Annotated in this window: 45 protein-coding genes, 2 tRNA genes and 3 pseudogenes (2 of these 50 running past the window's edge); 18 read left to right on the top strand and 32 right to left on the bottom strand. The window is 34.4% G+C overall.

Features of this window, described 5'->3' with window-relative positions; translation table 11 throughout:
• On the top strand, positions 1–1,161 hold the 3' portion of the coding sequence (locus tag AAGD69_RS06805; protein WP_341812120.1) for an NADH-quinone oxidoreductase subunit D. It extends 12 nt beyond the left edge of the window; 1,161 of the gene's 1,173 nt are visible here — the last part of the coding sequence; the start codon falls outside the window, past its left edge; it ends in the stop codon at positions 1,159–1,161.
• 18 nt (positions 1,162–1,179) lie between these two features.
• Here AAGD69_RS06805 and recJ read toward each other — a convergent pair whose 3' ends face one another.
• On the bottom strand, positions 1,180–2,919 hold the full coding sequence (gene recJ, locus AAGD69_RS06800) for a single-stranded-DNA-specific exonuclease RecJ (protein ID WP_341812119.1): 1,740 nt from the start codon (positions 2,917–2,919) through the stop codon (positions 1,180–1,182).
• Between the two features lie 126 nt (positions 2,920–3,045).
• On the opposite strand from recJ, the pseudogene AAGD69_RS06795 reads away from it, so the two are divergent.
• Positions 3,046–3,165 (top strand): annotated as a pseudogene (locus tag AAGD69_RS06795) (IS481 family transposase); the annotation flags it as partial.
• A gap of 62 nt (positions 3,166–3,227) precedes the next feature.
• Here AAGD69_RS06795 and AAGD69_RS06790 read toward each other — a convergent pair.
• The 3 genes and pseudogenes from AAGD69_RS06790 to tldD form a co-directional block, all read right to left on the bottom strand.
• Positions 3,228–4,062, bottom strand: a pseudogene (locus AAGD69_RS06790) (transposase family protein).
• 204 nt (positions 4,063–4,266) lie between these two features.
• Positions 4,267–4,521: a hypothetical protein gene (locus tag AAGD69_RS06785; RefSeq protein ID WP_341812118.1), complete on the bottom strand. Its 255-nt coding sequence runs from the start codon at positions 4,519–4,521 to the stop codon at positions 4,267–4,269.
• 1,106 nt (positions 4,522–5,627) lie between these two features.
• Positions 5,628–7,046, bottom strand: coding sequence for a metalloprotease TldD (gene tldD, locus AAGD69_RS06780; RefSeq protein WP_341812117.1), 1,419 nt, complete (start codon positions 7,044–7,046; stop codon positions 5,628–5,630).
• 62 nt (positions 7,047–7,108) lie between these two features.
• On the opposite strand from tldD, the gene AAGD69_RS06775 reads away from it, so the two are divergent.
• The 5 genes from AAGD69_RS06775 to AAGD69_RS06755 all read left to right on the top strand — a co-directional run bounded on the left by AAGD69_RS06775 (position 7,109) and on the right by AAGD69_RS06755 (position 9,859).
• Positions 7,109–7,193, top strand: a tRNA-Leu gene (locus tag AAGD69_RS06775).
• A gap of 70 nt (positions 7,194–7,263) precedes the next feature.
• Positions 7,264–7,770: a hypothetical protein gene (locus AAGD69_RS06770; RefSeq protein WP_341812664.1), complete on the top strand. Its 507-nt coding sequence runs from the start codon at positions 7,264–7,266 to the stop codon at positions 7,768–7,770.
• Between the two features lie 66 nt (positions 7,771–7,836).
• On the top strand, positions 7,837–8,220 hold the full coding sequence (locus AAGD69_RS06765; protein WP_341812116.1) for a hypothetical protein: 384 nt from the start codon (positions 7,837–7,839) through the stop codon (positions 8,218–8,220).
• A 152-nt stretch (positions 8,221–8,372) separates the two neighbouring features.
• Entirely contained in the window at positions 8,373–9,080 is a 708-nt protein-coding gene (locus tag AAGD69_RS06760) for a uroporphyrinogen-III synthase (protein ID WP_341812115.1), read from the top strand.
• Positions 9,080–9,859 (top strand): exodeoxyribonuclease III, encoded by a 780-nt coding sequence (locus AAGD69_RS06755; RefSeq protein WP_341812114.1) that lies wholly within the window; start codon positions 9,080–9,082, stop codon positions 9,857–9,859. The genes AAGD69_RS06760 and AAGD69_RS06755 overlap by 1 nt, the downstream gene beginning before the upstream one ends.
• A gap of 36 nt (positions 9,860–9,895) precedes the next feature.
• On the opposite strand, the gene AAGD69_RS06750 is transcribed toward AAGD69_RS06755, so the two are convergent.
• From AAGD69_RS06750 to AAGD69_RS06700, 11 genes are all read right to left on the bottom strand, one after another.
• Positions 9,896–10,888 carry a hypothetical protein gene (locus AAGD69_RS06750; protein ID WP_341812113.1) on the bottom strand — a complete coding sequence of 331 codons (993 nt, stop codon included), beginning with the start codon at positions 10,886–10,888 and terminating at the stop codon, positions 9,896–9,898.
• A 51-nt stretch (positions 10,889–10,939) separates the two neighbouring features.
• Positions 10,940–13,504, bottom strand: coding sequence for a DNA polymerase I (gene polA / locus AAGD69_RS06745; protein ID WP_341812112.1), 2,565 nt, complete (start codon positions 13,502–13,504; stop codon positions 10,940–10,942).
• Positions 13,505–14,111: 607 nt separating this feature from the next.
• Positions 14,112–14,924 (bottom strand): transposase family protein, encoded by an 813-nt coding sequence (locus AAGD69_RS06740; protein WP_410529812.1) that lies wholly within the window; start codon positions 14,922–14,924, stop codon positions 14,112–14,114.
• A gap of 270 nt (positions 14,925–15,194) precedes the next feature.
• Positions 15,195–16,445, bottom strand: a complete 1,251-nt coding sequence (locus tag AAGD69_RS06735) for a citrate synthase (protein WP_341812663.1) — start codon at positions 16,443–16,445, stop codon at positions 15,195–15,197.
• Between the two features lie 80 nt (positions 16,446–16,525).
• Positions 16,526–16,795, bottom strand: coding sequence for a 30S ribosomal protein S20 (gene rpsT, locus AAGD69_RS06730; RefSeq protein ID WP_341812111.1), 270 nt, complete (start codon positions 16,793–16,795; stop codon positions 16,526–16,528).
• Between the two features lie 51 nt (positions 16,796–16,846).
• Positions 16,847–17,572, bottom strand: a complete 726-nt coding sequence (locus AAGD69_RS06725; RefSeq protein ID WP_341812110.1) for a lysophospholipid acyltransferase family protein — start codon at positions 17,570–17,572, stop codon at positions 16,847–16,849.
• Between the two features lie 55 nt (positions 17,573–17,627).
• Complete coding sequence (locus AAGD69_RS06720; protein WP_253309350.1) at positions 17,628–18,614, bottom strand: tyrosine recombinase; 987 nt, start codon at positions 18,612–18,614, stop codon at positions 17,628–17,630.
• 373 nt (positions 18,615–18,987) lie between these two features.
• The gene (locus tag AAGD69_RS06715; protein ID WP_341812109.1) at positions 18,988–19,623 is read right to left on the bottom strand and encodes a DnaA ATPase domain-containing protein; all 636 of its coding nucleotides are present in this window, start codon (positions 19,621–19,623) and stop codon (positions 18,988–18,990) included.
• Between the two features lie 129 nt (positions 19,624–19,752).
• Positions 19,753–20,826 (bottom strand): AI-2E family transporter, encoded by a 1,074-nt coding sequence (locus AAGD69_RS06710; protein ID WP_264735948.1) that lies wholly within the window; start codon positions 20,824–20,826, stop codon positions 19,753–19,755.
• Between the two features lie 49 nt (positions 20,827–20,875).
• Positions 20,876–21,145, bottom strand: a complete 270-nt coding sequence (locus AAGD69_RS06705; protein ID WP_341812108.1) for a hypothetical protein — start codon at positions 21,143–21,145, stop codon at positions 20,876–20,878.
• A gap of 94 nt (positions 21,146–21,239) precedes the next feature.
• Positions 21,240–21,470: an alpha/beta hydrolase gene (locus AAGD69_RS06700; protein WP_341812107.1), complete on the bottom strand. Its 231-nt coding sequence runs from the start codon at positions 21,468–21,470 to the stop codon at positions 21,240–21,242.
• A 395-nt stretch (positions 21,471–21,865) separates the two neighbouring features.
• Here AAGD69_RS06700 and ispD point away from each other — a divergent pair, with 395 nt between their 5' ends.
• Both ispD and prmC read left to right on the top strand, forming a co-directional pair.
• Positions 21,866–23,077, top strand: a complete 1,212-nt coding sequence (gene ispD, locus AAGD69_RS06695; protein ID WP_341812106.1) for a 2-C-methyl-D-erythritol 4-phosphate cytidylyltransferase — start codon at positions 21,866–21,868, stop codon at positions 23,075–23,077.
• A gap of 861 nt (positions 23,078–23,938) precedes the next feature.
• Entirely contained in the window at positions 23,939–24,778 is an 840-nt protein-coding gene (gene prmC / locus AAGD69_RS06690; protein ID WP_341812105.1) for a peptide chain release factor N(5)-glutamine methyltransferase, read from the top strand.
• 178 nt (positions 24,779–24,956) lie between these two features.
• Here the strand turns inward: prmC and AAGD69_RS06685 are convergent, their stop codons facing one another.
• From AAGD69_RS06685 to AAGD69_RS06650, 8 genes are all read right to left on the bottom strand, one after another.
• Positions 24,957–25,832, bottom strand: a complete 876-nt coding sequence (locus tag AAGD69_RS06685) for a P44/Msp2 family outer membrane protein (RefSeq protein WP_341812104.1) — start codon at positions 25,830–25,832, stop codon at positions 24,957–24,959.
• A gap of 123 nt (positions 25,833–25,955) precedes the next feature.
• Positions 25,956–27,956 carry a type IV secretory system conjugative DNA transfer family protein gene (locus tag AAGD69_RS06680; protein WP_341812103.1) on the bottom strand — a complete coding sequence of 667 codons (2,001 nt, stop codon included), beginning with the start codon at positions 27,954–27,956 and terminating at the stop codon, positions 25,956–25,958.
• 30 nt (positions 27,957–27,986) lie between these two features.
• Entirely contained in the window at positions 27,987–28,979 is a 993-nt protein-coding gene (gene virB11 / locus AAGD69_RS06675; protein WP_341812102.1) for a P-type DNA transfer ATPase VirB11, read from the bottom strand.
• Between the two features lies 1 nt (position 28,980).
• Positions 28,981–30,426 carry a TrbI/VirB10 family protein gene (locus AAGD69_RS06670; protein ID WP_341812101.1) on the bottom strand — a complete coding sequence of 482 codons (1,446 nt, stop codon included), beginning with the start codon at positions 30,424–30,426 and terminating at the stop codon, positions 28,981–28,983.
• Positions 30,427–30,442: 16 nt separating this feature from the next.
• Positions 30,443–31,243 (bottom strand): P-type conjugative transfer protein VirB9, encoded by an 801-nt coding sequence (virB9, locus tag AAGD69_RS06665; protein WP_341812100.1) that lies wholly within the window; start codon positions 31,241–31,243, stop codon positions 30,443–30,445.
• Positions 31,230–31,910 carry a type IV secretion system protein gene (locus AAGD69_RS06660; protein ID WP_341812099.1) on the bottom strand — a complete coding sequence of 227 codons (681 nt, stop codon included), beginning with the start codon at positions 31,908–31,910 and terminating at the stop codon, positions 31,230–31,232. Before AAGD69_RS06660 ends, virB9 begins: the two co-directional genes overlap by 14 nt.
• Positions 31,911–31,982: 72 nt before the next feature.
• Positions 31,983–33,065 carry a GTP cyclohydrolase II gene (locus tag AAGD69_RS06655; RefSeq protein ID WP_341812098.1) on the bottom strand — a complete coding sequence of 361 codons (1,083 nt, stop codon included), beginning with the start codon at positions 33,063–33,065 and terminating at the stop codon, positions 31,983–31,985.
• 31 nt (positions 33,066–33,096) lie between these two features.
• Positions 33,097–33,184: transfer RNA gene (locus AAGD69_RS06650), tRNA-Leu, on the bottom strand.
• Positions 33,185–33,374: 190 nt separating this feature from the next.
• Between AAGD69_RS06650 and AAGD69_RS06645 the strand changes: the two genes are divergently transcribed.
• Positions 33,375–34,640 (top strand): metallophosphoesterase, encoded by a 1,266-nt coding sequence (locus AAGD69_RS06645; protein ID WP_341812097.1) that lies wholly within the window; start codon positions 33,375–33,377, stop codon positions 34,638–34,640.
• Positions 34,641–34,667: 27 nt separating this feature from the next.
• On the opposite strand, the gene dnaA is transcribed toward AAGD69_RS06645, so the two are convergent.
• Complete coding sequence (dnaA, locus tag AAGD69_RS06640; protein WP_341812662.1) at positions 34,668–36,050, bottom strand: chromosomal replication initiator protein DnaA; 1,383 nt, start codon at positions 36,048–36,050, stop codon at positions 34,668–34,670.
• A 326-nt stretch (positions 36,051–36,376) separates the two neighbouring features.
• Between dnaA and AAGD69_RS06635 the strand changes: the two genes are divergently transcribed.
• Positions 36,377–37,135, top strand: a complete 759-nt coding sequence (locus tag AAGD69_RS06635) for a glutamine synthetase (RefSeq protein ID WP_341812096.1) — start codon at positions 36,377–36,379, stop codon at positions 37,133–37,135.
• A 50-nt stretch (positions 37,136–37,185) separates the two neighbouring features.
• Here AAGD69_RS06635 and AAGD69_RS06630 read toward each other — a convergent pair whose 3' ends face one another.
• Positions 37,186–37,731 carry a hypothetical protein gene (locus tag AAGD69_RS06630; RefSeq protein WP_341812095.1) on the bottom strand — a complete coding sequence of 182 codons (546 nt, stop codon included), beginning with the start codon at positions 37,729–37,731 and terminating at the stop codon, positions 37,186–37,188.
• A gap of 175 nt (positions 37,732–37,906) precedes the next feature.
• On the opposite strand from AAGD69_RS06630, the gene AAGD69_RS06625 reads away from it, so the two are divergent.
• The 6 genes and pseudogenes from AAGD69_RS06625 (at position 37,907) to AAGD69_RS06600 (ending at position 47,890) form a co-directional block, all read left to right on the top strand.
• Positions 37,907–40,981: an efflux RND transporter permease subunit gene (locus AAGD69_RS06625; RefSeq protein ID WP_341812094.1), complete on the top strand. Its 3,075-nt coding sequence runs from the start codon at positions 37,907–37,909 to the stop codon at positions 40,979–40,981.
• 88 nt (positions 40,982–41,069) lie between these two features.
• Positions 41,070–42,632, top strand: coding sequence for a transcription termination factor NusA (gene nusA / locus AAGD69_RS06620; RefSeq protein ID WP_341812093.1), 1,563 nt, complete (start codon positions 41,070–41,072; stop codon positions 42,630–42,632).
• Positions 42,633–42,641: 9 nt separating this feature from the next.
• Positions 42,642–44,966 (top strand): translation initiation factor IF-2, encoded by a 2,325-nt coding sequence (infB, locus tag AAGD69_RS06615; protein WP_341812092.1) that lies wholly within the window; start codon positions 42,642–42,644, stop codon positions 44,964–44,966.
• A gap of 9 nt (positions 44,967–44,975) precedes the next feature.
• Positions 44,976–45,392, top strand: coding sequence for a ribosome-binding factor A (locus AAGD69_RS06610; RefSeq protein ID WP_341812091.1), 417 nt, complete (start codon positions 44,976–44,978; stop codon positions 45,390–45,392).
• A 3-nt stretch (positions 45,393–45,395) separates the two neighbouring features.
• A complete protein-coding gene (ubiA, locus tag AAGD69_RS06605; RefSeq protein WP_341812090.1) occupies positions 45,396–46,253 on the top strand; it encodes a 4-hydroxybenzoate octaprenyltransferase in 858 nt (285 codons plus the stop codon).
• Between the two features lie 802 nt (positions 46,254–47,055).
• Positions 47,056–47,890: pseudogene (locus tag AAGD69_RS06600) on the top strand (transposase family protein).
• Between the two features lie 36 nt (positions 47,891–47,926).
• Here the strand turns inward: AAGD69_RS06600 and AAGD69_RS06595 are convergent.
• The gene (locus tag AAGD69_RS06595) at positions 47,927–48,256 is read right to left on the bottom strand and encodes a hypothetical protein (RefSeq protein ID WP_341812089.1); all 330 of its coding nucleotides are present in this window, start codon (positions 48,254–48,256) and stop codon (positions 47,927–47,929) included.
• A 79-nt stretch (positions 48,257–48,335) separates the two neighbouring features.
• Entirely contained in the window at positions 48,336–49,682 is a 1,347-nt protein-coding gene (locus tag AAGD69_RS06590) for a pyruvate dehydrogenase complex dihydrolipoamide acetyltransferase (protein ID WP_341812088.1), read from the bottom strand.
• A 220-nt stretch (positions 49,683–49,902) separates the two neighbouring features.
• Here AAGD69_RS06590 and AAGD69_RS06585 point away from each other — a divergent pair, with 220 nt between their 5' ends.
• Positions 49,903–50,244 (top strand): SH3 domain-containing protein, encoded by a 342-nt coding sequence (locus AAGD69_RS06585; RefSeq protein ID WP_341812087.1) that lies wholly within the window; start codon positions 49,903–49,905, stop codon positions 50,242–50,244.
• 107 nt (positions 50,245–50,351) lie between these two features.
• Here the strand turns inward: AAGD69_RS06585 and AAGD69_RS06580 are convergent, their stop codons facing one another.
• The 5 genes from AAGD69_RS06580 to AAGD69_RS06560 form a co-directional block, all read right to left on the bottom strand.
• Entirely contained in the window at positions 50,352–50,744 is a 393-nt protein-coding gene (locus tag AAGD69_RS06580; RefSeq protein WP_341812086.1) for a hypothetical protein, read from the bottom strand.
• 113 nt (positions 50,745–50,857) lie between these two features.
• A complete protein-coding gene (locus tag AAGD69_RS06575) occupies positions 50,858–53,764 on the bottom strand; it encodes a hypothetical protein (RefSeq protein WP_341812085.1) in 2,907 nt (968 codons plus the stop codon).
• Entirely contained in the window at positions 53,745–56,099 is a 2,355-nt protein-coding gene (locus AAGD69_RS06570; protein ID WP_341812084.1) for a type VI secretion protein, read from the bottom strand. The genes AAGD69_RS06575 and AAGD69_RS06570 overlap by 20 nt, the downstream gene beginning before the upstream one ends.
• A 44-nt stretch (positions 56,100–56,143) precedes the next feature.
• Positions 56,144–56,515, bottom strand: coding sequence for a hypothetical protein (locus AAGD69_RS06565; protein WP_187297371.1), 372 nt, complete (start codon positions 56,513–56,515; stop codon positions 56,144–56,146).
• 101 nt (positions 56,516–56,616) lie between these two features.
• Positions 56,617–57,671: the 3' portion of a hypothetical protein gene (locus AAGD69_RS06560; protein ID WP_341812083.1), read on the bottom strand. Its footprint extends 328 nt past the window's final position; only the last 1,055 of its 1,383 coding nucleotides appear in the window; the start codon falls outside the window, past its right edge — the gene reads right to left on this strand; it ends in the stop codon at positions 56,617–56,619.

Genomic DNA, 57,671 nt, shown 5'->3' with positions numbered 1-57,671 from the left:
AAGACAATGATGTTAAATTTTGGCCCTCAGCACCCAGCTGCACATGGAGTGTTGCGCCTTGTTTTAGAGATGGACGGCGAAGTGGTTGAGAGAGCTGATCCTCATATTGGGCTTTTGCATCGTGGTACTGAAAAATTAATAGAACATAAAACGTATCTTCAAGCTTTGCCTTATTTTGATCGCCTTGACTATGTGTCACCAATGTCACAAGAGCATGCGTATTCACTATGTGTAGAGAAATTGTTGCAATGCGAAATTCCAATTAGGGCAAAGTATTTACGTGTCTTGTTTTGTGAACTGACGAGAATACTAAATCATTTACTGAACGTTTCTTCTCAAGCGCTTGATGTTGGAGCAATGACCCCTCTTTTATGGCTCTTTGAAGAAAGAGAAAAAATACTGGAATTTTACGAAAGAGCTTCAGGCGCAAGGTTTCACGCAGCTTACATCAGACCAGGTGGAGTTGCAGCAGATGTTCCAGAAGGCTTGATTGAGGATATTGCAAAGTTTATAGAGCAATTTCCAAAGTATATAGACGATGTTGATGAACTTTTAACAGAAAATAGGATATGGAAGCAACGCACTGTAGGAATCAGTGAAATATCAATTAAACAGGCACTTGACTGGGGCTTTAGTGGACCAATGCTGCGTGCTGCTGGGCTTGCTTGGGATTTGCGAAAAAGCCAGCCATATGAAATATATGATCAGCTAGATTTTGATATACCTATTGGCCAAAATGGCGATTGTTATGACCGTTATCTAGTTAGAATGGCAGAGATTAGGCAGTCTGTTAGCTTGGTGAAGCAGTGTATAGAGAAAATGCCTGGAGGCCCAATAAAAACTGAAGATAGAAAAATTTCTCCACCGCCAAGAGCAGAGATGAAAAAATCTATGGAAGCTCTGATTCACCATTTTAAACTTTACTCAGAAGGATATCACGTACCAAAAGGTGAAGCTTACATAGCTGTTGAGGCACCAAAAGGTGAGTTTGGAGTGTATATAGTTTCAGATGGTACCAATAGACCTTATAGATGCCGAATAAGAGCACCTGGCTTTGCACATTTACAAGCTTTGGATTTTATGGCAAAAGGACACATGCTTGCCGACGTTGCAGCAATTATTGGCTCACTCGATATAGTTTTTGGTGAGATTGATAGGTAATTATTGTAAAATAGTAACTCAACTAATGGTCAATACATCTTCTATTAAAAATTGTACAAATTCATTGCCATTCCAGTAATTCATAGAGATTTTACCCAAAATGGCTTTAACATTACCCTGCATGATAGCAGAGCCAAGGTGAGTATTTGCAGAGCGAAATGCAATAGCTCTTACCATAACATTATCATCAGCAATAAAACATTTTATATGGTCAACTCCTATAACTTCAGGCTTTCTTATCTTTGCTCCCTGAATGATAAACCTTGGTTCAGGATTCCCAACTCCAAATGGTCCCAAGCGTTGCAGTTGGTTCCACAGAGATAAGTTTATTGCTTTAACAATTACTATACTATCAGCTTTTAAAGTTTTCTCATTTATAGAGTTTGAAAATCTTTCAGTAAAAAAATCATGCAAATCATTTATTTTGTCTTCTTTAATTGAAAATCCTGCCGCCATACTATGCCCACCACCTTCAATAATTAAATTTGTAAACTTTGCGGAAAGGACTGCAGCACCGATATCAACTCCCAAAATTGATCTACAGCTTGCTTTTCCTATTCCATTGTTTAAAGACATCACTATTGTTGGTAAGTGAAACTGCTCCTTTAGCCTCGATGCAATTATACCGATTATTCCCTGGTGCCAGTTGCCGCTTACCATTATAAAATTTACACCTAATTGGGCAAATTTTTCCGCTTGTGCTGTAGCTTCCAAGAGAGCCTCATTTTCTAACACTTTCCTTGCATTATTCAAATCTATTAATTTTAGCGCGATTGAATGTGCCTCTTCATCATCATCGGTGGAAAGCAACCTTGCACCGAGCGATGATTCTCCAATTCTTCCTCCAGCATTTATGCATGGCCCAATACTAAACCCTAATCGTGAAACACTTGGTTTTTCAAGGATCCCCAAAGCATCAAATAAAACACGCAAGCCAACGTTTTTTCTTGCTGACATAACTTTTAATCCTTGTGAGACAAATGCTCTATTGAGGCCTGTAATCTGCATAACATCGCAAACAGTTCCAAGGGCAACTAAATCCAGCAGATCAAATAAATCTGGTTCTTTTTTGTTGGTAAAAAATCCTTGCTCACGTAGGCTTTTATTAAGAGCAATAATCAGCAGAAATGACACTCCAACTGCTGCAAGGTTAGTATAAGGAGAGCTTTCATCAAGGCGGTTTGGGTTAACAACTGCTACGGCGCTTGGTAACTTTTCCGTACCAAGATGATGATCGACAACTATAATATCAAGACCAAAGACCTTTGCATCTTCTATTGGTTGATATGCAAGCGTACCGCAATCAACGGAAATACATAAATCGATCCCGTTTTTTTTAAGTTGTAGTAAAGCATCTGTGTTTAATCCATAGCCCTCATCAACACGATCTGGAATGTAGATTATAGAGTGTATATCGATTGCTCTCAGGTACCTGTTAATCAATGCTGACGACGTTGCACCATCAACATCATAGTCACCAAATATTGCAATGTTTTCATTATTTTTTATTGCCCGTATTATACGAGAAACAGCTTTATCCATATCAAGAAGGTGAAAGGGATCTGGTAATAGCGATCTGATTAGTGGATATAAGAAGTCGCTCGCATTTTCTATGTTAACACCACGAGTAACCAATATTCTTGCTAGTACTTCTGGCAACTCAAATCTCTGTATAAGAGTTAAGATTTCCCTTTGATCTGCTTCTTGCAACTTCCACAATGCATTTGTTATGCTGCGCTTTTCAATTTCAAGTAGCATATTCTTTTTAAATAAAACTACTTTACCAGAACTTTTAAACTTGTTCTATAATTGTATTAGATACACAGTTCCAGAGTGTGATGGTATGATAAAATGTGAGAAAAAAATATCATCAAGGGAGGAATTATGGGACAAGTATTACATGGGTGCGCCAGAACAACAGAGACAATTCGTAGAGCAATACAAAATAGTAAAGAGAGCATAGCAAAACTCTCCAAGTGTTATAACCTTAAACCAAAAACTATAGACCTGCTGCGAATCAAGCAATAAAAAGAAGGAAAGGAGAGGGTGACTAAAATCAAGGTTAACTAAAAGGCGTGCTTAAGATTCACAATACCAGCAATAATATTGAACCTCAGGTTGTATTTTTTCTGAAAATTGCGGTAAATATGAGACATAATCTTAAATATCTTTATCTCACGGATCTTATTTTCTACTCTCATTCTAAATGATGCTAATCTTCTATTATGCTCTTTCTGCTCTGGAGTTAATGGCTTTTTACGATACTTTTTATATGGAATTATAACATTGCTTTGCAATTTTTGCCAACCTTGATATCCAGAATCGGCATATTTTATGCTATCGATTGGTAAATATTTTTCTTGTTTCCTTATGCGAAAATCATTAATTCTACCACGATATGAATTTGACACTGATAAAATTCTTCCACCTTCTTCGATAACAATCTCAGTTTTCATAGTGTTGGTTCTTTTTTTTTCCTGAATATGATTTCTTCCGTTTTTTACTATCTTCTGGTCTCTGTATTTGCTGTTCTGTAACATCAGCCAGAATCTTCAGTATTTTTTCTGGTGTCATACTTCTATCTTTTGTTATAGTAACTTTTTTGGCAAGTAATGGCTCTATTTTCTTCAGTAACCTACATACATTTGCGTTGTGCACATTGAACAGGCACCCTAAAAATCTATGTGTTATGTAAGTGCGATAGTACAAAATTACGCAAAATAACTTATCTTTTAGAGTTGGTAGTTGTGATCTTCTACCATGGCACTTTTTCTGTTTTTCAAGTCTTTCCCACCCAGACCTAACTTTTTCCACTACCTTTTCGAACTCCTCTATAGTTAAACCTGTTATATTACGAAAGTTTCTTGGGTGTTTCTTCATGTTATAGTAACTAAAGCTCATTTTTTTACCTTACTTAATCTGCTTATTCTTCTTCTACTTCTCTCACATTATTTTTTCAATCACCTTTTGCAGCAGGTCTATCTCTAATTTACTTTTTGCTTTTTTCATAGTAACTCCCTTATTATAATTTGTAATAGGGAAACGCTTCAGCTTGGAACGGTTAGATAATACAATCTCCTAACCGAGGTAGCCTAAAAAACTCCATCAATGATTTGACCGTTCCTCCCAAAACCATGCTAAACGACGGGCACTTATGGCACCAGTGAAAATTTCGGTTATAACTGCAGAGGCGCTTCCTATACAACTATACTTAAAAACTACTAAAAACTTAAATTGAGGAGTTTCTTCCTGGTTTGACAGATTTCTTCTGTTCGGTGCTATACGCTGATGTTTATTGTCGATTGAGATATCAAGTGTTTCTTTTGAAACATCAATACCAATGAAAACTGTTCTAGCCATTTTTGTACCTATAAATATAATCAAATAATAATGTAAATGCTGTACAGGATTGTGATTCGATCTCTTTTAGATCCCCCTACCGTTCATACTCCATTTTTAAAGCTAGGAGTGTACTGAGATGCCTACGATTTCTATCAATCAATCCAATTGACAGTATCACTCCTTGCTCATTATAGCCTTGCGGCTTTGATTTAATATACAATCCAAGTAGCTTGACTACTTGGATCCAGATTGGATACTGAGTTGGTGAGTATAAAAGTATAGCTAACGCGAGCTCTGAGTTATACCGTGATTCATTCGCGGTATCTCAGCCGCTAACACATAGCGGGATGACGAGGTTATCGTCATGCCACCGCGAACCGTCATACCGTCACAGTATCTCTAGATCCCGCTAACACGTAGCGGGATGACGAGGTTATCGTCATGCCACCGCGAACCGTCATACCACCACGAACCGTCATGCCGCCGCGGTATCTCTTGGCCGCTAACAAGCAGCGGGATGACGAATTACTTAACTGTCATACCGCCGCGGTATCTCATCCGCTAACACGTAGCGGGATGACGATTCTTCAAATCGTCAAGGTGTCATCCCAGTGCCCTGACTACTTGGATCCAGAAAACTTAACTTTAAATAAGTGGCTGCATAATAAAGACTAGATTCCAGCGTCACGCGCTGGAATGACACCATTTTCGGTCTCTTAAATTGCTTTAGCTACAAACATTAAGAAATTTACCAGGGAGAAAAAAAAGGCAAAGAACTCCCGTGGTGCAAGTTTTGACTCTCTAATACTTTAAATTGGCGCTGTAATAATGTGCTGACGCTTAGTTTAAGCGCGGTTTGGCTGAATGTAGAAAAAATTTAAAAGACATGCAGCCGCTATAATTTTATGTAATCCGCCAAAAAATACCCTAAGTTTTTTACTGAATTTTGTCATTGAGCCTGCAGGTCAAAAACAAGTTTTGAGTCATAAATACCCTTATTATCATAATAAGGGGGCTGGCGGAGGGTGTCAAGTAAGTTTTTTCGTTTCTGCGGGCTACTTGAATAACGGCTACAATGTTTGTACAATTGTTCGTCATGCGCTGGAACCCGTTTTAGCCCTTATCTATATCTCAGTTCCACCAACAGTTATTGCGTCGACTTTGAGTGTTGGTTGACCAACTCCAACGGGCACATTTTGTCCATTTTTTGAGCATGTGCCAACACCGGGGTCCAACTTTAAGTCGTTACCAACCATGGATACTTTTTTTAGCACTGTTGGCCCATCACCAATTAGTGTTGCTCCTTTGACTGGCTGTGTAATTTTACCATTTTCTATTAAGTAAGCTTCTGAAGATGAAAAAACAAATTTCCCTGACGTTATATCAACTTGCCCACCACCGAAATTTACTGCATACAGACCTTTCTTTACGCTAGATATTATTTCTTCCGGCGTATGTTTCCCTGGTAACATATAGGTGTTTGTCATGCGCGGCATAGTAACTTCTTTATAACTTTCTCTTCTACCATTACCAGTTAGATTCACACCCATGAGTTTAGCATTCATATGATCCTGCATGTAGCCTTTGAGAATTCCATCCTCTATCAACACATTATAACTGGGTGGAGTACCTTCATCATCTATGCTAATAGAACCACGCAAATTAGGCAGAGTTCCATCATCAACTACTGTGATGCCACTAGCTGCTACTTGTTTACCAATAGAATTTGAAAATGCTGAGACTCCTTTACGATTAAAATCGCCTTCGAGTCCATGACCCACAGCTTCATGCAACAATACTCCCGGCCAGCCCGGACCTAGAATAACTGTCATTTCTCCGGCTGGAGTTGGAATTGCTTCAAGATTTACCAGTGCTTGTTCCAAAGCCTGGTTTGCAACTTCTTTCAACTTTTTCTCAGAAATAAACTTACTATAAGAATCCCTTCCACCGTGTCCTGCGGAGCCTCTCTCGGTACGGCCATCCTTTTCTACAATGACTAGCACATTAAAACGTACCAGAGGCCTGATATCGCTTAATCTGTGATCACCCTTTATTATTTGTACGACTTGCCATTCTCCACTTAGAGTTATTTTTACTTGCTTCACGCAGTTATTTTTGGACCTTACATACTCATTAACCTCATTGAGTAGTTTAATCTTTGAATTCAGATCCATTTCATTTGTAGGGTTAATCCTCGAATATAGGCTTTTTGTCTCTTCGTTTAAATTTATTGAATTTGTCTTGTTTAAAGACACTGAGCTTTTTACCATAGAAGCAGCATTACTAATTTCTTTTTCGCTAATTTCAGAAGAGCAAACAAAAGACGTACTATCCTCACAAAAGGATCTTAAACCAAATCCCCTTCTGGTATTCAAATCCACGTGTTTTAATATATTGTCATCAAAAACTAGGGACTCCGACTGGCAAAATTCTAGAAACAGCTCACCACCATCGCTATTGCTCAAAGCGTTATTGACTATTTTATATACGTTATTAATATTAACATTGTTTTGAGCGAAAAATATTTGATCTAGATTTGGCATTACCTTTGAACTAAAAATTGTTTAAGTATATTATTTAACTTTAACATAGTAAACTATAAAAAGCCCGGGTGGCGGAATTGGTAGACGCGCTAGCTTCAGGTGCTAGTAACTTTTTAAGTTGTGGAAGTTCAAGTCTTCTCTCGGGCACTCTTAGCTTCCATATTGCTTGTTGAATTAATTAATGCTACAATATAACGTATTAGGTAATATTTATGCTATGTATGGTGAAAAAGATAAGTTAGCCTACAGAAAGAAGGTACGAACTTACTCGAAACGCTTAGTTACTGCGCTATCTACTGCCCTTCTTATTGGATATATAGCAACATTAGTCTTTAATATTTCTGGGCTAAGTGTACATTCTGCCGCTCTTAGTATCACATTAAGTGCAATTTCACTTGGCTTAAATTTATGGTCACGTACTGGTCACTTTCGAAAATGCGAGCTTAATAAGCAGCTTGGTGTAGAAAACTCTCCTGGACAAGAAAAATTAACGAAGATCTATCTTGATATAGTATCCAGCGTTTCATTTCTAATAGGAGGTATTGCATCTATGTCGCTTTTTGAGTCTTCTGTTATCTATTTTGTTTCTACACCTTTTTTTGTTTTAGGTTGTGCTATTATGGCAACTCATATCATTCGGACTTTGATCAGCAAACCACAGGCAGAAAAACCTACTGATACCCTCTCTCCAGCTGTAAAAGCAGTTCAAGTGTCAACAAGTTAACTTATTTGACTTGTATAGGAATATTAGCTATAATATTAATAGTTTAATAATAAAAGAGGTTAGTGTATGGATTTTTTAAACAGTCACCCAGATTTTTTTGAGGATAACGCTCATTATGTAATATCTGAATATAATAAGGATAATCCAGATCTTATAGATCGTAGTGCATATGTAGTAGAACGTGATGAATATGAGAATTTGGTATTCAAAAACTTATATACATATATATGTTCCGATGGAAACGTACATAAAGATATAATGCTTAATCCAAAATCTTTACAAATAGAAGAGAGGATAGAAGATAGCAGAATCAAAAAGTGTTATACAAATAACTATAAGATAGATAATGGAACTTTATCTTTAGATGAGAGAGAATTAGTATTCAATATAACTCCAGGTGAATGGAATGATTCAACAGAGTTCAATGTAATTAGCATTAAAAAAGTATAAGTGAATTTAAAGCTTAGTGGTAAATAGGGGACTGAGTATCCTTATTTAAATATCAATTACTTGAATAGTTGCTCAAGCCATCAAAATAAAAATTTTTATTCAGTAATTTGTGTATAAAGGGTACTATTTTACTAGTAGTGAAATAAATCAGAATGAAGTCTATTTTATTAACGAGGCCTTTATTGGACTCGTTCAATACAAGAAATATATTGAGAAAGTATGGATACAAAGTTTTTATAGAACCAGTATTCACAATAAAGTACTTAAATCCTGATATATCTGCGTACGAATTTGACGTTGTGATATCTACAAGTAAAAACAGTGTAAAGGTTTTTAGTCAAATATGCAAAGAGGATGACTTTCCGATTATTACAGTTGGTAATTCAACCATGCAGGCTGCAAAAAATTTGGGATTTTCTGATATAATCTCAGCAGACAGCAACGTTGATGGTCTGATATCATTCATAAAAGCTCATTATTCAAACGCAATAAAGTTCTTGTATATAAGGGGACAAGAAGTATCATGTGACCTAAAAAAGAGATTATCTGAAGAAGATTTTAATGTAAGAGAAGTTGTACTCTATAAAACAATTATAAAAAGGAGTCTAACTAATAGGTGTAAAAATTTACTGTTGGATGGTAAAATTGATAGTGTTGCTTTTTTTTCCTCACAGACAGCAAGGGTATTTTGTTCATTAGTTCTAAAAAGTGGGATATCTCATGTGATGAATAATACAGTTGCATATACCATGAGTAAAAACATTGCTGATAGTTTAAGGTTAATCAAATGGAAAAAAATTATAACATCGAGGTTGCCTACTGGGGAGAGTTTAATTGATATAATTAATAAGGATTGTTGATGCTAAAGATTGCAACTTGGAACGTAAACTCCATACGTAAAAGAGTTAACCAACTTTGTAGTTTTATAGTTGACAGTCAGATAGATATAGTTTTGCTGCAAGAGATAAAATGTACGGAAGAGCAATTTCCTTATGTAGAGATAGAAAAGTTAGGATATGAATATGCTATCTATGGACAAGTTGCAAGAAATGGCGTTTGTGTTTTATCTAAATATCCGATACTGGAAAAGTTAAAAATTGATGTTGTAGAGAGTCATCAAGAAGCACGTTATATAGAATGTGTGATAAAGTATACCAATAGTAAGATAAGGGTAGGAAGTGTATACGTTCCAAACGGTCAAAGCCCGGACTCTCATACGTTTGAGTATAAACTCAAGTTTTTTGATAACCTATATGAAAGGATGAGCACTTTGTTGAAAAATGAAGAGTTAACTATTATAGCTGGCGATTATAATGTTGCACTGGATGAAATTGATGTTTTTGATTCAAATTTATTGAATGGCCAAGTGTGCTTTCATATAAAAGAACGTGAGAAGTTAAGAGCAATCTTGAATCTTGGGTTTAAAGACACGTTTAGAATATCCCACCTCAATTTGCAACAATTCACTTGGTGGCATTATCAAGGCAATTCACTCAGAAACAATCAAGGAATGCGAATAGATTATATGCTATTATCGCCACAAGCTGTAGATAAATTGGAAACATGCTACATAGATGATAGATTGCGTAAGCTAGAAAATCCATCTGATCATACTCCTGTTGTATGCATTATAGAATAATAGCAGACCTTTTACATAACTCACTTTTTGGCAAACCTAGGTCTTATTTGGTTGCTGCACTGTGGTTTTTTGCTGATCTAAAGTAACTTGTTCAAGCACAGTAGACTGCTTACTTTCTTCGTTTTCCCTATTGTTTCCCTGGGAATTTTGTTCAGAAACAGGGGTGCCTTTCTCAACTCTTTTGACCGGGGTTTCTAAAATTGTATTGATACCATCGCTAATTTCATTACCCCATTCTTTTCTTTCCTTTTCATCTTGTGAATGAGGGTCATACAAAGTACCTTTTTTGTCATTTGAAAAAAGACTTTTTACCGCCTTATATTCAGCAGCAGCAAAACCAAAAACAGCAAATCCTATTACTATAACATGAGGGATGGTAAAAAGACCAAGTACTGACACTGGACCGCTTAAGCCGCCTAATAATATTACAGTAGTGAGAGCAATAATAGGAAATAAAGATTTACGTAAGAACGTTGTTACCATCTCTTCATCACTGAGTGGTGGTTCATCCTCTTCTTTTTTATCTTTACCTAAGAATGGTATTTTTTCTTTCACCCAATTCATAAAAGAGCTGGAAATATTTTTTGGGTCTATCTTTATTCCAAACGGCCACCCAGCAAGCTTTATGAATGAATCTTTAGCTTCTGTACCCCTTATATCAGCTACACACTTGATTATTATTTGCTGTATTTTATCATTATTTAATTTCTCTTCTCTAGCTAAGCCTTGCTCCCTAATTTCTTTAAACACAGAAAGTAAAAGCTGACAAAAGTTTTCTTCGCTTAGTGGTTTTACATCTTCTAGCTTGACATTTTTGAATATGATCTGATTTTGACTTAGCATGAAAGCAAGTACTGTCTCATCATCTTCCTTTAATTCTTCAGATTGTACTCTGTTTTCTAGCGACTGTATAAAGGCATCATAGATTGCCTTATGTTCCTCCTTAAAGATTACTTCATCCTCCATTACCTGAGCAGATGGCTCTGAAGGTTTTGCATTCTCTTTTTGTGGAACTAATATACCTGTCATGGCTGACCTATTTGCATTTACCTATGCTATAATTGTAGCATATTTTTCGTATTAGTTCAAATGATTTATTCTCTTAGAACTCACGATGTTTAAGTCATAATTAAGAGCCCAGTTGTCGCCAATTTTTATTTCTACTTCAAGTGGTATAGAAATTTCTATTGCATTTTCCATTATATCTTTCATAAGTTCTGTCGTTTCTTGTACCTTTTCATCCTCTACCTCAACCAGTAGTTCATCGTGAACTTGGAGGATTATTTTACCTATCTTCAGCTGATCAAAAAGCTGAATCGTCGCACGTTTTATTATATCAGCAGCAGTTCCTTGCAGTGGTGCATTTATTGCTGCCCTTTCTGCAAATTGTCTCATATAAGGAATTGTATTGTGTATGTCTCTGACGAAGCATCTCCTGCCAAACAAAGTTTCTACATAACCATGCAATCTTGCGATAGACACTGCTTTTTCCATATAGGCCTTTATTTCTGGGTAACAGGAAAAATAGTAATTAATGTATTCAGCAGCCTCTTGAAAGGTAATTCCAAGCCGCTTTGCAAGACCAAATGGGCTAATGCCATATATAATTCCAAAATTAATGGATTTTGCTTTGCGTCTTAATTGCTCATCTATTTCTTGCACTCCAAAAACTTGCCTAGCGGTGATATCGTGAATATCTTGTCCGTTTGCAAAAGCTTCTTTAAATGCTGCAACGTTTGCAACGTGTGCCAGGAGTCTTAACTCTATTTGTGAATAGTCGGCAGAAATTATCTTGTATCCTTTTGGTGCAATAAACGCTTGTCTGATAAGATTTCCCTCTTCGCTTCTGATAGGAATATTCTGTAAATTAGGATTGCTGGAGCTCAGCCTTCCAGTTGCAGTTGCAGTTATTGAAAAGCTTGTATGTATTCTATCATCGAGCGGATCAACCTGTTTTATTAATGCATCAGTGTAGGTACTCTTCAATTTACTTAAATGTCGCCAACTTAAAATTTTACCTGCAATTTCTACCCCTTCTTCTTCGAGTGCCTCTAGAACTTCATAATTGGTGCTATACGATCCAGACTTTGACTTCTTCTTTTTACTTAGCCCCATTTTATTAAATAAAACATCACTTAATTGCTTTGGCGAAGCAATATTAAATCTTTCCCCTGCTAAGTTATATATCTCATCTTCAAGCACGGCAATTACCTGCTGAAATTTATCGGATAGCTCCTGTAGTTTTTGAATATTTAGCAATATTCCATTTTTCTCCATATCAAATATTACTTTCATAAGTGGCTTATCGAAGCGCTCGTAAATTGTGAACAATTTTTCCTGAAATAACCTTTGCTTTAGCTTTTCATGAATTGCTATTAAAGTTTTTGCCGAGAAAATTTCTACATCTCCACTCAAATTATGTGCAATTATGTTTGGAATACTGTGATCATGCTTTCCTGTATCCAAGCTATACGACATTATCATCAAATCATCAACTGAATCTAGTATCTTCTCCACTGCAGGGAAGATTTTCCTCATCTCTTTAATGTTATGTATTATTTTAAGCACCCCATTTGAGAGTAAAGTTGAGTTGATTGTAATGAGTGCATTTTGTATGCTGTCTTGCTCTATACAAAAAATATTACTTTCGCTATAAGATAGACTTAATACATTGTTTTCAAGGTGGTAATGAATTGCAATTTTGCCTTCATATCTACAATGCTCCAAAAATTTCTCTAACTCTTCACTACTATATTCTGTTTTCTTTTCTGTGCTAGATCCATTGTAAGAAAAAAGCTTTTCCATTTTACCTATTAAGGAATTGAATTCATACTTCTTTAAAAAGGATAATAGTTTCTCCATATTTGGAGAATGGACTTCATATTTTACAATACCATGTTGAAGGTCTACTTTTTCGCATAGTGATAAAAGTTCTCTTGAAATTAGCGCTTTTTCCTTATGTTCAGCAAGAATATTACGAATCCTCGTTTGCTCGATGTTATCAATGTTCTCTATAATATTATTCAATGAATCAAATTCATCTAGTAATTTAGCTGCAGTCTTCGGACCTATTCCTGGAACACCTGGAATGTTGTCAGATGCATCACCAGTTAGAGAAAATAAATCAAGAAGCTTGTGTGAGTTTACACCAAATTTTTCTATTACTTGTTTTTCATCTATATATATATTTTTAATGGGGTCGAATATTAAAATATTGTGGTTCAAGAGTTGAAATAAATCTTTATCTGATGAAACGACTACCACTTTAAAGTCTTGGTGGTTGGCGTATTTTGCAGCTAGTGTTGCGATTATGTCATCTGCTTCATAACCTTCAATTTCTTCATAGCTGAGGTTAAAAGCTTCTACAGCTTCCCTCAGTATGGTGAACTGTGGAATTAGATCTTCAGGAGGCGTTACTCTGTTTGCTTTGTATTCAGGATATAAATTGTGCCTAAAATTCTTTTTTCCTGAATCAAGTGCTATAGTTAAGTAGTCCGAATGGGCAATGTACTTAAGAACCATATTCAGAAAGCCATATACACCACCTATTGGCATTCCTGTTGTGGTAATTAAGTGAGGTAGTACATAGTAAGCTCTGAAAAGAAAACCATAGCCATCGATGATTGTGAAAGTTTTTTCTTTCATTGTAGATATTTATGCGTGCTTTTGATGGTCCACTATTTAGCTGCGAAAATCAAGTTTTTGTTTTTCTGCTTTTGAGCATTGTAAGAGATTTTGCCGAAAATAGCATTTATGCATGGTTATACCAATTAGACTTCTTGCATAACCATATGACGAACTTTTATTGGGAATAGAAACGAAAAAACTTACTTGACAAACTCCGCCAGCCCCCTTACCATGGCATTAAGGGTATTTATGACTCAAAACTTGTTTTTGACCTGCAGGCTCAATGACAAAATTCAGTAAAAAACTCAGGGTATCTTTTGGCGGATTACATAAAATTATAGCGGCTGCATGTCTTTTAAAATTTTTCTACATTTAGCCAAATCGCGCTTAAACTAAGCGTCAGCACATTATTACAGCGCCAATTTAAAGTATTAGAGAGTCAAACTCGCTACTCGGGGTTTCTTTTGCCTTTTTTTTACTTGGTAAATTTCTTAACGTTTGTAGCTAAAGTAACTTAGGTTCACCGACAATCGTCATCCCGCTACGTGTTAGCGGGATCTATAGACCTGCTGCGAATCAAGCAATAAAAAGAAGGAAAGGAGAGGGTGACTAAAATCAAGGTTAACTAAAAGGCGTGCTTAAGATTCACAATACCAGCAATAATATTGAACCTCAGGTTGTATTTTTTCTGAAAATTGCGGTAAACATGAGACATAATCTTAAATATCTTTATCTCACGGATCTTATTTTCTACTCTCATTCTAAATGATGCTAATCTTCTATTATGCTCTTTCTGCTCTGGAGTTAATGGCTTTTTACGATACTTTTTATATGGAATTATAACATTGCTTTGCAATTTTTGCCAACCTTGATATCCAGAATCGGCATATTTTATGCTATCGATTGGTAAATATTTTTCTTGTTTCCTTATGCGAAAATCATTAATTCTACCACGATATGAATTTGACACTGATAAAATTCTTCCACCTTCTTCGATAACAATCTCAGTTTTCATAGTGTTGGTTCTTTTTTTTCCTGAATATGATTTCTTCCGTTTTTTACTATCTTCTGGTCTCTGTATTTGCTGTTCTGTAACATCAGCCAGAATCTTCAGTATTTTTTCTGGTGTCATACTTCTATCTTTTGTTATAGTAACTTTTTTGGCAAGTAATGGCTCTATTTTCTTCAGTAACCTAAATACATTTGCGTTGTGAACATTGAACAGGCACCCTAAAAATCTATGTGTTATGTAAGTGCGATAGTACAAAATTACGCAAAATAACTTATCTTCTAGAGTTGGTAGTTGTGATCTTCTACCATGGCACTTTTTTTGTTTTTCAAGTCTTTCCCACCCAGACCTAACTTTTTCCACTACCTTTTCGAACTCCTCTATAGTTAAACCTGTTATATTACGAAAGTTTCTTGGGTGTTTCTTCATGTTATAGTAACTAAAGCTCATTTTTTTACCTTACTCAATCTGCTTATTCTTCTTCTACTTCTCTCACATTATTTTTTCAATCACCTTTTGCAGCAGGTCTTATGCTAAGAGATACCGCGAATGAATCGCGGTATGACGTGTTGCTTGGGTCAGCTATAGAGCACAGTTTTGGAGTAGGATCTTCAGTTGCTCTCTGGTAATAAAAAAATATTTGAAGATCTTAGAAGTTAAATTGCTCAAAGAAAAATTGTAAATGAAGTGAAAATAAATTTATTTACCAAAATAGAGTTGCCTTGGTCTACAGATCTTAGTTTCTTTATCATTTATCATTTCATACCACTGAGTAACCCAACCAGTGGTTCTTGCAAGTGCAAAAATAGGCGTGAACATATTTGAGGGAATATCGATAGCATTCATTATTATACCTGAGTAAAAATCAACATTTGGGTATAACTTACGCACGATAAAATATTCATCCTTTAAAGCTATTTCTTCAAGTTTTTTTGCAATTTTGAGCAATTCATTATTTTGTTCTAGTTTACTTAGAACCTCATGACAAGCGTCTTTCAATATCCGCGCGCGCGGATCATAATTTTTATAAACACGATGTCCAAATCCCATCAATTTAAATGGATCTTTATCATCTTTAGCTTTTTCGATGAATTTATCTATATCTTCACTTTGCTCTATCTCTTTTAGCATATTTATAACTGCTTCATTAGCTCCACCATGTGCTGGTCCCCAAAGTGTAGCAACTCCTGCAGAGAGGCTTGCAAACAGATTAGAACCAGCCGATCCCACCAATCTGACAGCCGCCGTAGAAGCATTCTGTTCATGATCAGCATGGAGAGTAAATATTTTATCCAGAGCTTTTGCAAAAAGGGCGCTTTTATCATTATCAACAGCATCGCCAAATATCATCTTTAAGAAATTTTCACTGTAACTTAATTCATTGTTAGCATTTATGAATTCCTGATTGTTTATATGCCTATAAATAATTGCAACAATTGCAGGAACTTGTGCTATTGCAGAAATTCCAAAATCTAAATCTTCACCATTGACATTGTTGCCATGTGTTTCATGGTAAGATGCTGACAAATTTGCAAAACATGCAACTAAAATCGACATAGGGTGAGCAGTTTTTGGAAATGCTTTGATTACGTTTGTAACTTGCTCTGATACTTTGGATGATTCTTGTATTTTGAGAAGAAATTTTTTGTGTTGCTCTGAACTGGGTAGTTCACCATAGAGTAATAAATAAATCACAGCAGTAAAACTATTATTCTCTGCCAAATCAGCTATATCATGTCCCCTATATTTAAGAACTCCTTCATCTCCATCAATAAATGTAATCGAAGAAGAACATGAAGCTGTAGAAACAAACCCCGGATCATAAGTGAATAATCCTGTCGTCTTATATAAATCCTTGATATTTAACACGTCAGGACCTATTGTTCCACTTAATATGGGTAGCTCAATTTTTAATCCATTACTTAGTTCTAATAGCACTTTTTTATCCATCACTTAAGCTACTTAAATTTTATACAGAATATACAAACTGAAGAGTATATATTAATACAGTTAACTTTACATTAACCGTATTAAGCGGTCATCAATGCTTTTACTTTTGCATTTAAGCGACTTATTTTACGCGCAGCAGTATTCCTATGAATAACACCTTTATTCACACACTTGTGTAAATTAGATTCAGCATTCCGAAATGCCAGAACAACATTTTCTTTGTCGCCAGACTTGATTATATCAACCAATTTTCTAATAGCGGTGCGAGTTTTACTTTTCCGCATCTTATTTATTAAAGTGCGCTTTGCTATTACCTTTATCATTTTTTTAGCACTCTTATGATTTACCATATATTAATACCTAAAATACTGTACTTTTTTTTTAATTATAAAGTTTTTTTGTTAATTTGCAATATCAGTTTTTTCTATGGTTAATCTACTGCTTCTCTCTTCAATAATTTTTTCTAAACTTTGCAAGAATTCATTTTTGTTTAACCCAGGATATATTGGGGGCAATATTTCTATTACTGCCTTTCCGGGATTTTTTCTCAGAGAAAGTATGCTTTTTGGCCAAAACAAACCAGTGTTTAAAGCAACCGGTAACACATGAACAGATAATACGCTATATAAAGCAGCAATACCTGGTTGATATTTTATATTTTGGTTTATAGTCGTTCTTGTACCTTCAGGAAATATTATTATGCTTCTATTTTCTTTTATACGCATTTTTGCTAGTTTAATTATATGGCGTATAGAACTGATACCATCTGAACGGTTAATAAAAATCATTTTCAGCGCTATAAGATGTAAACCAATGAATGGAATCCATTTCAATTCACGTTTTAAAATAAAAACCGCTTTTCTAAATAGTAGTATAAAAATAAATGTTTCAAATGGAGATTGGTGTTTAGATGCAATGATAAAAGGTTGCTTAGGAATGTTTTCCATTCCCCTCACTTCATATTTAATGCCACATAATAAACGCAGCATGAATAATACAACTCTCACCGAACAGACGAGGAAAATGGTTATTACATACTCAGGAAAGAAAATTACAGGGAGAGCAATTAAAGTATAGAATACTTCCCATAATATAAGGAAGAAATTAAACAATAAACTTGAAATCACAAACTCACATAAACTTATTTGAATTTAACTTTACTACAAATTAAAAGCAATAAGTTTAATTATTGATCATCTGAGTAATAGGATGCGAATCAGCTAATTTGTCCTTTAACTTTTCGTTAGCAATATGAGTATATATTTGTGTTGTAGAAAGGTTAGTATGGCCAAGAACTTTCTGTATCAACACAATATTTGCTCCGCTATCCAGTAGATGGGTAGCAAAAGAATGCCTAATCACGTGTGGAGAGATCTTATTTTCATCAATATTGCATTTTCTTGCTAACTCCTTCATTAATTGACCGACCCTCTGCCTTGTAATTGGTTTATTAGGTTTATCACCTGGGAATAGCCAATCGGATTCCTTTTCGTTAGGGATCAGATTGTCACGAACTGATAAATAATTTCTAAGGCTCTGCAATGCTTGTTCATTAAAAAGAATTTGCCTCTCTCTACCACTTTTTCCTTTTATTATTATATAGCATTCTTTGTTATTACTGTTTATTAAATGTGACACTTCACATAACTTCATATCAATTAGTTCAGAAACACGCATTCCAGAAGAGTAAAGGATATCTAAAATCGCACATAGCCTTTTACTGCTTATCTCTTTATTCGATTCGCTTGCTGATTTTCTCACTGCGTCCATTAGCAAAAATATTTCTTCGACACTTAAATACTTAGGCAAAGGACGAGAAACTTTTGGATTCTTTAATTCAGCATCATTAGCCGGTGCTGGATTAAAATCTATTATTCCGTCATTAAATAGACACTTATAGAAATTTTTCATAGCGGATATTTTTCTTGATATAGAGCTACTTTTATATTTTTTTTGTGTACATAGATATTTCACATAATCTTTAATATTGGTTTTGTTTACGCCAACCAAGGTAGTGCCGCTTTCTAATAAAAATTCTTCAAACTGGTGTAAATCCGAACGATAACTTTCCAGAGTATTTTGTGTAGCGGACCTCTCTGAAGCCAAAGCATCTATGTAATATGTTATGTAAAGATTTTCTTTTTTATTTTGCGACTGTTTATTTTTCATTATCAGCTCCTATATTTATTTCTTTGGCTATAATTTGATTGGAAGTGTTTCCTATGTGTCTTATGAGAAAATATGAGACAAATAAGGCATTTATCAATAGAGTGAACATCACAAACCTTTGCTTTAACCTTTTTTTTAAATTTAATCTTACTCTTATCATAGTTAAATTATAACGTCAAATCTATAAAAAACACCTTATAAAGTGAGCTCTACTATAAATATAGAATACTTCTTAGCTGTATCTATCTATATTTATTATAACATAACATTTATTATAATTCTAACATGGACAGATAGAGATTTCAATTACGTTAGTGTTATGGGTGTTAATAAATTTTTAATATATACAATGAGTACTTTACAAAAGAAGAAATCAAATGGCATCTTTTTTAAATAAAGTGCTAATAAAAGGAACGGTCACATTTGACCTTATAGATTCATTATCTATCTTCTCTATAATTTTATCAATGCTATAGAAAGAACGTTCTATTCTTGCTAAAATATAATTAATCACTTTTAAATCAATTTTTAACTGTTTATCTGAAAATCGTTTTATTAGCATGATTCTTAATAATTCTTCGCTTGCAGGCAAAATTTTTACGCTGATAGTTGATAATATTCGAGAACTTAAATCTCTTAGTTTGAAGTTAAGTTTTTTTGGTGAAATTGAAGAAGTGATTAGCAGCTTCTTATCATTTTCTTTCATGTAATTGTAACAATGTAATAACATTTCTTCATCTTTAATGTTTTGTACGTCTTCTAAAATAAAAGCATCGCTATACCTAATCTCGCTTACAAAGTTATTCACATTGATAAAAATTGCATCGTTTATTGACTGCCAAATATGAGCAAGATGAGTTTTACCAGAGCTTTTAGGTCCAAAAAGAATGAGAGATTTCCAAGATAAATCCTCAATTACTGAATTATATATGTGCTTATTTTCATCTAAGATGATGTAATTTTGCCGACTATAATCAGCTTGATTGTTGTTAAATAAATTTAATTGCACATTAAACCTCTTACGTAACCTCTTTCTGGTAGTAATTTTTGCGCAGAAATTTACTTACGCTCCTCAAATATCTCAGGTATTCTGGGCTCATTTCTCCTCTTACCATAAATTGATTATGCAAAAGGTCTGTTAGCCGTTTTTATAAAGCTCACTTTTAAAATATTTATTGATTGCATATTCTACTGATACATTGAACATTGCTATTATTGGAATAAAAAGTAATATACCTGTAAATCCAAAATATGAAGCGCATATAGTAATTCCCAGAATAATTACAGTTGGATGTATATGAACTTTTTTTCCTATTAATAAAGGAACTAATATGTTTGAATCTATTAATTGTCCAACACCAAATAATAGCAAAACGGCAGCACTTTCAAACCATTCACTAAATTGAGTAATAGCGCTCAAAAACCCAATAATGGTATATAATAATGGTCCTACGTAAGGTATGAACGTTAATATTCCTGATAAAATTCCAATAACAATAGAGTGTTTCAATCCGATTATGCTCAGGCTCACAGAGTAAAAGACCATCATGACAATACATACATTTACCTGCCCCTTTAGATAATTAGATATGATGAAATCCACTTTGGAAAAATAATTTGCAACTTTTTCTCTATAAGAAACAGGAATTAATTTATTAGCTTTTTCTATAATTAAAGGCCAATCACGTAATATATAGAAAAACACTACAGGAGTAATCACCATTAATGATACCGTGTGAATCAAGCTAAAGCTTGAACTTAACACTTGGATTATAAAGTTACTAGCAATATCAAGAGCATTTATGAAATAAGATACATAGTCGCTGTAATTTTCTGCTAGATTTTTAGATAAGTGATCAAATAAGCTATCCTCGATTTTTATATTAAGAAATTCTAATACAGAGGGGATTACTTTAAGTTTTAATGAAGGCACTTTACTCACTAAGAAATTTAATATTGAAGTAATTTGAACATATATAATAGGTAAAACAAATGTTATAACTAGTATAAAAGCTATTAATAAAACAAGTATTATAAAAATTACAGAACATGAACGCGGTATTCTATACTTTTCAAACTTGACTACTAGCGGATTAAACAAATATGCAATAACAATAGACATTAAACATGGAAAAATCATAGGACGCATCAGGAATAACATCCCTATTATAAAAAGCAGTATAAAACAAATAGTTATATGACGTTTTTGCATGCGTTTAGCATAGTCAATTTACTGAAAAATATACAGTTTATTGTAAATACTATCTATTCATTGTTTTATCAATTTTATTAAGTATTAGGTCAATCAAATTTTCACCCAATTCCCAACTAGATAAAACTCCGTTATGTGGATCATCTTCATACCTTTTCGAATTAACAGTCTTGATCAATTTTCCACGTAGCAATACATCATTTTCTATTGCGTGTGCCAATTGTGCAGGTTGTGGTATTAAGTAATCTCTTTTGCTATTAATAACTATTATTGGCATATTTAATTTTCCCTCATCTCGCAACTTTCGTATATCGTTCACTAAATCAAAATCTAGATCTAAAGCCTTTAGCAATTTTTTAAAAATGGATGAGGGCAACATACTTAAATTTTTGCTTGAGGGATCGGAAAATGCCCTATTGCTGTATGAAAAGAGCTGAAAGTGCTAGTAAAAAAACACTTCCAAGTTTAACGTTTTTGTCTGCAAAGTGCTTCAAAACTGCTGATGCAACTGCTCCTCCAAAGGAATGGCCAAAAAGTATAATGTTTTCAGGCCTCACACCCTTGTCTATTAATTCATTGATTTCTTCTATCGAGGGCTTAAGCAAACTTTGATCTCTATTTATAAAGGGAATAATAATAAGCATTACGGATAAAAAAATGCAAGTTAGAGCAGCTAAGCTTGCTAAACCAACTACTCCAGCTGTTATGGGGCTTTAAGTAGTAATATTGCAATGGGCGCTGATACAGATGCCACGAGGAACAAAAAGCTAACTGCAGCATAAGTTATGTAGTTTTGGAATATAGCCGGATATTTATGTGTATGAGCAATAGCTTTTAGCCTATTTCTGCCACATAAATGCTGTAAGCACTGTTGAGCATTTTTATGATTATCCCCTATTCCATGAAAGAATATAAGGTGTATCTCATTTTCTTTATTACACTTAGTAATGTGTATTCTAGCATCGTATTATATCTTATAAGATAATACACTCTTTTTTTTAAACTGTAAATAACTTGTTACTATACACTTACGCTGAAAATGATAAATATGCACACTAACAGACTTAAGAAATACAAAATAGCAGCATTAATAGTTGCAGCAGGAGTAGGCAGTAGATGTAGTAACACAATTCCTAAGCAGTATACAAAACTTGCAGGTAAATCTGTTTTATTTCATGCAATTAAAAGATTTCTGGCTAACCAATATATAGATTACATAAGAATAGCAATTAATAGAGACCATGAAAATTTCTATGAGAAAGCTATATCACTAATTACAGACACTAAATTACTAAGCCCTGTATACGGAGGAGAAAACAGGCAAAATTCAGTTAAACTAGGGCTTAAAAGCTTACAAAAAGTTAACCCAGATTTTGTAGTTATACACGATGCTTGTAGGCCTTTTGTGTCAGATGTTCTGATAGATAACTTGGCTCAGTCCATGATTAATGATCAATATACAGGAGTAGTACCAGCAATAGAAGTCGAAGACACTATGTCATTGGTGGGTAATAATTTCGTTGAATCTACGATTTCAAGAGGAAAACTCAGAGCCATACAAACTCCTCAAATTTTTAATTTCAAAGAATTATTATCGTGCTATCAATCAGACAAAGAATTTACTGACGATTCATCACTAATGGTAGAGCACAAAAAACATGTTGCGATTATTAAAGGTGAGAAAAGCAATTTTAAGTTAACCACAAAAGAGGATATCAATATGGCAAAGCTTCTCTTTGAAGAGCCAAAATTTCGTGTCGGAACTGGTTATGATATACATAAGTTCATTAAAGTTCAAAATGGTGCTGAGAGCTTTATAAAAATTTGCGGTGTGGAAATTGAACACAACATGGCAATAGAAGCGCACTCTGATGGTGATGTTGCAATACATGCAATCGTTGATGCAATACTCGGAGCACTGGGATTTGGCGACATAGGAGAGCACTTTCCTCCTAGTTCCTCTGAATGGAAAGATTGCAATTCATCTCACTTTCTTGACTTTGCTGCTAAAAAAGCAAAGGAAAAAGGGTACAGCGTGTCTAATTTAGATATTACTATAGTTTGTGAGGAGCCTAAAATATCGCCTTACAAAGTAGAAATGAAGAAATTCATATCAAAAGCATTAGAAATTGATGATGAATTTGTAAATATCAAAGCAACCACTGCAGAAAAATTAGGTTCTATTGGAAGAAATGAAGGAATAGCAGCATATGTTTCTGTGTTATTGCATACAAACTTTTATTGGGAATAGAAACGAAAAAACTTACTTGACACCCTCCGCCAGCCCCCTTATTATGATAATAAGGGTATTTATGACTCGAAACTTGTTTTTGACCTGCAGGCTCAATGACAAAATTCAGTAAAAAACTTAGGGTATTTTTTGGCGGATTACATAAAATTATAGCGGCTGCATGTCTTTTAAATTTTTTCTACATTCAGCCAAACCGCGCTTAAACTAAGCGTCAGCACATTATTACAGCGCCAATTTAAAGTATTAGAGAGTCAAAACTTGCACCACGGGAGTTCTTTGCCTTTTTTTTCTCCCTGGTAAATTTCTTAATGTTTGTAGCTAAAGCAATTTAAGAGACCGAAAATGGTGTCATTCCAGCGCGTGACGCTGGAATCTAGTCTTTATTATGCAGCCACTTATTTAAAGTTAAGTTTTCTGGATCCAAGTAGTCAGGGCACTGGGATGACACCTTGACGATTTGAAGAATCGTCATCCCGCTACGTGTTAGCGGATGAGATACCGCGAATGAATCGCGGTATGACGGTTCGTGGTGGTATGACGGTTCGCGGCGGATGACGGTCTGCGGTGGTATGACGATAACCTCGTCATCCTGCTACGTGTTAGCGGCTAAGAGATACCGAGGCGGTATGACGGTTAAGTAGGGTGTCATCCCAGTGCTTGACGCTGGGATCTGATGCAGTTATTCTAGGCTAAGGTAATCCGCATAGCAAATGGTGTCATGCAAGTAGCTGACACTGGAATCTAGAATTTTTTTAACTAGATCTTATGGTAAAGCCATAGGATGACAGAGAAGGTAAGCCTTATTTAAGCTAGCTATATATACTCATCGTTTATGGCTGAAAGGAACACATTTTTAGAATAATGAAAACAATCAGCAATTTAATTCAAGAAGGATCGGAGTTATTATCGTCACATAAAGTTGAATCACCACATTTAGATTGTGAAATCATCATGCAGCACGTACTTGGAGTGGAAAGATCATTCATAATTATGAACCATGTTGATCAAGTGCCGATGGAGAAAGAACTTTTATTTTGGAAATTAACAAAAAAAAGAGCGGAAAGATATCCAATATCGCAAATAATAGGTAATCGTGAATTCTGGAGTAAAAATTTTATAGTTAACCAGCATGTTTTGGATCCAAGACCAGATAGTGAAACACTAATCTCAACGGTGTTAAAATATTACCCAAATAAAAAGCAGAGACTAAAAATTGCAGATTTTGGTACAGGCACAGGTTGTTTATTGATATCCGTACTTAGTGAGTATAAATATGCTGTTGGCGTCGGTTTTGAAAAAAGCTTGGAAGCATACAAAGTTGCCTATCAGAACACAAAGAAACATAATCTTCTCAGCAGAGCCAAAATATTTCCAAGCTCATGGACAGAGTGCAGAGGTTCATTCGATCTTATAATCAGTAATCCTCCATATATTAAAAGAAGCAAATTGAAAGACCTGCAAGCCGAAGTGCAAAAGGAACCAAGAATTGCTCTTGATGGTGGAATTGATGGTTTAAACTGTTACTTGAGTATTTTTCCAATATTGAAAAAGTGCCTTAAAAAAAATGGGTTTGCAATATTGGAGATAGGTGAAGATCAAAATGATATTGACAAAATAATACCCTCATACAAATTAGCTTTTCAGGAATATGTACATAATTTGGCAGGAATGAAGAGGTGCATTGTTATGCAAAAAACATAGCTAATGTTTTCTTGTATTATCTCCTTCATCCCATATTATCCTATGTCATCCCAGTACCCTCTACCTCGTTATCCCAGTGCGTGACACTGGGATCTATATTTAACTAGATCCTATGGTCAATCCATAGGATGACAGGAACGGTTTTGGTTAGCCATGCATTTTTTAAAGGGCAACATGTTTAAGCTTTGCTGGCAAAGTGGAAAGTAAGACCAGCCTCTATGCCGTGTGTGTGAAATAGTTGATTGCCTATATTCATAACTTCTGTTATTTTTTTGCCCTTCTTTAATACTTTTGATTTCTTCTCTCTATCAAATGCAGATACTTTATCTTTTATGCTTATTTGTCCTAATTCTTCTGCTTGAAGTTTAACACTATCATTCCAAACACCAAAACCTCTATATCCGATATGCATATTTACATCTTCGTTTATGCGATAATCAAAGCCAGCTTTTAATTGACCTGCAGGTCTTATTGACGATTTTTCAAACATTGTCATTCTTGTTGCACCGATTCCAATACCAACGTAAGGAGAAAAAGAGAAACGGTCACTTTTCCAATGATGATAAACATTTGCCATTACAGATATGTTCTCAATTTGGTCATGACTAACTGCAACACTATACAAATAAGTTCTTTTATCAGCATTCTCACCAATGTCCTTTAGGTATGAAACAGTTATTTGTCTACTTGTTAAACCAATATTATCCAATTTTACAGAAGAATACATCCCTTCCAATTCAGCCCTATAGCTGTTGCCATTCAATTCCCCTGTGTAACCAAATGCTACATTTGCAGCAAAAGGTAGATTATAATCTCCTTTATACTTACTTAGTAACTGACCTTCTGTACTCTCAGCATTTCTTTCATTTATATATACCTTATTAGTATCTGCAGCATCCTTATCTCCAATTTTTGCTTTCAACTCACCCATGCCATTTAAAAATTGACCGTAATACCCACTACCAAAGTAAAATCCTTCTGTTTCACTTGCAAAAGATTGTTGTGATAACAACAAAGTAAGTGCTGTAACCGCTAACGTTTTTTTATTAATCATTACTACTCCCCTAGTTAAAATAGCTAATCTAATACTAATTAATTAAAAATGGTTTAATATGAAAAAGCTAATTGTTTGCATAACTTGCACTTTTCTAAGCTAAAAAATAGGCAAAATCAACCTTTATTTTTGATCATTTTTTAATTTATCGTCAATATCCTCATCTTCAAATTCATCCTCCTCGTCTTCGTCATCAAACCTATCATTGCTCCTCTCGTCATCAAACCCGTCATCATCATCTTCAAACTTATCGTCAATATCTTCGTCTGCAAATTCATCTGATTCATCATACACTGCATCCTCTGTTTTAGTTTCAGCAGGATAATCAACTGAATTAGGCCCCTCAAGAGCATTATTCCCCTCATTATTAACCTTATCTTTGCTCGCAGCAGCAGAAAGAACTTTGTTTGGGTCATATGGTTCTTGTGTAGGCACACGAGTTTGCTTGAGCAGTCTTTTTGTGAAGGTGATATCACTATAGTACAAAATTTTCTTTGATTTAATTGGGTAAGTCGACTCTATTAAAATTATCTGATCGTCGCGTGGCAACATAATAACTTCTTGAGGCAATAGCAATGCTCTCTGTGTTTCAGAGATATGCAACGACCTTGAAGCAGGATTTAAATCTAAAAATTTAGGCTTATTCAACGATTCTTGTTGTACAGTTTTGTTTCCTATAAGTTGCGATATTAAATTAGCTGTTTCAATATTATTGGCTGCAAAAGTTATTCTGTAAGTCGAGTTTGACAAAAAGGAGTTCATTCCTGCTTCTTCATATATTCCTTTGAGCTGCTCAGTATCTTGAATAATTAAGAATAACCTAACTCGATAACCACGAAAATATGCAATACCTGTTTGAAATTGCTCCATTTTTCCAAGTGTAGGAAACTCATCCATTAAAAACAATACACCATAAGGCTCGTCATCCGATGGCAATTTTCTACATAAAAACTCAGTTGCCTGTTGGTAAAAAACCTGCATTAAAGGCCTGAGCCTAGTCAAGTTGTCAGGAGTTAAACCAACATAAACTGTAGTTTTCTTCTTTTTAAAATCTAAAATATCAAAATCACTTGACGCAGTTGCAGTATCAATCAATGGGTTTGCCCACAATTCAAGCGATGAGTTCATAGTTGATACAACACCCGACCTTTCTTTATCAGCTTTTTGTAAAAAAGCTGCAATATTCATATATGCTACAGGGTGTAGTATTTTACCCATTGTATCAAGAGCAACAGCAAGATTATAAACTACGTCATCACTACGCATCGTACGCACAACTTCACCAAAAGATTTAACTTTCTCTGGTGCAGCAAGTAAGTATAATACCACTCCAACAAATAAGCTTCTTGCTTCATTTTGCCAAAAGTCTTGTTCAGGCATGATTAGGTTAGCTATTTTCTGCACATCGTCAACCATCTGCCCAGGTTTTTTACTAATCCATTGTAATGGATTGTAACAGTGACTTATTCCATCTGGCTGCGCTGGATTCCATACGTATACTTTTTGTCCTTGTCGTTCTCGCCAACCACTTGTTATTTCATAGTTTTCTAATTTTATGTCGTGTACAATTACCGAGTCAGTCCAAAATAATAAATTAGGAATTACAAAGCCAACACCCTTACCAGAACCTGTAGGTGCAAATAACAATGCATGCTGAAACCCATCAGCAATAAAGTATCCTCTTTTATCTTTACCAAGCAATAATCCCTTTTTGCTTCTTAATCCTGCTTTTCGTATGTCTTTCTCTGATGCCCACTGCGAGTCTCCATGAAGTGATTCTTTCTTTTTAAATGGTCGCCACTCAATTATCCTTTCTCTTAAATTCCATAAGATAATCATTAAAACAACAATAGGCATTGTAGAAGATAGAATTAATTTAAATTTGAGCTCAAGGCGATATAACTCTGGGTGGTGCCAACAATATTGTATATGATCAAAAATCGTTGGCCAAAGAGCTTGAGGGAAAGGCGTCAAACTAGGATTAATTGCCTTAAAATCCACAGCATCCGGACCATCAGCAAACAGAACAAACAATATACCAGATAGATAGAAGCAAAACTCAAGTACGCTAAAAGCTACTACACCTCCTATGAGAATATTACGTAGGTGATTTCCATTACTCATAAACTACTCTTTTTTAACTTATGTATAAATTTAAGCATTTTCGCTCGCAGATCTAGTAAATAATATCTCAGAAATGCTTCTTTTGCCCCCACCGGTTCTTTTTAGCTGAATAACAATATCAATCACATTTCTAATGTATGGTATAATTTGGTCTGGAGGAATGCCAAGATTTGCCTGCATAACCATCAATTTTATTTGCTCAAGGGCCATTGTTGGACTATCTGCATGAAGGGTTGATATTGATCCAGGGTGACCAGTATTTATCGCCCTAAGAAAACTAAAAGCTTCCTCTCCACGGAGTTCACCAACTATTATTCTGTCTGGCCTTAAACGTAAGCACGCCTCTATCAAATCTTGAGTGGTTACTTTTGCTCTGCCCTGACCTCCTTTGGAGGCAATCAGATGCACTCTATTTGGATGATCGTTCAAAACGATTTCCCTTGCATCCTCAACAGTAATAATTCTTTCCTCATCTGGAATAGCACGCAAAGTAGCATTAGTAAAAGTAGTCTTACCAGTGGAAGTTCCACCGCTAATTATAATATTTTTCTTACTTATTACAGCGTATTCTAAAAACTCTTTTATTTTTTTTTGCCTTAACAGTAAATCCAAATGACGGTCAGCTGGATTATCAGTTGCTTCTGTAACAGTTTCAGAAAAAGCCCCCATTTTTTCGTAATCATCGAGTGCTAATTGCATGCTAGAAGGCTTACGGATCGACATGACTACTTTATCAGGTTCACATGCTGGTGGAAATACTATCTGTATACGATAACCATTTGGTAATGTTGCCGAAAGTAAAGGTGCTTCTTCGCTAAGTTTTTGTTCTGTAGCTTGAGCAATCAGTCTGCCAAGAGATTTCAAATGGTTAAGATCGAATACTTCTAATTTTTCACACCTTATTTCACCGCGATTTTCAATCCATACTTCCTTTGGCTTATTTATTGATATTTCATTTACGCCTTCTTCTTGAAATATGCCTTGTAATGGCTCCAAATATGTATCAAGTGCAGCATAATTCATTTCATTGATTTAATATTGCCTGTGAAGGAAATACTATATCTTGGTTAACAAATACTTTCAATGCGGTGCCTTGATCGACATAAATAGTTGGTTTTTTATCTGTATATCTGCCCACTATATCTCGCATATCTTTAGAAAAATCATTGATTGACTTGCCGATTGCTTCATCATAAACAGACTTGCTTTTTCTTTGAAATTGTTGTAACAGTTGATTTACATTTTCCAGGCTTATAGTAACCTTGTCTTCCTCAATTTCTAGCGCTTTTGCTATTTCCTTTTTCATTATTTTCAGCAAATCTTGCTCATTTTTAGCATTACGAATTTCTCCAATAGCTCCAAGGCCCAGTTTCCATTTATCACTAGATTTACCCTTTGCTGCTTCACCAATAACATCTTTGAATGAAGAAAAATCTATTTCAGTTACAGTGATGGATCTCACCGCATCCATAGGAGTTAGCGTACCAATAAGATTAGAGGCCTTTTGTCCTACAACAGATGAACCAATTGAAACACCAGCAAGTGCCACTGAAGAGAATAATGCACTTACTATTTTATTATCAACTATTCCTGCTATCCCTGCTCTACCAAGCTCGTCAGTACTAAGTGATGAGATAGCAATATCTATTCCATGAGGAAGAATGACCCTACTCCAGTTTATATTTACACGAGCTCTTGCGACATTCGAGTCAAATGAATAACTGCCTATCAATCTTGAGCCTTTAGGTATTAAAACTGTATCACCAGTTTCTGCATAAACATCTCTACTCACCATAGCACGCAGCATTCCTTGCAGATCAGAGTTTATTGCAGTTTCAAGAACAGCATCAATAATTTTACCTTGAGTAACCATTAAACCAATCTTTCCTACTCTGGTAGCTTTGCTCGATTGTGCTGAAGTGTCAGATAAAATAGCATCAGCAGCCTTATTCTCTCCACCATCACCTGAAATTGTTAACATTTGTGCACTACGTCTGTCTCTAGGATAACCGCCACCCCCTATTGTAGGAAACGAGGTAGGTAAATTGCCCATAACATTACTAGAAGGAAAATTTTGCTTTGGCAAAATAGGTATATTTGACACAGGAGTTTCTTTTGGTTTCTCTTCTTCTTTTCTAATTTGTTTTATTTCTGGTATGATTGGTGGTGTAGGAAGAGGAGGTAAGGGTGGTAAGGGATCAGTTATTATTCTTTCAGGAACCATTACATTATCTGGAACTTGTTCCAACTTTCCCTTCAATTCTTGAACATTTTGCTTTGTTTCCTCTTTTTTAATAACTTCTGAACCCTCTTTATGAGAAGGACTAAAATAGAGATAATACACTCCACCAACCAGAAGCACTAAAATAATGACCATCAATGCCCTATGACCTTGATTAGAGCCAACTGTTACTACCTTGTTCTCTATTTCTGATTCATCTTCTGAATTGTTACGCCTTTCTTTATTCATATTGCATATACCACAACTAAAGTGACCTATTTATAATTTCAACTTCACCATCTTCATAACGCATAAATAGCTTTTTATGTACTCCTTTTATTATAACATAATCATCAAATAACAGCCTTTTACAAGGTTTATCCTCCTCTTCTACAAAAATCTGAGGTATTTTATTATTATTTCTAAATTTTAAATAGGTTAAATAACCATCATCAAATAGCTCAATCGGAACTATATCCGCATTACTACCTTCATCAATATATGTATAATTGTACTTCGTATCATTTTCTTGTATTATTTTTTCTGGCTTGTCTGTAGTATATTGCATTTGAGTAGGTAAAGAAACCTCATCTAAATCAACATCAAATTCACCTTCTTCTTGAGGATAATAAAAACGTACTACGTAAGATATATCCTTTTCAGCAGAATAATCGTGACCCACTTTCTTAGCATCAGTATCTGGGTATTTATCGTAGTTTGGCCTTGAGATTAAATCAAAAATGTAATTTCTTTTTTTAGTTGTTGTAATAATCATGTTAGTGCGACTACTAACTTCAAATGGCATGATAAGCAATTTATTGTCATAAGGATTAATTTTCCAACTTGATGCATCACCAACAGCGATATTTTTAACTTTTTCTCCTTCCGCAAATTCAATATAAGAATAGTAACCCTGACTAAAAACCACCGTAAATACTTCATTAGGGCTATACACAAAAGTCTTTATTCTACTATCTACAGAAATAGGCTCATTATAATTAATGGATGCGTTTAAATTGCCACTTACAAGTAAAGCTAAAACTAATAATATCCTATACATATTCATCATCTACTCTATATGAAATAACTTGAAACCCTAATGGGTTAATATATCTTTGCTGATCATCCATTTCAAGCGATGCATATCTATATGACATAATAACTATCTTATTTTTTCTTGTGGAACTTCCATCTTTCCGTATAAATTCCACAAAAAACCTCACCTGAAGAGCATCGTTACCCAATTTTTGAATTGAGCGAATTTTACATTCACTTTTGGTATCTGAGTACAAATTAAAAAGATCATCCATATTCTGTGATCCTACATAATTTCTAAATTCATTATACACATTAGGTGAGGAAAACAACCTCACCTTTGTATAATAGTTATAATTATAATGATATGGATCAAAAACCTCCCTTGCTTTTATATACTCTGAAATAAAATAATCGTTTAGCGCTTCATTTGCAGAATATTGTTTTACTGTGACAGGATCAACCAATTGCACTATTCCTGATTTCTTGTCAATTTCTATAACAAATGGCTCAATAGTGCTACTTGTGCTAATTTTAAATATGACTAATATGCTGATAGAGATCGTTGCTAATAATATTAATGCAAATAAAAGTAGAATATTCCTTTGAGCAATAACTGTGCTGTAGCGGTTTGAATTCCAATCTATATCCTTATCTAAGGATTCAGTATTTTTTTCTCGCTTAAAAAATCTTAGCATTCTAGTATTCCTAAAAATCTTAACTTATGTTAATAAACATAGCAAATTAACAAAGTAGTTACAACAAAAAAGCTAAAAAACTCTTAATCTATGGCCTAGCTTACCAAACTTTGTCTCCATATATGAATCGTTATATTTATTACGTTCCACAATAAGTGGTAGACACTTTGTAACTCCTATACCACTACTTTCCAATTCTGACAATTTCCTATCATTGTTTGTAAGTAATTGGATTTTGTTAATGTTCAATTTCTTAAGCATTTTAGCTGCAACAGCAAAACTCCTTTCATCATCTTCAAAACCTAATATTCTGTTTGCATCAACAGTATCAAGATTATGTCCTCTTTGCACACTGTACGCTCTTAACTTATTAGTTAAACCAATGCCTCTTCCATCTTGCATTAAATACAATATAATACCACTTCCAGAGTCAGCTATCATTTGAATTGCTTGATGTAACTGACTTCTGCAATCGCATGATAAGCTATCTAACAAGTCACCCGTATAGCACGAAGAATGAATTCTTACTAATGGTTCGCCATCTTTATCTGGATTGCCAATGATAATTGCATGATGTTCTCTTCCACCACTTTCTGTTCTATAAGATATGATATTTACTTCTTGAGTCTGTTTTAAAAATAATGATGTTTTGCACACTTCATATACATCCTGATTTTCTTGAAAATTATTTATGAATGACGTGTCCAGTGCAATAACGTCATTTTTCTCGCACCAATTTCGCATTTCATGGTTATTCTCAAAAGTCATATCAGCCACTAACGCGTATGGCAATAATTCTGAGAACTTAAGCAAGGCAATAGCACATTCATCTATTGTCTTTGAGCATTGCAACTCTCTTATGCAATCTTCCTTTGAACAGTTTATTAAATGGAGCAGTTCATCAAAATTATTCACCAAAAGACGTTTGCTGTTATGTTCTTTATTCTGAGATATGTATTTTACCTTACTTGAAGTTAAAGTAACATATACATTACTTGATATAAGCTTGTATTGATTAAATAAATCTCTTTCTAAAGCCTCAGCAGCAGCGAACAATAGGTAATTACTTTTATCATATATTACAATTGGCCGGCCGCGCCTGATTTCGCTGATAGCTCTTTCTACCTTATTGCTACTCTGATTTCCTATAAACATTTTTACCCATATTAAGCAGCTATGAAAAAACTGGTGCGGCCGAGAAGACTTGAACTTCCAAGGCCTTATGAGCCACAGCGACCTCAACGCTGAGTGTCTACCAATTCCACCACGGCCGCACTATATTGTAGTTCTTATATAATTATTTTAAATTATTTAATCATTTTAGAATTTTTCATCTAGAGTGTCAATCTGATACTAGAATAATTTAGAAATTACTTGTATAATTTGATTATGAATTTTGTGATTATAAATTTTAATCATTTAAGACAACCTTACTACTAATTTTTAACTTAGGTTTTTATACAAATGAATGTAGCTAATATCTTTATTTTTTTAGCTCTATCTCTTATAACCAGCTTTCATTCTGTCCATGCACAAATATTATACACATGGTCTCAAGTTATTCCAGAAAATAAATTAAGCATACGTGCAATTACAGACAATGACATGTGTCCCATTGTTTATGTCGATGGCGAGGAAATAGAAATGCTGAATCGCAGCTCAATTAACAATGGTGATCATAACGAAACAGTTTGTGAACTGACAGTACAAACAAGTGCCAAAAACATTAGTATTGAGGATCTACGAGTTCCTATATTACCAGAAAAGGTTAATAAAATTGCTTTTATTGGTGACACGGGTTGTAGAATAAATATGTTACTTCAGCAGGAATGTAATTCGGTAGATAGCTGGCCTTTAAAAAAAAATTTAGATTCAATTGCCCTTCATAAACCAGATTTAATTATCCATGTTGGTGATTATCATTATAGACAAACAAAATGTAGAAATACAAAAAAGTGTGGCGATATTTATGGATATAATAAAAAAGCTTGGTACGCTGATTGGTTTGAGCCTGCAAAGGATATTTCATTACAATCCCCTTTCCTTTTTGTTCGTGGAAACCATGAGAGTTGTAATAGAGCTTATGAAGGATGGTTCAGGTATCTAGATTCATACCCCTTTTCGTCTGAAAAATGTGGAAACTTCGTTTCTAGTTGGTCCTTAGATGCTGGACCGATGAAATTTTTTATCTTCGACTCTTCATCCGGTGAGGATATTTTTACAACCCAAAGCACAATTGATGCTTTTGAAAGGCAATTTGATAAATTGATACAAGATAAGCCCACGTGGTTTTTAACTCATAAACCGCTTTGGAGATCTCCAAAAAAAGAATTTTTGACATTAAAAAGCCATGGTAATCTTACACAAATTGAAGCTTTTGGAGATAAGTTTCCAAGCAATGTCACTACCATAGTTTCTGGCCACATTCATATAGCCCAGATTTTATTAATGGATAATGTTCCAGACCAGATTATAGTTGGAAACGGTGGTGCATTATTACACGCTCAAGATCAAGAGCCTGTTTATCAAAATGTAGAATTTGACTATTCAAATGGTAGAAACTACTTAGCACACGAGGTTAGAAACTTTTTCGGTTTTGGCTTTGCAATACTAAACTTAGATGATCACAAATTTACCTTCTATAATCAACACAATAAGGAAATGTATTCTGCGAAGCTAACAGAAGATTTTAAACTTAAACGGATTAAAACTATAGTCGATTCATTTTAGGACTTGTTATTAGCTATTTTAACAACGCTACTTAAACATTTTTTTTAATCGATTGATTTCATCAGCAAATTTTGAGTCGGTCTTTATAAAATTTTCTACTTGTTTTACTGCATGTATAACGGTAGCATGGTCTCTGCCACCAAAATTTCTCCCAATATCTGGTAGGCTTTTTTGCGTAAATTTTTTGGCAAAATACATAGCTATTTGTCTTGGCCTTGCAAGACTGCGAAGTCTTCTATTGGATTGCATATCTGCAACCTTTATATTGAAAAATTCAGCTACTTTCTTTTGTATTTCCTCTATTGTGATTGACCTATGATTTGACCTAAGAAGATCGATTAGGGTTTCACTAGCTGATTCTACCGTCATACTTCTTCCAATTAATGAGGTATGGGTAACCTTATTTAATGCTCCTTCTAATTCTCTTATATTAGATTTTATGTTCCTTGCTAAAAACTCTAGGACATCTTTCGGAACATACATATTCATTTGCTCCACTTTTGCCTGCAATATACCAAGCCTTAATTCAAAAGTTGTTTCATTAATATCTGCCACCAACCCCCAACCGAGTCGTGATCTTATTCTTTCTTCCACTCCATCAAGATCACTAGGAGACCTATCAGCTGATATAACCAATTGCTTATTTTGGTCTATCAATGCATTGAAAGTGTGAAAAAATTCTTCTTGTGTACTATCTTTACCACTGATAAATTGTACATCATCTACCATCAATACATCTACTGATCTAAATTGCTCTTTAAATAACATAATATCTTTGCTTCGCAGCGCTGTAATATATTGGTACATGAATTTCTCTGCTGATAAATATACTACTTTTCTTTTTTCTGATGGGGAATTGACTATGTGCCAAGCTATAGCATGCATTAGATGTGTTTTACCAAGTCCCACTCCACCATATAGAAACAAAGGATTGCTGCCTAATATTGGATCTATAGATTCTGCCACACGCTTTGCCGCCGTAAATGCTAATTCATTTGGCTTTCCCACTACAAAATTATCAAAGGTGAACCTTGGATCCAGCGGCGAACCAAGATTATGATTACTTTCCTCTCTGTTTTTTAGTATAACATTAAAATTTGAATTCCTTTCCTCAATTACTTGAATATCAATAGAACCTATGCTTTTATCTTCGCTTTGCCATAATGATAATATTTTTTTCATGTAATGAACTGTAATCCACTCTTTTATAAACCTTGTTGACACGGATAAAAGAACTTCCCCATTTCTGCTACTGACAAATTTTAGCGAACTCAGCCAGCTGTTATATGTTGCTTCTCCATAAAGATTATAAAGACAATTTTGGATTTTTTCCCAAGTAACATTGTGATCCGTTACTGTAATAATCTGATCAAAAAACGTAGTAGAAACCTTAGGGCTAGTTAAGTTCATATACCATACCAAGAAAAAAGCAACAATTAGAAAAATATAAGATAATCAATAGCTTACTGCAAAATGAAAAGCTAATACTACTTAATACATACTAAAAATTATGGTGATTTTTTGATGGGTTGTAAAGGATATAAAAACACTAAAATTGATCATTTTTATTTCAAAAAAATGAAAAATTTGTAAATGTCGCTTGTATCGAGGATTAGAAGCATGCTATTAAAAATAGTAATACATTATGTATAAATAAGATGTTAAATTTACTGGTAAATAAGTAAAGTATTCATATAAATATAGCTAACCTAATATAGATTTACTGAAGCAAATTTATGATTATATTAAGTAATTTGAGTTGTCATGCTGTATTCGGTATTGAACTAGAGTTTTACATTGAAGGAATAGAAAAAGAATATTTATTTCTGAGTAGCATCAAAAATAAAATAGCATCTCTTGAATTTTCTTGCGAGAAGGAGAATTCTACACATCAATATGAGATAAAAAGTGGTTGTTATACGAACTCCGACAATTTAATTAAGCATTTTGAGTTAGCGAAACAATTACTTACTGAAACAGTACAAAAACTAGGTGGGAATGTTTCTTTTAAAGCAAAGCCCTATTTGGATAGAGCAGGCAGTGCATTAAATGTGCATGTTAATCTCGTGAATTCAAATAACGATAACTTATTTTATAGCAATGAGCAAAAGTACAGTGACTATCTGATTCACAGTATTGGTGGATTATGTGCAATGATGAAAAAACATATGTTGTTCTTTGCTCCAAATGATGATTCATATTTAAGATTTCAGTACCCGGATATTCATACTCCAACTACAATTAGTTGGGGAGTAAATAACAGAACTGCTGCGATAAGAATTCCCTATTTTGGCAACGATTCCAAAAGATGCCATCTAGAGCACCGTGTTCCTGGAGCAGACTGTAACCTTGAAAAAGTACTCACAGCAATAATTGAAGGTATAGTTTTTGGTATAGAGAACAAAATTGCTCCGCCAAATAGAGTGTATGGCATTGCATCTGATTCTCAATATAAGATGGAGAGCTTAATACAACAACTACATGTTAAACCCTAACCCGTTAAACCCCTTTGCTGGCTGTTCTAGCACTTCCCTCACATCATTATTTACCCCATGCTGTATAGCCACTCTGCAGGAGATAGTTTTCTCTCAGGTTTAGATTCTATACTAATATTTGCACTTGGTCTTTCAGGAAGTGGATTACCAAGCGCATCCATGTGTTTAGGTAAAGGTTCCATAACAATATTTGTAGCACTAGAAACGGAATGACTATCTTTAGTATCAGCGCTTTTAGAAAGTGAATTACCTTTGAAATCAATATGTTCAGGTAGTCCATTTTTCATTTCTTCTTGTGCTCTTTTATTTTTTAATTCTTCTGCTAGCTCAGTTTCAGTTCTTTTTGGTTCTTTTACGGATATTTCCGTATCTTTTTCTTCACCTTCATCTTCTGAAACACGAGTAATTTCAGCTTTAGTTCTTATTTTATGAATCAGCAAAAGTAATAAGTAAGTAACTGCAGCAGCAGAAACGATAATGGCTATCTTTGCGGCAATGTGAATTGCTGTTAAAAATATTAAAGCTGATAAAGCCCCAGCTAGTCCAGACACAATAACTTTATTTTTGCCTTTTGTTATATTTAGAATTGCTACCATAATAACCTCTCAAATACTGTTCTAGAATTATTATACAGAAATTTTCTTATACTTGCAATTTTGCGAAAATTTTAATTATTTACGTAAAGTTTTAAAGCTATACAAGGATTAATTAATATGCAACGTATCTCGACTATAATATTGTACAAACGCACATATTTAGTTAACATTCAACATGCAGAGCTTACTCATAGAGCGAAACAGGGCGGTGGTATTATTACTTATAGTAATTTTTATCTTCGGTTCATACGTTTATGTAAAAATGCCAAGGGAAAGTAACCCTGACATACAAATCCCTATAATCAGCGTGTTCGTTGGACTTCCTGGGATTTCTGCTCAAGATAGTGAAAAGCTATTAGTGCTTCCTATAGAAAATGAACTAAGATCCATCGAAGGTGTAAAAGAATTGAGAGCTTTTGCAACTAATGATGGTGCTCACATGATACTCGAATTTGGAACAGAGTATGATAATAAAGAAGTGCTCGATAATGTCCGTTCAAAGCTTTCAAACATAAAAGCGAAGTTACCTGTTGAAGTGGAATCTCCAATAATCAATGAAATAAATTTGAGTCTATTTCCCATATTAAATGTTGGCTTAATTGGTAATCTGCCAGAAAGGGCTTTCACTGAAATAGCACGCAAGCTAAAGAAAGAAATAGAATCTCTGCCAAATGTTCTCAAAGTTGAAGTGGCGGGTATGCGTAAAGAAACAGTGGAAGTTATAATTGAGCCCACAGTTCTAACAAAATATAACATTCAATCAAACGAAATATTCCAAGCTATATCAAGCAATAATAGACTAGTGGGAGCTGGGTCACTGGAAAATGATACCGGTAAATATTCGATTAAAATATCAGGGTTATTAAAAGATATAGAAGATATTATGAATATTCCTATTAGATCTCAAGGCGATGCAGTTTTGAGAATCAAAGATATAGCAAAAGTATACCCTAGGTTTGAGGATTACCAAGGGTTTGCTCGCATTAATGGATTACCTAGTGTCGTGCTAGAAATTTCAAAACGTAACGGAAAAAACATAATAGACACAGTAAATCAAGTAAAATACTTAATGGATAAGGCAAAAGATCAATTACCTGAAAATTTAAAAGTGATGTACTTAAATGACCAGTCAAAAAACGTCCGCGATGTGCTTGATGACTTGGAAAACGGCATAATATTCGCTGTGTTGTTAATATTGATCATAATGATGCTTTCTATGGGAACAAGGATTGCTATTCTTGTGGCACTCTCGATACCCGGTTCCTTTCTCATTGGGATAATAGCTCTTTACTTTATGGGCATAACCTTAAATATCGTTGTGCTCTTCAGTTTAATCATGGCTGTTGGCATGCTGGTTGATGATGCAATTGTGATCAGCGAATATGCCGATAGAAAGATGATCTGCGGAATGGACAAAGTAGAAGCCTTTCACACTTCAGTTCGTGATATGTTTTATCCGGTTCTATCATCGACGTTAACTAAATTAGCAGTGTTTTTTCCTCTATTATTCTGGCCTGATACTGTTGGTAAATTCATGCAGTACATACCAATTACAATAATTCTAACTTTGACTGGATCGCTCATTATGGCTTTGGTTTTTATACCAACACTTGGTGCAATATTTGGTAAGCCTTCAATAACTTCAAAAAAAGAAATAAAAAAAATGAGTGCTATAGAAAGTGGTGAGATAAAAAATGCTGGGCCTATAATAAGAGCTTACATACGCATGCTAGAGAAGGTTTTAGATCATCCTAAAAAATTCATATGTGCTACTGTATTCGTCCTGTTTTCATTTAGTGTGCTGTACTTTACCTTTGGTCCTGGAGTGAAGTTTTTTCCGAAAGTGGATTCAGATAATATTTTAATCAGTGTTAAAGCAAAAGAAAGCTTATCAGCTAAAGAACGAGATCTGATACTCAAAGAAGTGGAAGAACGCATTTTGAGCGTTGAAAAAGAAATTCATGTTTCTTACGCTAGATCAGGAGCATTTTCAGACAACGTTATCGCCAGAATTCAACTAGAACTTATGGATTGGCGCTTCAGGCGCAAAGCTAAGCACATATTAAACGATATAAGAAGCAGTGTGCAAGACATGAAAGGAATAGTAATTAATGTTCAAGAGGAAAAGTTAGGACCGTCGGCTGACAAGCCAATACAAATTAACCTCAGCGGAAGTGCATCCAATCTGAATTTAGCAGCAGAGAAAATTCTAAAAATTATGGACCAACCTTCATCCGGGTTTATAAATATTCAAGATAGCAGATCAGCACCTGAAATAGAGTGGAATATGAGTGTTGATAAGAGTAAGGCTACAAGTTCTGGAGTAAGTGTTGCAACCATTGGCAATTTTATAAAGATGGTTACAAATGGAGTGTTGATTGGAAAATATAGACCAAATAACACGGATGAAGAAATCGATATTGTACTCCGTTTCCCCAGAAGGGAGCGCAACATGAAGACTATAGATAATCTTTTTATCAATACAGTTAATGGCCCGTATCCTATGAGCAACATAGTAAAATATGCTCCCGAAAAAAAGGTAAACAAACTAAATAGGATTGATGGATTACGTACAGTGACAATTTCCGCTGATGTGGATACAGGCTATCTTGTTAATGAAAGAGTAAAGTTCATTCAGAATTCTATTGTCCAGGATTGGGACAAGGGAGTAAAAATTGATTTTAAAGGCGACAAAGAAGATCAACAAAAATCAGGAACATTTTTGTTAAAGGCTTTTATATTAGCAATTACACTAATGATATTGGTATTAGTGACACAGTTTAATAATGTATACCATACATTTATCGTAATGACAGCAGTGTTTTTATCCACCACATGTGTGTTTTTTGTTTTCTTTCTTATCCAACAAGTTTTCGTAGTTGTTATGTGTGGAGTGGGGATAATTGCTTTGGCAGGAATTATAGTGAATAATAACATACTATTGCTTGATGCCTTTCATCACCAAATTAAGGTACACAAAAATGACATCAAGCGATGTGTAATAAACGCTGCAATTTCTCGCGTTAGGCCAATATTGCTTACCGTTGCAACCACAGTTCTTGGTTTAATAACGATGATTACCAGGTTAAATATCAATTTTTTTACGCTACAAATCACATATGATGCTCCATCAAGCCAGTGGTGGGTTGACATTTCAACAACCATAGCAAGTGGAATATTGGCTGCAACGGTCTTAACTTTATTCTTTACTCCAGCGTTGCTTGTCATACAAAGACATGAAAAAACTTGACTTAAATTAGCAATCATTTAACATTTAAGATAGCGTTCTTTGCCCGTTGAAGCTATAATTATAACTAATTACATTGGATTTATTTATTATGATTGCTAATCGTAAAAGCAGTGTTAAGCAGAAAAGTAACAAGAATAACATAGTTGGAAGCCTTGATGTAATAAAAACAGCAGGAGAACTTTCACTTCAAAAAGGTTTAGATTTTAATGTTGTAATAAAGGCACTAGAAAGTGCTATAGAAGCAGTGGCTTATCAAAAGTATGGTAGCAAAAGTAAAATTGTAGTTAATATAGATAGAAATACAGGCAAAGTTACTTCATACAGAAAACTAAAAGTTATTGATGACGAATCAGATGGAGAAAAGAATACTGAGTATGAATCAATTACGCTGACACAAGCTAAATTAATAAAAGGAGATGCAAAAGTTGGAGATACTGTTAGTGAATTGCTCTCTCTTAACACTGATCTTGCTTCAGCAAGGATTGCCCAGCAAAAGATTGCTCAAATAATTAAAGATGAAGAGTCAAAAAAGCAATATGAGGAATTTAAAGATAAGGTGGGAGAAATAAGGTATGGTATTGTTAAACAAGTAGAATATTCAGATCTTATTATAGACATAAATGGCACTAGGACATATCTTCCATTGCGAAATTTGACCGGTGGTGAATCATTTCGTGAAGGCGATAAGGTTAAAACTTACATACAGACCGTTAAGCGCTCTGATGATGGACGTCAAATTATTCTTTCTAGGACTCATGAAGGCTTTTTAGAGGCATTATTAAATCAAGAAATACCAGAAATTGCTGACGGGTTAGTAACAATTAAAGGTATAGCTAGAGACGCCGGCTCAAGGTCTAAGGTTGCTGTTTTCTCTCCTGACAAGAACATTGATCCAGTAGGTGCTTGTGTCGGAGTTAAGGGAGATAGAATAAAAACTATTATACACGAATTAAATGGTGAAAAAATTGACGTTATAAATTACTCCTCAGATTTGGGTCAATTTGTTATTAAAGCCATTACTCCTGCAGAAGTATCGAAGGTTATTATTGATGAAAATGAAAATTGCATAGAGTTAATAGTTGCTGAAGATCAATTGAGTTTAGCTATAGGAAAAAAGGGCCAGAATGTAAGATTAGCTTCAGAGCTTGTTGGATGGAAAATTGAGATATTAAGCACTCAGCAAGAATCAGAAAGGCGAAGTAAAGAACTTAGTCAATGTTCAGCTTTATTTGCTGAAGCTTTAAACTTAGAAGAGATTATGGGTCAGCTATTGGTAACAGAAGGTTTTTCAAGCGTAGAAGATATATCCAACGCTTCAATTAAAGAGCTTGCTTCAATAGAGGGCTTTAATGAGGATATTGCAAACGAACTTCATAACAGAGCAAACAAGCACCTGAAAGCAGAAAATGATAGAAAAATAGAAGAGCTAAAAAGTCTAGGTATGGAAGATGATGTAATCAATTTAACTTTATCAATAGACAATAAAATTGCTCTTAGTAAACATGATATTAAGACTTTAGAGGACATAGCAGATTTATCAAGTTATGAGTTTTGCAGCATACTCTCTTCCTCAGCTGATAGTAAAGAAAATCTAAAAGATACAGTAGACTCAATAATCATAGAAGCACGTAAAAAGCTTGGGTTAATATAATAAAATAATATGAATAATGAAGATATCAGTAATAAAAAATTAACGCTCCAAGGCTTAAGCAAGCTTAAATTAGACCTCAATTTAAACTCTTCAGCTAGCCCAAGTACTGGAGCTACAATAGTAAAAAAAAGAAGAAAAAAATCTCATGATGCAGAAGAACATAATTTATTTGACGAGAGTAAATTAGGTTCTTTAACAGAGAAAGAACAAATTTTCCGCATTAATGCTGTGCAGAATGCTGCTTTGCTGAAAGAAAGAAATCAGAGAGAAGAAAAAGAGAAAACAGCAAAAGAAGACAGCAATAAAGAGATTGACGAGAAAAATGAAGCGGACACTTTATCTAAAGAAATAAATAAGAAAGTTTTAAGTAATACTCACTTAGTTGAACTAAGAGAAGATAATATTGACTATGAGGGCGACAATAAAAAGTCTTCTAAAGTCAACAAAGATATATATTCTAAGCATTCTAAACTGGTAATTGCACAGGCAATAGATGAAAAAACTGAACAACCCCCTGTATTTAAGCAAAGATTTGGTATAAGAAGTAGAAAGTCAAAGTTTACTAAGGGTAAAAATATATCAAGAGAAGTTGTTATACCAGACAAAATAACTATCAGGGAGTTATCTGTTCGTATGGCAGAAGATAGCAAGAGTGTGCTAAAAATGTTCAAAGAAGAAGTCGGTGAGAGTTATAGAGTAGATGATCTGGTGGATCCAGATATAGCATCTGAAATAGTGGAAAAATTTAATCATACGGCTAAACGAGTGAGCGATACCAACAGAGAAAAGGATTTATTTTTTATAGAAGGCAGAGAAAGCCTGCCTAAAAAACCTAAACCACCAATCGTCACTTTTATGGGACACGTCGATCATGGTAAAACCTCATTGCTCGATGCATTTCGTGAATCTAATGTTGCAGAAAGAGAGTCAGGTGGCATAACTCAACACATAGGTGCTTATCAAATAACGACAAAAGATAAGCAAAAAATTACTTTTATTGATACACCAGGACATGAAGCGTTCACTGCGATGCGTGCACGTGGTGCCAATATTACTAATATAGTCGTAATAGTAGTTGCAGCTGACGATGGAATCATGAAACAAACAGTTGAAGCAATAAATCATGCAAAAGCAGCAAATGTTTCTATTATAGTTGCTATTAATAAAATTGATAAATCTGAACCTGGTGATGTAGAAAAAATAATTAATAGTTTGCCTCAATATGATCTCATCTCTGAAGAGCTTGGTGGTGATATTATGATTGTGCCAGTATCAGCAAAAAAGAAAACTAATTTAGATAAACTAGAAGAGGCGATTTTGTTAATCGCTGAATTAATGAAGCTAGAAGCAATAGAGGATTGTCGAGCACTTGGATGGGTAATAGAATCCAAAATAGATAAAGCGAAAGGAATATCAGCTACATTGATAGTTGAGGAAGGAACGTTAAAGGTTGGTGATATATTGGTAGTTGGTACAACATACAGCAAAGTACGTAGTATGGTTAATCACCTTGGTCAAAGAGAAAAAGCAGCACTACCCTCCGCTCCAATTGAAATTACTGGTCTAAATGGTGTGCCAAATGCTGGAGATAAATTTGTTGTTGTAAATTCTGAAAAGCAGGCGCGTGAAATTGTTGAATACAGGCTAGAGTTGATCAAGAAAAAGAAAGAAGATTCAGACGACAATAATTTAGATATATTCAGTCGTAATAAAAGTGAAACAGAAGAACTATCTGTAGTTTTAAAGTGCGATGTAACTGGTTCTATTGAAGCAATATCAAGTTCAATTGATAAACTCGGTAAAGACCAAGTGAAATTAAATATCCTACACAAAGCAGTAGGAGGGATAACAGATTCAGATGTACTGCTTGCAGAAGCATCAAGTGCAGTAATTTTAGCTTTTAATGTAAAAGTGGACTCAAAAATAAGGGACTTGGCAAAACAAAAAGGTGTAGAAATACATACTTATAACATAATATACGAGCTCATTGACGACATGAGAATGTATTTAACTAAAATGTTAAAGCCTGTTACACGAGAGGTTCATGTTGGTTCTGCATCTGTGAGGCAAATATTTAACGTATCTAAAGCTGGTAATATCATTGGATGTTACGTAAGTGATGGAGTCATAAGAAAAGATTCTTTAATTAAGGTAGTGCGTGGTGGCAAATTGGTGCATGAAGGAAAGTTAAAAGCACTACGTAGATTTAAAGATGATGTTAAAGAAGTAGGTGTAAACTTTGAATGCGGAGTATCACTAGAGGGTAATATCGATATTAAAGTTGGAGATATTTTGGAAGCTTATCAATTAGTGCAAGAAGAAAGGGTGTTATAGTAGATGGATATGAAAAAGGAAATTAGAAACCTAAAAATAGCATCGGTATTGCATAGAGCAATATCAAGAGTCCTAATGGAAGGTAAGGTGTTCAATAAAAATGTAGCGGTATCTGACGTAAAATTAAGTAAAGATTTGAAAAAAGCAGATGTATATATTGTGTTATCTTTATTGAATATCCAAGTAGCTGACTACTCAGATTCAGAAAAAAGTACATGGATTTCAGCATCACGCACTGGAGATCCTTCTGAGGATAATTGTGATATTAACACTGTTGTTAATGGAATGAACCAATCTGCATGGTCAATACGTAAATCTATATTGTGTTATGTTGATTTGCGATTTATACCTGAGTTAGTTTTCAAGCCTGATTTAGCGTTCGATAATTTTGTTAATGTAAGCAAAATATTACATAATCACACTTAATTAATGTATTTCAACCGTTACTTTTCATTAATGAGACTGCACAGTTTAACAGGTTTGTGGCTTGTGCTATTTCCCAGTTTGAGCGGTATTCTTTTAGCCTCAACTTCTCTATCGTATCAGGCTCTTTTTCTCCTTGTTTTATTTACTATAGGTGCATTTTTAATGAGACCTGCAGGGTGCATAATCAATGACATTTTCGATAGGGAAATAGATGCACACGTTGAACGAACAAAATATAGGCCACTTGCAAGTGGTGCATTAAACATAAAGCAGGCTTTGGTTTTACTCTCACTGCTACTATCTATCGCCTTGGTAATTTTATTGTTAACTAATAAAACCACACTCATACTTGGAATAATCTCAATGTGTATGATAGCTATTTACCCTTTATTAAAGCGGTATGTTTGGTGGCCACAATTGTTCTTAGGGTTTACCTTCAATATGGGATCGCTCATGGGCTCAGCAGCAATAATAAACCAGATCAGTATAGAATCCTTGCTGTTTTATATAGGATGCATCTTTTGGACACTTAGCTATGACACCATATACGCTCATCAAGATAAAAAAGATGATGAAAAACTCGGAATGAAATCTACCGCATTATATTTTGGTGATACAACAAAATCTTGGTTGAAAAGATTTTATTTAATATCTCTTATGACGTGGCTATATGCTGGTATCTTATCATCATTAAATAACATCTTTTATATTGCTCTACTTGCTGTAGGGTTCATATTTCACCGCCAATACAAAAATTTCAATCCTGACGATCCCAGTCAATGCATGTCCATATTTAAAAATAATTCCTACATAGGGTTGCTTCTCTTTTTTGGCATCCTTTTAGATAGAATTATCACCTAGGTCTCAAGAGTTTTGGCTCTAATGAAGTCAATAAACTCAGGTAGCTCGCAGAAACGAAAAAACTTGCTTTACAAAACTCCGCCAGCCCCCTTATCATGAAACTGAAGCTATTTATTTATCTTCGCAATCTCTGCAGTGGATTAATGACAAAAAAACTTAATGTATTTGGCGTAAATCATCCTTAATTTTTTGCACTATGTGCACCTCATGTCTTTATAAAACTTTAGGTTTCTACCTATACAAGCCGAAACGCGCTTATAAAGCGTTTAAGACAGTAAAAGACGTCAAATAGACAAGGGAGAATTTGAATACTAGCTACCCTGGGGTTTCTTTGCCTTTTTTTCCGCTCAGTAAATTTCTTAACGTTTATAATTTAGATTAGTTGCGGCTTAAAAGCAGCTGAATCGCGGTTATTAAGCGTATAGCACCGAACAGAAGAAATCTGTCAAACCAGGAAGAAACTCCTCAATTTAAGTTTTTAGTAGTTTTTAAGTATAGTTGTATAGGAAGCGCCTCTGCAGTTATAACCGAAATTTTCACTGGTGCCATAAGTGCCCGTCGTTTAGCATGGTTTTGGGAGGAACGGTCAAATCATTGATGGAGTTTTTTAGGCTACCTCGGTTAGGAGATTGTATTATCTAACCGTTCCAAGCTGAAGCGTTTCCCTATTACAAATTATAATAAGGGAGTTACTATGAAAAAAGCAAAAAGTAAATTAGAGATAGACCTGCTGCAAAAGGTGATTGAAAAAATAATGTGAGAGAAGTAGAAGAAGAATAAGCAGATTGAGTAAGGTAAAAAAATGAGCTTTAGTTACTATAACATGAAGAAACACCCAAGAAACTTTCGTAATATAACAGGTTTAACTATAGAGGAGTTCGAAAAGGTAGTGGAAAAAGTGAGGTCTGGGTGGGAAAGACTTGAAAAACAGAAAAAGTGCCATGGTAGAAGATCACAACTACCAACTCTAAAAGATAAGTTATTTTGCGTAATTTTGTACTATCGCACTTACATAACACATAGATTTTTAGGGTGCCTGTTCAATGTTCACAACGCAAATGTATTTAGGTTACTGAAGAAAATAGAGCCATTACTTGCCAAAAAAGTTACTATAACAAAAGATAGAAGTATGACACCAGAAAAAATACTGAAGATTCTGGCTGATGTTACAGAACAGCAAATACAGAGACCAGAAGATAGTAAAAAACGGAAGAAATCATATTCAGGAAAAAAAAAGAACCAACACTATGAAAACTGAGATTGTTATCGAAGAAGGTGGAAGAATTTTATCAGTGTCAAATTCATATCGTGGTAGAATTAATGATTTTCGCATAAGGAAACAAGAAAAATATTTACCAATCGATAGCATAAAATATGCCGATTCTGGATATCAAGGTTGGCAAAAATTGCAAAGCAATGTTATAATTCCATATAAAAAGTATCGTAAAAAGCCATTAACTCCAGAGCAGAAAGAGCATAATAGAAGATTAGCATCATTTAGAATGAGAGTAGAAAATAAGATCCGTGAGATAAAGATATTTAAGATTATGTCACATATTTACCGCAATTTTCAGAAAAAATACAACCTGAGGTTCAATATTATTGCTGGTATTGTGAATCTTAAGCACGCCTTTTAGTTAACCTTGATTTTAGTCACCCTCCTTTCCTTCTTTTTATTGCTTGATTCTCAGCAGGTCTATTGTTGGGCCAAATGTTCTTCCAAGATTGCTACTTACTGTTTTATTACTATCATTTGCTTGGGAATGAGATGCATTTCGCTCAAAAATCACTTTTATTCCAGCAAATTTAGCTTGGGAAGATTTCGGAGGAACAGGTGGAGCAACTTTCTTAAGCTTTACTATTTTTTCTAACTCATTCTGCGACGATAACTTGGTCTCTGGTGCTCTTGGTGGTAACGGTGGGGCAACCATGCCTTTTGAGTTAATCTTTCCTTCATTTTTAGGAAAAATTTTTGGATTATTTTTTTCTACTGTAGTATTCATTTTTTTACCTCTAAGCCTATTAACTAGTAGAATTATAAACTTAGAGGTATTAATTTTGTAATAACGATGTTAATAGGTTTCAAATAAGCATCGCCAGAGGACTCTCTATATAATGCTTAAAGGCATTTAAAAATTTTGCTCCTAATGCTCCATCAACTGCTCTATGGTCAACAGAAAGTGTTGCTGTCATTATTTCTGCTATCTCTATTTTCTCATTCATAACAATTGGTTGTTTTTTGGATGCACCAACTGCCATAATGCAAGATTGCGGCGGATTGATTATAGCACTGAAGGCTTTTATACCAAACATTCCTAAATTGGAAATAGTAAACCCACCTCCTTGAAATTCTTCTGGTCTTAATTTTCCAGATCTTGCTCTGCTTACTAAATCTTTCACTTCTTTTGATATAGATAAAATACCCTTTTTATCAGCATTTTTTACTATAGGAGTAATTAGCCCATCTTCAAGTGCCACAGCGATTGAAATGTCTACATTTGAGTATTTAAGTATTTTATTATCTATCCACGAAGAATTTATATCAGGAAATTTTTTCATGCTGAAAGCTGCAGCTTTTATGATTAGGTCATTAATTGTTACTTTGTTATTTTCATCTGCTGAGCTAATCTCGTTTTTTAACGATATTAACTTATCAACCTGGCAGTCTACAGTTAAATAAAAATGTGGAACATTCTGTTTGGATTCAGTTAAGCGCTGTGCTATCACTTGGCGCATATTGCTTACTTCAACCATGGTATCTTCCTCAGGCTTTTCACGACTTTCAATGCGTGTACCACTACCTAAAGACTCCAACACATCAGCCTTAATTATGCGACCATATGGTCCTGTACCTTTTAATTGCTGCACATTAACCCCTTCATTTTGAGCTATTTTCTTAGCTAATGGGCTTATTTTTGTTCTACCTTCTGTTGTATTAGTATCTTCTTCTTTTCTAGATCCCAGTGTCACGCACTGGGATGACATTGAGGAGTTGGATCCCAGTGTCAAGCACTGGGATGATATTGAAGAGTTGAATGACATTGGAGGGTTGGATGATATTGAAGAGTTGGGTAACATTGAGGAATTGGATGGCACTGAGGGATTGGTTTCAACTTCTTTCTTAGCTTCAATATTGGTAGCAGAAGCTGAAACATAGTTACCGAGTGCACTTTCATCTTCTCCTTCTTCCAGCATTAAAGCTATCGGTTGATTTACAGGCACGCCACTTGTTCCTTCTGTTACTAAAATTTTTGCTAAAACTCCTTCATCTAAAGATTCAAACTCCATTATGGCTTTATCAGTCTCTATCTCAGCAATTACGTCGCCTACTTCAACTTTGTCTTGTTCTTTTTTATGCCACTTGACAATTTTTCCTCCAGTTTTGCTCATTGTCGGTGAAAGAGAAGGCATTAATATTTCTATAGGCATTGATTTTGCATTTAAAGATCTATTCAATTTTTAATTTACTCTTTATCTTATGTCAATCTAATCGTGAATTATGATGAATAAGTCTGTTACACTATCCCTCACGTCATCCCAGTGCGTGACACTGGGATCTTGGTTCAGTACTATTATCCTATTGTTTTTATTATTTAGCCATAGCTTGTTTGCTAATAACTTTGTTTCAACCAAATCAAATAAAATCAACATGAGAACGGGGCCAGGGTTTCACTATCCTGTAAAATGGATATACACTTGCAAAAATCTGCCCCTGAAAGTGATAGAAGAGTTTGAGAGTTGGAAAAAGGTCTGCGATATAGATGAAGACTGCGGATGGATAAAAGGCAATCTGCTTAGTGATAAGCACCACGCAATGATAAAAGAAGATACTTATGGATATCAAAAACAGAGTGTAGGCAGCAAGATTACTATGAAAATAGACAAGTTTGTTGTAATAGAAATAAAAAAATGCAGTGAAAAATGGTGTTTGCTGTCCTCATCGAAACGCAAAGCATGGGTACAGAAAGAATCTATATGGGGAGTTGATTAGACTGGCGAAAGACCTTGATTAGTAGTAGTTTCCAAACCTTCTGTAGCAGACTCTTCAGATGAAGCAGGAGTTGCACTAACTTCTTGAGGTTCTGGAGAATTATTTTGCTATATAGTGCTGTCACAAAAACTCTGTAACATCTCCTCAGCAGATGAATCTAAAATTTGTACAATAGACTTTCCACTTTGTTCTCTTAGCGATTGATCCATTCTAGAAATCAACTCAGAAAACTCACTACCTGATTTTTTAGCTTCACTTTTTATTTTGCTTTCTATGCTTGCAATATTACCTTGATCAATTTCTTCTTTTGTTATGTTGAATGAATTTGCAACATCTTGATATCCAATCTTGCAATTTCCACAACCAATTATGCAAAAAGCAATAGAATTAGATATTTCATTTGCAGCCCACTTGTGTATAGTGTAAGCCAAATAATTGTCATGGTATTTAATGCTAAATTGTTGTTCTATTAGCTCAGAAATTTTATTCTTTAGAGACATAAAGTACCCTCCTTACATTCGTTATACCTTTTTGTTAAGATACACCCATTTACTACATGCTTTGTTTTAATTAATTATTAAAACAAGAGCATAATTTTCAGAGTTATATCTTTTTACCTTAACAATTCTTTTTTGATTTCCTCTTCAACTTTCTCTCTTATATTCACGTTAAGGTCCTTCGTCGAAAAATCAGTCATAGCTTCAAGATCATATATATCTCTTGTCACTTTTTCAATAGCATCATTTATTTCTTTTTTGTCAAATTCCTTTATAATAGGTCTAATCTTCACATACCCTGGAGAGCCTTTACCATAAATTCCTTTTCTTTTATCAATGCAACCACCTGCACCAGATCTACTGCTTCTAAAACCACTTTTACACTCTACTGTTTCATATTTGACTTCACCATCTTCTATATATGTTATTTTATTATCTTCAGTAGACTTCAATGCATTTGTTGGTATAACTGTTTTTTCTAATTCTAAACTCGGTTCATGAATTATTGTGTCCTTATAACCCTTACCACCGTATGTTCTATACTCACCTCCACCTGCAACAATAATCAGTGGCTTGCAATGTTGCTTCTGCGAATTGCACATTTTTATGAAAATAGGTCCCCCGTCCTTATCTGAGGAGTTATTTTCCTGGTTACCCCCTCCCTCTGTAACTCGAATATTAATTCGAGGATAATTAGGATCAATTTTCAATTGAGCTTTAATATAATCTCCTGGCATTCCTGATCTGCTTTCTTTGGACTTTGCTATATTAACTATATGACCTGCTTCACCACTTCCCCACGCTTCTATTTCAACACGGTCAAACATTATTGATAAGTCATCTGTATAAACATTTCCATCTTCAGGCTTATAGGATTTTTCACTATTTTTTTCAAGCTCTCGTTTCTTATTTTCAAGTTCTTGTTTCTTATTTTCAAGTTCTTGTTTCTTATTTTCAAGTTCTTGTTTCTTATTTTTCAGTTGTTCCTTTATCTTTTCTAATTTTTTTTTGAGACCTTCTAAATCGAACCTACACAATTTATTAGCGTAAAAAACTTCTGTTCTGTTTGCTTTAATTGGTGCTTCTAGTTGCGTGACAACGCCATTCTCATCTTGTGAAACTTTCAAGTAAAATGGTTGATCACCCTTTTCATATTGTGTTGAACGGCTACATGTTCCATTAAAGCAGATGCACCCATCATAGCCTTGCTCACATCCTTCTTTATGCTCTGTATCTATCAACTTATATACTACTTTGACTTTGTTATTTATAAATTTTTCATCTATGTCTTTATCGTAATCCACGCAGTAACTGCATTTTCCCTTTTCCTGTTTATTTTCGTCAGGGAAGAAAACATACCCTTGCTTATTAAATATTATTTTATCCAGCTGATCTTGAAGTCTTTTTATTTTTAAGAGGTCGACTATTTCCCTTTCCTTGCTTGGAAGATAATAGAACCGATTTGATTCCTTTGAGTAAACAGCATTGTATTGAATATATTTTGTTCCCATTAATTTTAGTGGTATTATTTTATTTTCTCTTTCAAGAACAAACTCCTCTGGTTCTGTCTGCCATCCAGAAAGACAAAGCATTTTACTGTTAGAATTTTCTTTATACTTTACTTCTATTTTTGGACGTCCTAAGCTGTTCAATTTGCATTTATTTCCTTGAAACTCTTCACATTCCGTTTCAATATCAGGAACATAGCCATATTCTTTCAGAACTTTAAATTGTTGCGGATTACTTTCTAATATACCTTCTATAATATTATCAATATAACTTTTTTTGTTATTACTATCAGTCGTTTTTGCTACTATTGCTGGTTTTACCACTTTCAAAGACAGAGGGCCAATTTTTTTTCCATCGCGGTTAATATCAAAAATACAAACATCATTACTGTAGTTCCCAGGTACTTCACTACAGATATCACTATTCATCTTCATTTTTATTTCTAGCGTGTTTTTATTTGCTATCTTCACTATCTCAGGTTCTGGAGCAGGTGGTGACGGAAAGCAGCGGATGAACTGTGGATTTTTTTCATCTATACTTTGAGTTCCAAGGTATTCAGCACAGAGCTTATCTTTTTCTCTATAAGTTTTGAAGTAATGTGTCGTGCCATCTTTATCCAAAATAGAATGCTTCCTAACTTCATCCGAAGTAGGGAGCTCCTCAGCTTTATCTTTTTTGTATTTTCTGGGAAAATCTAATTCTTTTCCAATCTTTCCGTTTTCTTCTATTAGATCACCAGCTATTACCTTAACTTTAGGGTTGAAGTAATCATTATCTTTATCTGTTATAGGAACAATTCTAACTTGTGGAGGCGACATCGCAAGTTGTTCACAAAACGGAGGGGGGCCAGGTGCAAGTGGTACAGGAGCACATTTTATCTTTTGCTTTCCTTTACTCCATGATGAACAAGTATCACAAACGTTTTCCATATCCCCTGGACGGAAAATATTTTCTCCCTGAAGCACTCTTGAAAACCATGCAGAACTACCCATACAAGCGCCTTTTTGGCTACAAGCACATATTTTAGGAGACTTAGCAAACTTCGTTTTTTCTTCATCAGTAACATTGTCTGCCCATTCCCACTCAAGACTATCTGCTATTTTTGCATTAACAGATGTTTTATCTCCTTCCCAATCAATAAACACTGCTGCAGAGACTTTACCTCCTGTATCTTGTGTACCATATATCTGGCGGCAGGATGTTCCACTAGGTAATATATAACAATTATCTTTTCCTTCATAATCACAGACTTGAATCTTTGGATTAAAATAACCATCAATTCCTTGGTCTTTTACTTGTCTTACTGTAATATATTGGTATAGCTTTTCATCAACTTTAAAACTACCTTTAGTACCAAAAGTAAAAATTGCTAAAAAACCCTCCAAAGCTTTTTTGCCTCCAGCTTCAAGTGTACTATTACTCTCTACAAGAGGCGGACAATCAGCATATCCTTGATACGAAAGACCAAGTATCAAAAAGAACATCAATAAGAAATTAAGCTTTACACTTCTCATAAAACACCGGTAACCACTCATTAACTTCTTCTCCTTTTTCCTTTATTGCCTCGTACATATACTTTATAGTCTCTTTGTTAGCTGAAAGTACATGTATTTCTTGCATATTCTTTAAATCTAAATTTAAAGTTACTAACCCTTTATACTGCTTTATCAAAAATAAACCTTCCTGTGTTGGCGTCTGCAGAATTATATTCAGCTCCTCTTTTGATAAAGAAAATGCCTTCATGTATAATCTATTTGCATTGATGTTCGGCATCAAGATTCTTGTATCAACATGCTTGTCTAAATATTGAGTAAATTTGCTAGCAAATGCGAGATTTAAATTTTCAGTACTTAGGATTACCACAACATTTAGTTCCGTCATTCTTTGCATCCAGTTATCAAACTCTTTCTCTGTAGGAAAAATATTACTTATCTCCCATGCTTCATCCAAAACAAGTATTGCAGGTGATCCATCACATTTTGCCTCAAAAGAATATAAAAAATAGTAAAGTATCACGGACATACATTCTTTTCGTTTTGTGAGGTTTGCGGTGTTGAGAGATATAATTTTTGTTTCCCAGTCAATATCTGATTCATTACCATCTTGAAATAAGTAAGCAAACTCACCACCGTCACACCATCTACTTATTTTATCCCCGAGGAGCAAAAGCACCTCAGAAATTTGCGCAATAGAACGTGACTCCTTGGGTATAGCAAATATAGAATCCACAATTTTTCTTATCTTTTCTTCTACGTCCACCAAGCTCGTATCGGCTACCATTCTTTTGATCAGTTCAACCAACATATTGCGATTGGAAGCACTATCTTCAATGTTTAGTGGATTAAATTTTAGGCTTTTGTCCTTATACTTCGGATCGATTATATAATATTTACCACTCACTGCTTTAGTAAAAATTATCGACTTTCCAGTGTTATCCAATATGACAATTCTTGGGTTAAACTTTCTTGATTCTGATAATAGGAAATTAATGAGTGAAGTTCTGCCTGAATTTGGAGCTCCAAGTATCGTAGTATGGCCATTATTTCTTTTTCCATGGAAATTAAAGAAGTAAGGATTTCCTTCTTTTGAGAAAAAAACTGTTACCGCTTCTTTCCACCTTCCTCCTTTTAATGTACCTGACGTAAAATCATGCAGCATAGCAAAACTGCAAGCATATTTTGCTAATATATTTTTCGGTTGTGTAATAAAGGTAAAATTGCCCGGAAGTTGTGCCCAAAAATGACTTTCCATATGTAGATCAGTTCTAAATATCATGAAGCCAATTAATGACATTATAGAAGATAAATCACTAATATTTTCGGCTAACTTATTCCTATCGTCTGCAAATATTGTAAAAATAATTTTCTGTTGGCAGAAGTCTAGACTAGAGGTCTTTTCAAGCTCTATTATTTCTTCAATTCCTGAGCTTTTAAGTAAGGTATTATCCTCACTAATTTGCAGCATGTTAATTTGTTTATTAAATTCTTTTATTGCCTTACTATTACTAGTAAATATCATTATTTCTGTAATGATAAATTCAGATTCAAGCTGCAAGCACCTATCTATATTGCCTAAGGAGATTTCTCGGTATTCCTTTATGCTGAAAACAGAGCCAAATTTCTGTTGATTTTCAAAGATTGTCTGAAACGTATTGAAACCAAAAGCTATTTTAAAATTTCTAATATATTGCGACAGGTCCCTTTCGTGTATTGGATAATCTTTGTGCGTTAATGTAACAATATAGTGGAGAAATTCTATCATTTCAGAATATATTTTACCTTCACTAAATCTTAGACCCAGTTTTTTAGCTCCAAAAGGTCCTAAATCATCGTGAATTAAGTCAGTTATCTTTTGCAACTCCTGGTGACTTTCTTGTAAAGACAGCTTATGCTTATTCTTTATTCTATTAAAAAAAAATGAATTATTAGTATGCTTACCAAAATCGCTAAACAATATTACAATATATAATTCATTTATATACTGTAATTTACTATCAGTGAGTTTATCAAACCGCGCTGAATGTAGCTTATCAGAGAAGTCTTCAGTTTTATTCCATTTTAAGCTCAATTTATTGCGCTTTCGGACAGTATGAATCCAAACGGTAAAATATAGGCTATTAATATTTTTTGATATGTTTTTTCTAATTTCAGTTCTAAGGTCGCTGTAATTATCAACAGAAGAATAATCTTCTAACTTGATTATTTTTAACAACTCTCCCTGTTTTGTTAGTATAGTTTCTTTATTGTAATGACAAGCATAAGGAATGAAATCTAAATCAATGCTCTCTAGTAATGCTAAGTTGTTCTTTTTTTCAAACTTAGAGTTAATTGCTGGTACTTTTAGCTGCATATGCGTATTCAATAAAGATAATTAAAAAAGATAAAAATACTATCTTAATTTTTATCTTTTTTTTCGCTATCGGATTGTAATTTTATATCTTTTGCAAAATTAAATTTTTCTTTTAAGTAGTCTGTTGCCTTTTCTGTACTACCAAACATCATGATCAGTACACCAAACATTATCATAAAAAAGATTAGACCTCTGAACACTACTGCAAGTATCACCGCAGCTATACACAACCCTATGATTGTTGAAGGACTCATATTTTCTACAGTATCTTTAATTGAAAACGAAGAAATAAAATCTTTTACCGTTTCTTGTACATCCTTTAATTCATCACTCACCGAAGCTTCGCTAGAATATGATGCAAAAATGAAACTTAATAAGGCTATAAAAACCAAAACTTTATTCAATTGAATGCGCATCAACTAAATACCCTTTAAATATTCCTCAAATATAACAACTTTTATATCAATAGGCAAGAACTGAATTCACTTATCCACTACAAGTAACACATATTTAATTTTTACAGACGTGAACATGCTGTAAGCTCTTTATCATCAACAGGACGACTCAAATTGGTGGATGTTAATTCACTTGAAGGGGTTAAACACCATGTAGTTATTGCCGCTATAGCAAATACTGCTCCTATGACACACAATATTCCTGATCTTGCTATTGCTGCTGCAACAAGACACCCGACTGCTAGAAGAGCACAACCTGCTACAAGTGCAACGTGAAGATTTCTGTTATTGGGTTGTTTAAGTGGAATATCTTCACCCTTTTTCTCATTCACAGGAAGTTTCTGCACAGTTGTAATGGTATTTTTTTTGTCCTTTTTTTCTTCAGATTTCACTGGATCCTTTGTGTGGTCATCATCTTTCATCCCAGTGCGTGACACTGGGATCTTTGATTCTTCTCCTCTGGCTTCAGTTACCTGCTGTAATGACACCTGGGATAACTCCTCCTTAACTTGATCTGGATTTGCTTGACCATCTGAGTTTACACTTTCTTGCACCTGTGGCTCTTCTGGTGCAGCTTGCTCTGGTTGCATTTGATTCTCATTCTCTTTTTGTAGATTATTATTTTCTTCAGCAACACTTGGTATTGAGTTTACACTTTCCTCAGATGAAGTGCTTGTTACTAAAGTTAAACTGCTCCTTCTGCTACTTACTGGTGATTTCAAACTTTCTTTACTCGTTCTAGGTGAGTCTATTCCACTATCTGATTCACTGTCACTACTGAGTTTAGAAGTTTGCTTCTCCTCTATTTCTTCCACAACCTTGCTATATTTTTCAAACACTTCCTCTGTAACATCTGAATTACTAAGTATTTTATTATCACCACTTTTTTTCTCAGCTACATTCAAGGGTGTTTCTTGTGTGTTGTTTTGCTCTTCAATATGTTTTAGCTGCATTTGATCTTCAATATTTTCTTCAACAGCATTTGGTATTGAGCTTACACTGCTGCTCCTGTTAGTAATATCCAAAATTGTTTGTACTATTGCTGCCTTTTTTTTTGAGTCTAGTTTTTTTGACTCTGTTATTTCTGCTTGCAACGCTGGAAGAAAGTGTTGGATGT

Source organism: Wolbachia endosymbiont (group A) of Conops quadrifasciatus (assembly GCF_964027015.1).
Classification (GTDB): Bacteria; Pseudomonadota; Alphaproteobacteria; order Rickettsiales; family Anaplasmataceae; genus Wolbachia.
The sequence above is the reverse complement of the archived record's forward strand: the minus strand, read 5'-3'. Positions and strand labels throughout refer to the sequence as shown.

Coding starts and splice junctions, on each gene's coding strand:
- recJ (WP_341812119.1), bottom strand. CDS start 2,919: ATGCTACTTGAAATTGAAAAGCGCAGCATAACAAATGCATTGTGGAAG.
- AAGD69_RS06785 (WP_341812118.1), bottom strand. CDS start 4,521: ATGGCTAGAACAGTTTTCATTGGTATTGATGTTTCAAAAGAAACACTT.
- tldD (WP_341812117.1), bottom strand. CDS start 7,046: ATGCCAAATCTAGATCAAATATTTTTCGCTCAAAACAATGTTAATATT.
- AAGD69_RS06770 (WP_341812664.1), top strand. CDS start 7,264: ATGTATGGTGAAAAAGATAAGTTAGCCTACAGAAAGAAGGTACGAACT.
- AAGD69_RS06765 (WP_341812116.1), top strand. CDS start 7,837: ATGGATTTTTTAAACAGTCACCCAGATTTTTTTGAGGATAACGCTCAT.
- AAGD69_RS06760 (WP_341812115.1), top strand. CDS start 8,373: ATGAAGTCTATTTTATTAACGAGGCCTTTATTGGACTCGTTCAATACA.
- AAGD69_RS06755 (WP_341812114.1), top strand. CDS start 9,080: ATGCTAAAGATTGCAACTTGGAACGTAAACTCCATACGTAAAAGAGTT.
- AAGD69_RS06750 (WP_341812113.1), bottom strand. CDS start 10,888: ATGACAGGTATATTAGTTCCACAAAAAGAGAATGCAAAACCTTCAGAG.
- polA (WP_341812112.1), bottom strand. CDS start 13,504: ATGAAAGAAAAAACTTTCACAATCATCGATGGCTATGGTTTTCTTTTC.
- AAGD69_RS06740 (WP_410529812.1), bottom strand. CDS start 14,924: ATGAAGAAACACCCAAGAAACTTTCGTAATATAACAGGTTTAACTATA.
- AAGD69_RS06735 (WP_341812663.1), bottom strand. CDS start 16,445: ATGGATAAAAAAGTGCTATTAGAACTAAGTAATGGATTAAAAATTGAG.
- rpsT (WP_341812111.1), bottom strand. CDS start 16,795: ATGGTAAATCATAAGAGTGCTAAAAAAATGATAAAGGTAATAGCAAAG.
- AAGD69_RS06720 (WP_253309350.1), bottom strand. CDS start 18,614: ATGAAAAATAAACAGTCGCAAAATAAAAAAGAAAATCTTTACATAACA.
- AAGD69_RS06710 (WP_264735948.1), bottom strand. CDS start 20,826: ATGCAAAAACGTCATATAACTATTTGTTTTATACTGCTTTTTATAATA.
- AAGD69_RS06700 (WP_341812107.1), bottom strand. CDS start 21,470: ATGCTTATTATTATTCCCTTTATAAATAGAGATCAAAGTTTGCTTAAG.
- ispD (WP_341812106.1), top strand. CDS start 21,866: ATGATAAATATGCACACTAACAGACTTAAGAAATACAAAATAGCAGCA.
- prmC (WP_341812105.1), top strand. CDS start 23,939: ATGAAAACAATCAGCAATTTAATTCAAGAAGGATCGGAGTTATTATCG.
- AAGD69_RS06685 (WP_341812104.1), bottom strand. CDS start 25,832: ATGATTAATAAAAAAACGTTAGCGGTTACAGCACTTACTTTGTTGTTA.
- AAGD69_RS06680 (WP_341812103.1), bottom strand. CDS start 27,956: ATGAGTAATGGAAATCACCTACGTAATATTCTCATAGGAGGTGTAGTA.
- virB11 (WP_341812102.1), bottom strand. CDS start 28,979: ATGAATTATGCTGCACTTGATACATATTTGGAGCCATTACAAGGCATA.
- AAGD69_RS06670 (WP_341812101.1), bottom strand. CDS start 30,426: ATGAATAAAGAAAGGCGTAACAATTCAGAAGATGAATCAGAAATAGAG.
- virB9 (WP_341812100.1), bottom strand. CDS start 31,243: ATGAATATGTATAGGATATTATTAGTTTTAGCTTTACTTGTAAGTGGC.
- AAGD69_RS06660 (WP_341812099.1), bottom strand. CDS start 31,910: ATGCTAAGATTTTTTAAGCGAGAAAAAAATACTGAATCCTTAGATAAG.
- AAGD69_RS06655 (WP_341812098.1), bottom strand. CDS start 33,065: ATGTTTATAGGAAATCAGAGTAGCAATAAGGTAGAAAGAGCTATCAGC.
- AAGD69_RS06645 (WP_341812097.1), top strand. CDS start 33,375: ATGAATGTAGCTAATATCTTTATTTTTTTAGCTCTATCTCTTATAACC.
- dnaA (WP_341812662.1), bottom strand. CDS start 36,050: ATGAACTTAACTAGCCCTAAGGTTTCTACTACGTTTTTTGATCAGATT.
- AAGD69_RS06635 (WP_341812096.1), top strand. CDS start 36,377: ATGATTATATTAAGTAATTTGAGTTGTCATGCTGTATTCGGTATTGAA.
- AAGD69_RS06630 (WP_341812095.1), bottom strand. CDS start 37,731: ATGGTAGCAATTCTAAATATAACAAAAGGCAAAAATAAAGTTATTGTG.
- AAGD69_RS06625 (WP_341812094.1), top strand. CDS start 37,907: ATGCAGAGCTTACTCATAGAGCGAAACAGGGCGGTGGTATTATTACTT.
- nusA (WP_341812093.1), top strand. CDS start 41,070: ATGATTGCTAATCGTAAAAGCAGTGTTAAGCAGAAAAGTAACAAGAAT.
- infB (WP_341812092.1), top strand. CDS start 42,642: ATGAATAATGAAGATATCAGTAATAAAAAATTAACGCTCCAAGGCTTA.
- AAGD69_RS06610 (WP_341812091.1), top strand. CDS start 44,976: ATGAAAAAGGAAATTAGAAACCTAAAAATAGCATCGGTATTGCATAGA.
- ubiA (WP_341812090.1), top strand. CDS start 45,396: ATGTATTTCAACCGTTACTTTTCATTAATGAGACTGCACAGTTTAACA.
- AAGD69_RS06595 (WP_341812089.1), bottom strand. CDS start 48,256: ATGAATACTACAGTAGAAAAAAATAATCCAAAAATTTTTCCTAAAAAT.
- AAGD69_RS06590 (WP_341812088.1), bottom strand. CDS start 49,682: ATGCCTATAGAAATATTAATGCCTTCTCTTTCACCGACAATGAGCAAA.
- AAGD69_RS06585 (WP_341812087.1), top strand. CDS start 49,903: ATGAGAACGGGGCCAGGGTTTCACTATCCTGTAAAATGGATATACACT.
- AAGD69_RS06580 (WP_341812086.1), bottom strand. CDS start 50,744: ATGTCTCTAAAGAATAAAATTTCTGAGCTAATAGAACAACAATTTAGC.
- AAGD69_RS06575 (WP_341812085.1), bottom strand. CDS start 53,764: ATGAGAAGTGTAAAGCTTAATTTCTTATTGATGTTCTTTTTGATACTT.
- AAGD69_RS06570 (WP_341812084.1), bottom strand. CDS start 56,099: ATGCAGCTAAAAGTACCAGCAATTAACTCTAAGTTTGAAAAAAAGAAC.
- AAGD69_RS06565 (WP_187297371.1), bottom strand. CDS start 56,515: ATGCGCATTCAATTGAATAAAGTTTTGGTTTTTATAGCCTTATTAAGT.